Origin of the sequence: uncultured Ferrimonas sp., from assembly GCF_947489035.1 — a bacterium.
Lineage (GTDB): Bacteria > Pseudomonadota > Gammaproteobacteria > Enterobacterales > Shewanellaceae > Ferrimonas.
Genome location: NZ_CANLCI010000003.1, coordinates 173,015 through 230,685, shown reverse-complemented (window position 1 = coordinate 230,685; position 57,671 = coordinate 173,015). Strand labels below are relative to the sequence as shown.

Annotated in this window: 47 protein-coding genes and 1 tRNA gene (2 of these 48 running past the window's edge); 18 read left to right on the top strand and 30 right to left on the bottom strand. The window is 53.6% G+C overall.

Annotated elements, in window-relative coordinates; all coding sequences use genetic code 11:
- Both Q0796_RS03535 and Q0796_RS03530 read right to left on the bottom strand, forming a co-directional pair.
- Positions 1-516, bottom strand: the 5' end (the start) of a protein-coding gene (locus Q0796_RS03535; RefSeq protein WP_298440358.1) for a DASH family cryptochrome. 774 nt of this gene lie to the left of the window's left edge; 516 of the gene's 1,290 nt are visible here — the first part of the coding sequence; the start codon lies at positions 514-516; its stop codon lies off the left edge, out of view.
- A 162-nt stretch (positions 517-678) separates the two neighbouring features.
- The gene (locus tag Q0796_RS03530) at positions 679-1,476 is read right to left on the bottom strand and encodes an SDR family oxidoreductase (RefSeq protein WP_298440356.1); all 798 of its coding nucleotides are present in this window, start codon (positions 1,474-1,476) and stop codon (positions 679-681) included.
- 248 nt (positions 1,477-1,724) lie between these two features.
- On the opposite strand from Q0796_RS03530, the gene Q0796_RS03525 reads away from it, so the two are divergent.
- On the top strand, positions 1,725-3,104 hold the full coding sequence (locus tag Q0796_RS03525) for a DsbA family protein (protein WP_298440354.1): 1,380 nt from the start codon (positions 1,725-1,727) through the stop codon (positions 3,102-3,104).
- A gap of 73 nt (positions 3,105-3,177) precedes the next feature.
- Here the strand turns inward: Q0796_RS03525 and Q0796_RS03520 are convergent, their stop codons facing one another.
- From Q0796_RS03520 to Q0796_RS03505, 4 genes are all read right to left on the bottom strand, one after another.
- Positions 3,178-3,558: a VOC family protein gene (locus Q0796_RS03520; RefSeq protein WP_298440352.1), complete on the bottom strand. Its 381-nt coding sequence runs from the start codon at positions 3,556-3,558 to the stop codon at positions 3,178-3,180.
- 101 nt (positions 3,559-3,659) lie between these two features.
- The gene (locus Q0796_RS03515; protein WP_298440350.1) at positions 3,660-4,457 is read right to left on the bottom strand and encodes a hypothetical protein; all 798 of its coding nucleotides are present in this window, start codon (positions 4,455-4,457) and stop codon (positions 3,660-3,662) included.
- Between the two features lie 46 nt (positions 4,458-4,503).
- Positions 4,504-6,318 carry an alkaline phosphatase gene (locus tag Q0796_RS03510; RefSeq protein ID WP_298440348.1) on the bottom strand — a complete coding sequence of 605 codons (1,815 nt, stop codon included), beginning with the start codon at positions 6,316-6,318 and terminating at the stop codon, positions 4,504-4,506.
- Positions 6,319-6,328: 10 nt separating this feature from the next.
- The gene (locus Q0796_RS03505; protein WP_298440346.1) at positions 6,329-7,912 is read right to left on the bottom strand and encodes an alkaline phosphatase; all 1,584 of its coding nucleotides are present in this window, start codon (positions 7,910-7,912) and stop codon (positions 6,329-6,331) included.
- A 598-nt stretch (positions 7,913-8,510) separates the two neighbouring features.
- On the opposite strand from Q0796_RS03505, the gene adhE reads away from it, so the two are divergent.
- On the top strand, positions 8,511-11,111 hold the full coding sequence (gene adhE, locus Q0796_RS03500; RefSeq protein WP_298440344.1) for a bifunctional acetaldehyde-CoA/alcohol dehydrogenase: 2,601 nt from the start codon (positions 8,511-8,513) through the stop codon (positions 11,109-11,111).
- 146 nt (positions 11,112-11,257) lie between these two features.
- On the opposite strand, the gene Q0796_RS03495 is transcribed toward adhE, so the two are convergent.
- A complete protein-coding gene (locus Q0796_RS03495; RefSeq protein WP_298440341.1) occupies positions 11,258-11,755 on the bottom strand; it encodes a GDYXXLXY domain-containing protein in 498 nt (165 codons plus the stop codon).
- Complete coding sequence (locus tag Q0796_RS03490) at positions 11,742-13,082, bottom strand: DUF2157 domain-containing protein (protein WP_298440339.1); 1,341 nt, start codon at positions 13,080-13,082, stop codon at positions 11,742-11,744. Before Q0796_RS03490 ends, Q0796_RS03495 begins: the two co-directional genes overlap by 14 nt.
- 164 nt (positions 13,083-13,246) lie before the next feature.
- Between Q0796_RS03490 and Q0796_RS03485 the strand changes: the two genes are divergently transcribed.
- Complete coding sequence (locus Q0796_RS03485) at positions 13,247-14,017, top strand: ribonuclease H family protein (RefSeq protein WP_298440337.1); 771 nt, start codon at positions 13,247-13,249, stop codon at positions 14,015-14,017.
- Here Q0796_RS03485 and Q0796_RS03480 read toward each other — a convergent pair.
- From Q0796_RS03480 to Q0796_RS03465, 4 genes are all read right to left on the bottom strand, one after another.
- Positions 14,014-14,694 carry a hypothetical protein gene (locus tag Q0796_RS03480; protein ID WP_298440335.1) on the bottom strand — a complete coding sequence of 227 codons (681 nt, stop codon included), beginning with the start codon at positions 14,692-14,694 and terminating at the stop codon, positions 14,014-14,016. The genes Q0796_RS03485 and Q0796_RS03480 overlap by 4 nt on opposite strands.
- Before the next feature lie 334 nt (positions 14,695-15,028).
- The gene (locus Q0796_RS03475; RefSeq protein ID WP_298440333.1) at positions 15,029-15,778 is read right to left on the bottom strand and encodes a hypothetical protein; all 750 of its coding nucleotides are present in this window, start codon (positions 15,776-15,778) and stop codon (positions 15,029-15,031) included.
- A gap of 349 nt (positions 15,779-16,127) precedes the next feature.
- Positions 16,128-17,426: a homogentisate 1,2-dioxygenase gene (gene hmgA, locus Q0796_RS03470; RefSeq protein ID WP_298440331.1), complete on the bottom strand. Its 1,299-nt coding sequence runs from the start codon at positions 17,424-17,426 to the stop codon at positions 16,128-16,130.
- 272 nt (positions 17,427-17,698) lie between these two features.
- Positions 17,699-20,509, bottom strand: coding sequence for an FAD-binding and (Fe-S)-binding domain-containing protein (locus Q0796_RS03465; RefSeq protein WP_298440329.1), 2,811 nt, complete (start codon positions 20,507-20,509; stop codon positions 17,699-17,701).
- A gap of 568 nt (positions 20,510-21,077) precedes the next feature.
- Here Q0796_RS03465 and folE point away from each other — a divergent pair.
- The 3 genes from folE to Q0796_RS03450 all read left to right on the top strand — a co-directional run bounded on the left by folE (position 21,078) and on the right by Q0796_RS03450 (position 26,127).
- Entirely contained in the window at positions 21,078-21,725 is a 648-nt protein-coding gene (gene folE, locus Q0796_RS03460; protein WP_298440327.1) for a GTP cyclohydrolase I FolE, read from the top strand.
- Between the two features lie 267 nt (positions 21,726-21,992).
- Positions 21,993-23,048, top strand: a complete 1,056-nt coding sequence (locus Q0796_RS03455; protein ID WP_298440325.1) for an efflux RND transporter periplasmic adaptor subunit — start codon at positions 21,993-21,995, stop codon at positions 23,046-23,048.
- Positions 23,049-23,064: 16 nt separating this feature from the next.
- Entirely contained in the window at positions 23,065-26,127 is a 3,063-nt protein-coding gene (locus tag Q0796_RS03450) for an efflux RND transporter permease subunit (protein WP_298440323.1), read from the top strand.
- 116 nt (positions 26,128-26,243) lie between these two features.
- Here the strand turns inward: Q0796_RS03450 and Q0796_RS03445 are convergent, their stop codons facing one another.
- Positions 26,244-27,266, bottom strand: a complete 1,023-nt coding sequence (locus Q0796_RS03445; RefSeq protein WP_298440321.1) for a hypothetical protein — start codon at positions 27,264-27,266, stop codon at positions 26,244-26,246.
- 179 nt (positions 27,267-27,445) lie between these two features.
- Between Q0796_RS03445 and hrpA the strand changes: the two genes are divergently transcribed.
- From hrpA to Q0796_RS03415, 6 genes are all read left to right on the top strand, one after another.
- Positions 27,446-31,318, top strand: a complete 3,873-nt coding sequence (gene hrpA / locus Q0796_RS03440) for an ATP-dependent RNA helicase HrpA (protein WP_298440319.1) — start codon at positions 27,446-27,448, stop codon at positions 31,316-31,318.
- A 330-nt stretch (positions 31,319-31,648) separates the two neighbouring features.
- A complete protein-coding gene (locus Q0796_RS03435) occupies positions 31,649-33,556 on the top strand; it encodes a methyl-accepting chemotaxis protein (protein WP_298440317.1) in 1,908 nt (635 codons plus the stop codon).
- A gap of 251 nt (positions 33,557-33,807) precedes the next feature.
- Positions 33,808-33,898 (top strand) — tRNA-Ser (locus Q0796_RS03430).
- A 713-nt stretch (positions 33,899-34,611) separates the two neighbouring features.
- A complete protein-coding gene (locus Q0796_RS03425; RefSeq protein WP_298440315.1) occupies positions 34,612-36,171 on the top strand; it encodes a hypothetical protein in 1,560 nt (519 codons plus the stop codon).
- A 142-nt stretch (positions 36,172-36,313) separates the two neighbouring features.
- Entirely contained in the window at positions 36,314-36,787 is a 474-nt protein-coding gene (locus Q0796_RS03420) for a hypothetical protein (RefSeq protein ID WP_298440313.1), read from the top strand.
- 141 nt (positions 36,788-36,928) lie between these two features.
- Positions 36,929-38,359 carry an FAD-dependent oxidoreductase gene (locus Q0796_RS03415; RefSeq protein ID WP_298440311.1) on the top strand — a complete coding sequence of 477 codons (1,431 nt, stop codon included), beginning with the start codon at positions 36,929-36,931 and terminating at the stop codon, positions 38,357-38,359.
- Positions 38,360-38,488: 129 nt separating this feature from the next.
- On the opposite strand, the gene Q0796_RS03410 is transcribed toward Q0796_RS03415, so the two are convergent.
- Both Q0796_RS03410 and Q0796_RS03405 read right to left on the bottom strand, forming a co-directional pair.
- Complete coding sequence (locus Q0796_RS03410) at positions 38,489-39,769, bottom strand: amidohydrolase family protein (protein ID WP_298440309.1); 1,281 nt, start codon at positions 39,767-39,769, stop codon at positions 38,489-38,491.
- An 82-nt stretch (positions 39,770-39,851) separates the two neighbouring features.
- On the bottom strand, positions 39,852-40,574 hold the full coding sequence (locus Q0796_RS03405; protein ID WP_298440307.1) for a pseudouridine synthase: 723 nt from the start codon (positions 40,572-40,574) through the stop codon (positions 39,852-39,854).
- Positions 40,575-40,656: 82 nt separating this feature from the next.
- On the opposite strand from Q0796_RS03405, the gene Q0796_RS03400 reads away from it, so the two are divergent.
- Positions 40,657-41,361 carry a hypothetical protein gene (locus tag Q0796_RS03400; protein ID WP_298440305.1) on the top strand — a complete coding sequence of 235 codons (705 nt, stop codon included), beginning with the start codon at positions 40,657-40,659 and terminating at the stop codon, positions 41,359-41,361.
- On the opposite strand, the gene Q0796_RS03395 is transcribed toward Q0796_RS03400, so the two are convergent.
- The 5 genes from Q0796_RS03395 to Q0796_RS03375 form a co-directional block, all read right to left on the bottom strand.
- Entirely contained in the window at positions 41,354-41,773 is a 420-nt protein-coding gene (locus Q0796_RS03395) for a hypothetical protein (protein WP_298440303.1), read from the bottom strand. The genes Q0796_RS03400 and Q0796_RS03395 overlap by 8 nt on opposite strands.
- Positions 41,774-41,813: 40 nt before the next feature.
- Complete coding sequence (locus Q0796_RS03390) at positions 41,814-42,311, bottom strand: YgjV family protein (RefSeq protein ID WP_298440382.1); 498 nt, start codon at positions 42,309-42,311, stop codon at positions 41,814-41,816.
- Positions 42,312-42,396: 85 nt separating this feature from the next.
- On the bottom strand, positions 42,397-42,738 hold the full coding sequence (locus tag Q0796_RS03385) for a DUF1294 domain-containing protein (RefSeq protein ID WP_298440301.1): 342 nt from the start codon (positions 42,736-42,738) through the stop codon (positions 42,397-42,399).
- Positions 42,738-43,154: a lactoylglutathione lyase gene (gene gloA / locus Q0796_RS03380; protein WP_298440300.1), complete on the bottom strand. Its 417-nt coding sequence runs from the start codon at positions 43,152-43,154 to the stop codon at positions 42,738-42,740. The genes Q0796_RS03385 and gloA overlap by 1 nt, the downstream gene beginning before the upstream one ends.
- 371 nt (positions 43,155-43,525) lie before the next feature.
- Positions 43,526-44,011, bottom strand: coding sequence for a YbjN domain-containing protein (locus tag Q0796_RS03375; protein ID WP_298440298.1), 486 nt, complete (start codon positions 44,009-44,011; stop codon positions 43,526-43,528).
- A gap of 135 nt (positions 44,012-44,146) precedes the next feature.
- On the opposite strand from Q0796_RS03375, the gene Q0796_RS03370 reads away from it, so the two are divergent.
- Entirely contained in the window at positions 44,147-44,671 is a 525-nt protein-coding gene (locus Q0796_RS03370) for a CAP domain-containing protein (protein ID WP_298440296.1), read from the top strand.
- 75 nt (positions 44,672-44,746) lie between these two features.
- Here Q0796_RS03370 and Q0796_RS03365 read toward each other — a convergent pair whose 3' ends face one another.
- On the bottom strand, positions 44,747-45,778 hold the full coding sequence (locus tag Q0796_RS03365) for a Glu/Leu/Phe/Val dehydrogenase dimerization domain-containing protein (RefSeq protein WP_298440294.1): 1,032 nt from the start codon (positions 45,776-45,778) through the stop codon (positions 44,747-44,749).
- A 206-nt stretch (positions 45,779-45,984) separates the two neighbouring features.
- Between Q0796_RS03365 and Q0796_RS03360 the strand changes: the two genes are divergently transcribed.
- The gene (locus tag Q0796_RS03360) at positions 45,985-46,410 is read left to right on the top strand and encodes a DUF4826 family protein (protein ID WP_298440292.1); all 426 of its coding nucleotides are present in this window, start codon (positions 45,985-45,987) and stop codon (positions 46,408-46,410) included.
- A gap of 52 nt (positions 46,411-46,462) precedes the next feature.
- On the opposite strand, the gene Q0796_RS03355 is transcribed toward Q0796_RS03360, so the two are convergent.
- The 5 genes from Q0796_RS03355 to Q0796_RS03335 all read right to left on the bottom strand — a co-directional run bounded on the left by Q0796_RS03355 (position 46,463) and on the right by Q0796_RS03335 (position 51,588).
- Positions 46,463-47,581, bottom strand: coding sequence for a cupin domain-containing protein (locus Q0796_RS03355; RefSeq protein ID WP_298440290.1), 1,119 nt, complete (start codon positions 47,579-47,581; stop codon positions 46,463-46,465).
- Between the two features lie 54 nt (positions 47,582-47,635).
- A complete protein-coding gene (purB, locus tag Q0796_RS03350) occupies positions 47,636-49,003 on the bottom strand; it encodes an adenylosuccinate lyase (RefSeq protein ID WP_298440288.1) in 1,368 nt (455 codons plus the stop codon).
- A gap of 30 nt (positions 49,004-49,033) precedes the next feature.
- Entirely contained in the window at positions 49,034-49,639 is a 606-nt protein-coding gene (gene hflD / locus Q0796_RS03345; RefSeq protein WP_298440286.1) for a high frequency lysogenization protein HflD, read from the bottom strand.
- A 7-nt stretch (positions 49,640-49,646) separates the two neighbouring features.
- Complete coding sequence (gene mnmA, locus Q0796_RS03340; protein WP_298440284.1) at positions 49,647-50,750, bottom strand: tRNA 2-thiouridine(34) synthase MnmA; 1,104 nt, start codon at positions 50,748-50,750, stop codon at positions 49,647-49,649.
- Positions 50,751-50,943: 193 nt separating this feature from the next.
- Positions 50,944-51,588, bottom strand: coding sequence for a pseudouridine synthase (locus tag Q0796_RS03335; protein WP_298440282.1), 645 nt, complete (start codon positions 51,586-51,588; stop codon positions 50,944-50,946).
- 138 nt (positions 51,589-51,726) lie between these two features.
- Here Q0796_RS03335 and icd point away from each other — a divergent pair, with 138 nt between their 5' ends.
- Complete coding sequence (gene icd, locus Q0796_RS03330) at positions 51,727-52,980, top strand: NADP-dependent isocitrate dehydrogenase (RefSeq protein ID WP_298440280.1); 1,254 nt, start codon at positions 51,727-51,729, stop codon at positions 52,978-52,980.
- 138 nt (positions 52,981-53,118) lie between these two features.
- On the opposite strand, the gene cspD is transcribed toward icd, so the two are convergent.
- Positions 53,119-53,328, bottom strand: coding sequence for a cold shock domain-containing protein CspD (gene cspD, locus Q0796_RS03325; RefSeq protein ID WP_298440278.1), 210 nt, complete (start codon positions 53,326-53,328; stop codon positions 53,119-53,121).
- Positions 53,329-53,526: 198 nt separating this feature from the next.
- On the opposite strand from cspD, the gene clpS reads away from it, so the two are divergent.
- Positions 53,527-53,841 carry an ATP-dependent Clp protease adapter ClpS gene (clpS, locus tag Q0796_RS03320; RefSeq protein WP_298440276.1) on the top strand — a complete coding sequence of 105 codons (315 nt, stop codon included), beginning with the start codon at positions 53,527-53,529 and terminating at the stop codon, positions 53,839-53,841.
- Between the two features lie 26 nt (positions 53,842-53,867).
- The gene (clpA, locus tag Q0796_RS03315) at positions 53,868-56,156 is read left to right on the top strand and encodes an ATP-dependent Clp protease ATP-binding subunit ClpA (RefSeq protein WP_298440274.1); all 2,289 of its coding nucleotides are present in this window, start codon (positions 53,868-53,870) and stop codon (positions 56,154-56,156) included.
- A gap of 58 nt (positions 56,157-56,214) precedes the next feature.
- Here the strand turns inward: clpA and infA are convergent, their stop codons facing one another.
- From infA to aat, 3 genes are all read right to left on the bottom strand, one after another.
- The gene (infA, locus tag Q0796_RS03310; protein WP_028115266.1) at positions 56,215-56,433 is read right to left on the bottom strand and encodes a translation initiation factor IF-1; all 219 of its coding nucleotides are present in this window, start codon (positions 56,431-56,433) and stop codon (positions 56,215-56,217) included.
- A gap of 74 nt (positions 56,434-56,507) precedes the next feature.
- A complete protein-coding gene (locus tag Q0796_RS03305; protein WP_298440268.1) occupies positions 56,508-57,209 on the bottom strand; it encodes an arginyltransferase in 702 nt (233 codons plus the stop codon).
- Positions 57,202-57,671 carry the 3' portion of a leucyl/phenylalanyl-tRNA--protein transferase gene (gene aat, locus Q0796_RS03300; RefSeq protein WP_298440266.1) on the bottom strand. It continues 244 nt past the right edge of the window, so 470 of the gene's 714 nt are visible here — the last part of the coding sequence; the start codon falls outside the window, past its right edge — the gene reads right to left on this strand; its stop codon occupies positions 57,202-57,204. Before aat ends, Q0796_RS03305 begins: the two co-directional genes overlap by 8 nt.

Sequence of the window (57,671 nt, the reverse complement as noted above, 5' to 3'; positions counted from 1 at the left end):
GGCTGGGGCTAACAGCGGTGCTGCGATGGCGAGGGGATCAACCTGCAGCAGAAAGTCGGCCATGGTCTTGGGGCAGTCGTTTATGGCAAACGGCAATTGCGCTAAGTCGTATAACGTCGCGCCGTCTTCTTCACGCCAAAACACATCCGGATGGTGCGCGGTTAAGCGTTGCCATTGGCGCTGCTCATCAATGCCGACTTGGCGACTGCGAACCACCCGCGACACCTGATGCTGGCTGATCAACTGGCTGATGATCCCCACCGGCGAGCCGTGAAAGATCAATAACTGTTGCTGTTGTTTGCAGAGATTGGCGTGCAAGTTGTTCAGGCATTGCACCATAAACTGCCAGCGCATCTTGCCAACGGCGGCGTTGTGGTAACGCTTTGGTTTAAACCAGTTGGGATCGATGCAATAAACAAACAGCAGTCGGTCGGTATTGTGTTTGGCTTGTTGCAGCGCAGGATTGTCGTGCAAGCGCAGATCTTGCCCCAGCCAATACAGCGTTGTGTGTCCCATGCCGCTTCTCCTCGTTTGCATCGGCTCGGGCTGATCTTTGGAGCCGCCAGCCAGATCTTATTAGCTAGATGTAGCTTAATATCGGCCAGTTAGCGACGTGGCTGTAAAACAAAAAGCCGCTCAAAATGAGCGGCTTAGACAGAGCAACGGTAACCTAAATCATTACAGGGCGCGGATAATGCCGCCTTCAACCCGCAACGATTGGCCGTTCATGGCACGGTTGCTGGTGAGATACACCGTGGATTCGGCCACTTCTTCAACCGTCACAAAACGCTGCAGCAACGACGTTGGCTCGTGTTCGGCAAAGTAGCTGTCGATCAGATCCTGAGCGGGTTTGCCCTCTTTGGTGGCCAAGCTATCAAAGTAGTTTTCAACCCCTTCGGTCCAGGTTGGCCCCGGCAGTACCGAGTTAACGGTTACGTTTTTGCCTTTGGTTAATTCTGACAAAGCACGGGATAGGCTTAGCAGCGCGGTTTTGGTGACGCTGTAATGCACCATCTGCCCCAGCGGTTTAATGGCGCATTCACTGGAGATGTTAACGATGCGGCCGTAATCTTTTTCCAACATGGTTGGTAACAGGGCGCGGGATAAACGCACCGCACTTAAGATGTTCACATTGAAGTAGTGCATCCACTCGTCATCGCTGATCTGCTCAAACGCTTTTACTTCAAAAATACCGGTGTTGTTGATCAAAATGTCGATGCCGCCGGCTGCGGTTAGCTGGGCCACTAAGGCGTCAGTGGCTGCGCTATCGGCCAGATCAGCCACGGCGGTTTTCACCTTGCCTTGGGCGTTAAATTGGCTGGCCAGTTCATTGGCGGTGGCATCACAACGGGCTTGATCACGACCGTTAATGTATACGGTGGCGCCTTCTTTGAGGTAGGCGGCAGCAATCGCTTTGCCAATGCCAGAGGTCGAGCCGGTAACCAGTACATTCTTATCGTTGAGCTTCAGATCCATGGGACAATACCTGTGGTTTCAATTCGTGCTGTCAGTGTAGATCCTGTTTGTCATCAGATTAAATGACCATTCGTAATGCTTTTGATAACAAAACGTTATTATCTGCCGCGGGCATCAGCGGCATGCACGGGAATGCGTGGCCGTACCGAGTGGCTGCGGTTTTTTACGGGTTTTGGCTGGGCTGTGATTGTGTTCTGTCAGTGCTTAGCCGTAAGTTGGGGGGTACGGATGCAAGCCATGGATCGCTGATGAACTCTCGTATACGTGCTTTGGCGGCGCGATGGATAGCCAGTAACACAACGCGGCAAGCCAAACGCCTGTGGCGGGAATGGGCGCGCAAAGTCAGCGGCCGTCGCCATCAACTGCAGGTGTTTGTGGCCATTGATGATCCCTACAGTTATCTGCTGCTGCAGGCACTGATTACGCTCCAGCAGCAGTTTCAGTATGAATTGGTACTGCGAACCGTGCGGGATAAGCCCCAAGCGTTCTATCCGGATCTGGTTCATTGGCGTCGCCACAGCGTGGTTGATGCGGGCTATCTGGCTAAGCGCTATCAGTTGCAGTGGCCAGTGGCGCAACCCCAAAGCGAACAATTGCACTGCACCGAGCGGCTGAATAGTTTTACCGCGCAGCTGTTGCTGGCCGAGCAAGGGCAACAGCCACTGGCTGGCATGCTTGAGCTGTTTCATCAGTATTGGCAGGGGCAGTCGATTACGGCCGCGATTTTAGCGGCGCCGTTGCAATCTCAGCTGCAATACAATCAGGCCACGTTGCGGCGCTTGGGGCACTATTACAGCGGCATGGCCTATTACGAAGGCGAATGGTATTGGGGGCTGGATCGGTTATGGCACCTCCAACAACGCTGGCTGCAGCTGGGGCTGGCGGTCGATCCAAAAGCGATAAGCTGGTTTGATCATACCCAACTGCGGTTTGGGGCTGGCAGCAACACCAATGCGATCCACCACCCCGGCACCGCCCATCCCGGGGAGAGAACAGAGAAAAAAGGGCAGCCATTGCGGTTCTATTTCTCGGCGCGCAGTCCCTATTCCTACCTTGCCTTAGAACAGCTGGTTAAGTTGAGCTGCCATTATCAGCGGCCCTTGCAGATAATGCCGGTGTTGCCGATGGTGATGCGCGGTTTGGCGGTGCCAAACTGCAAGAAGATGTACATCTTCTTAGACACCCAGCGCGAAGCCCAGCGCCAGCGGTTGCCCTACGGCTATGTGGCGGATCCCTTGGGCAAAGCGGTTGAGCATTGCTACGCCTTGTTCGCTTATGCCCAGCAACAGCATAAAGAAGTGGCGTACTTGCTGGCGTTTGCGCGGGCGGTGAACAGCCAAGGCCATTACGCCGATACCGAAGCGGGGATGCGTACTATTGTGGAGCAAGCGGGGCTGTCTTGGCAGCAGGCGCGGCCACTGTTGAGCGATAACAGCTGGCGGGGTTGGGCACAGGAAAACCTGACCGAGTTGCAACGGCTGGGGCAGTGGGGCGTGCCCTGCGTGCAATACGGCGAAATGGTGGTGTGGGGCCAAGATCGGTTGTGGTTGATCGAGGAGCAGCTGCTGGCGGAATCGGCCGCATTTAACGATGTGATGGTGCCGTTAAGCGCTGGCGAACCAGATTAACTGAGCCCAGCACCGTGGCTGAGATAAGCAAAAGCCCGCCATGACGGCGGGCTTTTGCTATCACACTAACCGGTTACTGCGGGCGGTGCATGGCGCAGATTTTATTGCCGGATGGATCGCGCAGGTATGCCAGATACAGGCTCATTCTTGGGTTCGAACGCAGGCCCGGTGGCTCTTCGCAATCGCTGCCGCCATTGGCTAAACCGGCAGCGTGCCACGCATTGGCTGCTTCTGCCGTGGCTGCGGCAAAGCCGATGGTGCTGCCGTTGCCGTGGGTTGCGGCCTCACCATCAATGGGCTTGGTTAGGGCAAAAATGCCGCTGTCGGTAAAGTAAAAACAGCGCCCCTTGTCATCGATCACCCCAGGCTTATGACCCAATTCAGCAAGAATGGCATCGTAGAAGGCTTTGGATGCCTCGATGTCGTTGGCACCGATCATGATGTGGCTAAACATAAAAATATTTCCCTATTACATGGCGTTAAAAGTTGTTGCTGGTCACCACCATGCCACCACTGCACGGCCATTGGAAAGGGCAATGGTGCCAAAAGGGCGCACTAGTGGGCGGTTATTCCTTGCAGCGGTTTAAACCCTAAGCTGATCATCTGCCGTAAAAAGGGATCCTGTTCGTTGTCGCCAATATCGGCAAAGTCGACCGCTTGGTACTGATCGCGCTGGGCAAAAAAGGCGTCGATGGCTTGGGGTTGATGATCAATGCCTATCAGTTGCAGTTGCCACTGAGAGTGGGGAGCTTGCACCTGCCAGTATTGCGGTAGCTGCAGCTGGTTCAGCCAGTGCAGGGTCACGTGGCGCTGGTCTTGTTGGCCACGGTAGTGACGCAGCGCAGCGCATTCCTGCGACAGCTGCTGAGGCTGTTGAGGTTGAGGCTGTAAGGTCAGTTGGCTAAACAGAGCCGGTGGCACCAGTTGGTAATGCTGTTGCCATTGGCTGTTGCCCCCGCGCTGGCGCAGTTCGCTGCTGGCGTAATCGATGCTGCGCTGGTGATCATCATAGTGGCGCGAACTGATCAGTCGTTGATTGCTCAGCTTGGTCCAGCTTTGGCTGTGTTGGGCGCCAATGTCGGCCATGGCGACGCGGTTGCCATGACGCACCAGCTGTAAGGTGGTTACCTGCGGCGCTTGGCCATGCTGTTGTTGGGTTAAACGGTAGCTGGCGATCAGCTGATCCGCTGGGCACTGGTTGTTTGCTGAAACTGACGCAGACAACAGGGCGAGGAGCAGCAGCGCCCCCGCGAATGCTCGCTGCGGCCAAGCGCCAGCGCGGTAGCCTGAGTGAGCCCAGTTACGTGGGGCGATGGTTGGGGCGATGGTTTGCGGTATTGGAAAGTGATTCATTGGGGCTCCAAGAACCCGCTTGGCATGGCCAAGCGGGTGCGCTGGGTTAATTCAGGATGGCGTCGGCGCTGCGGCTGAGATCCGCCGCGTAGTCGATAGCGTGGAAGATAAATTGCTGTTCGTTGGTGCCGGTCAGTAACGCCGCGCCGGGGCCAGAAGCGTGAATGCTCACGTCTTCGGCAGCGTGGGTTTCCGAGCTGCGCGGCACCAAACTCTCTTGGTGAAAACCGGGGTTGCTGCTATCAACAAACAACAGATCCTGACGGCCCGCATCCACATCCATGTCGTAGCGATCATCGGCATCGGTGCTGCTGCCTAAATCGGCAAAGCCACGGCCGTTGGTGTAGCCCACGGTGGTGTAAGGCATGCCATCTTTTGCCAGTGACGGCGCGTCGGATCCCACCGGCACCACTTTGCCCAGAATGGGGTTGCCGCGCTTAGGGTAACCGGCAATGGTGAACACATGGCTGTGATCGGCGGTAACGATGATCAGCGTTTCTTCGGGGTTGGTCATCGCCATCGCTGCGGCTACGGCTTCATCCAGTTCGATGGTGTCGGTTAAGGCGGCGTAGGCGCTGCCCGCATGGTGACCGTGGTCGATGCGACCGGATTCCACCATCAAGAAGAAGCCCTCGTCGTTGTTATCCAGTACCTCAATCGCTTTGCTGGTCATCGCGCGCAGCGAAGGCTCTCCGGCGATGTCGTTGTTGCGATCCGCTTCGTACTGCATGTGGGATTCGTTAAACAGGCCAAAGATGTGCGTGCTGGATTCGGTGTCTAAGCCGTTAAAGCCAGTTTTATCGAAGACGTAGCTGCCATCGGGGTAGCGGGCTTGCCATTCGGCGGTCAGATCGCGGCCATCGGTGCGATCCCCTTCGGTGCTGGAACGGGCATCGGGGCTATTGAAGTTGGCGTCTTTAGGCAGGAAATGACGCCGCCCACCGCCCATCACCACTTCAAGGCCATCCACCTCTAACCCGGCGTAGCGGGCTTCTAGGTTGGTTTCAAAGTTAACCAGCTGCGACGCGATGTCTTCACAGCCCGCATCAATGGCGGCTTGGGGCATATCCGAGATATCTTCCCAGTTGCGATCCGCGGATTTGGCGTAGGTGGCGGCTGGCGTGGCGTGGGTGATGCGGGCGCTGGAGATGATGCCGGTGGACTTACCGCCGATCTCCGCCAATTCAAGGGCGCTGATCAATTCGTTGCCGCTGACGCTGCTGCAATCACCACGGACAATGTCTTCATCTACGCCAATCACGCCCACGTCGGTTTTGACGCCGCTCATGATGGCGGTCATGGTGCCGGCAGAATCTGGGGTTTGGGCATCTACGTTGTAGGTTTTGGCAAACCCAGCGTAGGGCAGTGTTTCAAAGGCCAGGCGATGTTCTTCGCCCAAGCCGCCATTAAGCTGACCGGCTAAAATGCGGGCGGCGGTGACGGTGGATACGCCCATGCCATCGCCCACAAACAGGATCACGTTTTTGGCTTGGCCTCGCAGCGCTTGGTAATCGATGGCGCTGGCCACATTAGCCGCTTCGGTGCGATACCAGTTGTTGCTGGTGGTGTTGGTGAGCATCGAATCGGATTGCGGTGGCTCGGAGCCAGCGACGCAAGCGTAACTGGTTTGGCTGACTTCATCGCTGCTTAGCAGGCCATCGCGATTGAGATCGAGGCCGGTATCGGTTTGCAGGCCGCCATTGGGGCAGTGGCTATTGCCTACGGCCAGAGTCGTGGTGTTTACAAGGCTGTTCAGGCCGTTACTGCCATCGCTGCCGTTGGTGCCGTTGGTGCCGTTGTCGCCATCGCAACCGGCTAATAGGGCCGTGGTTACCGCCACGCTGATGATTAACTTGTTCATGTTGTTCTCCTTATTGCTCGGCGGTCAGTTGCAGGGCTTGTTCGATAAGATGGAAGACCTGATTTTGTTCAATCACGCCGTGGGCACGGTGGGCACCGGGGCCGCTGGCGTGCAGGGTAACGTCTTCACCAGAATGGGTTTCGCTGGAAAGCGGCACCAAGGATTCTTGGTGAAAGCCCGCGCTTTGGGTATCCACGTTACTCAGATCGTGGCGGCCGTTGTTATTGCTGTGGCTGTAGATGGCGTCGGCGTTGGTTTCGTCCCCCAGTGCCGCCATACCTAAGCCATTGGTGTAGCCCACGGTGGTGTAGGGCAGGCCATCGGCGGCTAAGCTGGGCTCACTGGCGCCAACGGCCACCACCTTGCCTAGGATTGGGTTGCCGCGTTTGGGGTAACCGGCAATGGTGAACACATGGCCGTGATCGGCGGTCACCAAGATCAAGGTGTCGTCGCCCGCACTGGCTTGCGCTGCAGCGACGGCATTGCTCAGTTCGATGGCGTCGGTCAGGGCGCTGTAAGCACTGCCAGCGTGGTGACCATGATCCACTCGACCCGACTCCACCACCAGCAGGTAACCGTTGGCGTTGTTATCTAAGATCTGCATCGCTTTGGTGGTCATCTGGGTTAACGACGGTTCACCGGCGATGTCGTTGTCGCGATCCTGTTCATACTGCATGTGGGATTCGTTAAAGAGTCCCAGCACGCGCTCGGTGGTTTCGCTGTTGATGCCATCAAATCCGGCTTGGTCGATAACGTACTGACCGTTGGGGTAGGTGGCTTGCCATTCGGCGGTGAGATCGCGGTTATCGGTGCGATCCCCTTCAATGGCCGAGGCCGCATCGGCGCTGTTAAAGCTGGCCTGTTTCGGCAAGAAATGCCGGCGACCGCCGCCAAACGCGACTTCGATGCCATCCACATCACTGCCGGCGATACGGGCTTCTAGGTTGGCTTCAAAATTGACTAATTGGCTGGCGATGTCTTCGCAGCCGGCATCAATCGCCGCTTGGGGCATATCCGAGATATCTTCCCAGTTGCGATCCGCCGATTTAGCGTAAGTGGCTGCGGGGGTTGCGTGGGTGATGCGGGCAGTCGAAACAACGCCGGTGGCTAAGCCTTTCAGCTCGGCTAATTCCAATGCCGAGATCACTTCGTTGCCGTACACGCTGGCGCAATCGCCGCGCACAATGTCTTCATCCACGCCAATCACGCCAACGTCGGTCTTTAGGCCGCTCATCATGGCGGTCATGGTGCCGGCGGAATCGGGGGTTTGGGCATCAACGTTGTAGGTTTTCACCAACGCGCTGTAAGGGAAGCGTTCGAAGCTGAGGTAGCCCTCTTCGCCCGTGTTGCCCTGTTGCTGGCCTTGCAGAATACGGGCTGCCGTTAGAGTGGTGATCCCCATGCCGTCGCCCACAAACAAAATCACATTCTTTGCGTTCTCAACCTGAGTGCGCGCCAGCTTGGTGTTGAGCTGGGTTTGAGAATCACTGAACCAGGGGCTAGTGCTTTGATGGTTGGGTACGACCGCCGCAGAAGCTGTGGACGACAGCACGGTGGCCACCGCAACAGCCGAAAGAAGACGTTTGGCTAACATGTTGTTTTCCTTGTATGGATTTCCTATGACGCGGCCAATCAATGGTTGGCCAGCTGCGCCTACTGTGGTGGATCCATGTTGCTGTGCGGTTGGGGTTTGATGACGATGTGGTGTCCGTTGGCTTACAGCCAGATAACGGTAGGATGTGTTTTAGATGAAAGTTGCCTACATACCTATCCGGAGTGCAAGCTCAAAGTGACAACCGCGCGGTAAGGGAGCGGGTGATGCAACACGGCAGCAGCAGTGGCTCGATGCCGTTAAACCGCTGGGCAACAAAGAACGAACGGATCCGCAATGGCCTAAGGAGGGGGCAGGGGAGATGCAGTGTTGAGAGGCTTAAGCCAAATTAGGGGCTGCTGCTTTTATCAGCAAACGGGCAAGTTAACCGAACGGTTGCTGAAACATTTTACTAAAATGCTGTTTTATTGATGATTATTTGTCTTTGAATATCAGCATTATGTAAGTTAATTACACCAAAGGGGTAGTAGTGTGGATTAGGTCACGGTCTGCTTGGATTATTTCTTCTAATTTGAAGCTAAAGAAGATTTAGCCAAGCCCGAATTGGCTAAGTATTTTTAAAATCATAGGGAGCCAACTCATGGCAGTTAAAACTTCAGCAGAACTGGATCTGTTAATGGAACGTGTGGCGAAAGCGCAGGCGGAATTCGCCAGCTTTAGTCAGGAAAAAGTGGATGAAATTTTCCGCGCCGCCGCTTTTGCTGCCGCCGATGCGCGCATCAGCTTGGCCAAGATGGCCGCCACCGAAACCCGCATGGGGGTATTGGAAGATAAGGTGATCAAAAACCACTTTGCGTCCGAGTACATCTACAACAAATACAAAGATGAAAAAACCTGCGGGATTTTAGAAGAAGACGCCACCTTTGGCACCATCACCATTGCCGAGCCTGTTGGGATCATCTGTGGCATCGTGCCCACGACTAACCCAACCTCTACCGCCATTTTTAAAGCGCTGATCAGCTTAAAAACCCGTAACGGCATTGTGTTTTCGCCACACCCACGGGCGAAAGTTGCCACCACCACCGCAGCCAAGCTGGTGCTGGATGCGGCGGTTGCGGCTGGGGCGCCAAAAGACATCATTGGCTGGATTGATGAGCCAAGCGTGGCTTTGTCTAACCAGCTGATGACCCACGATCGCATCAACCTGATCTTGGCCACCGGTGGCCCAGGCATGGTAAAAGCCGCCTACTCATCCGGTAAGCCAGCCATTGGCGTTGGGGCGGGCAACACCCCAATTGTGATTGATGAAACCGCCGACATTAAGCGCGCCGTTGCGTCGATCCTAATGTCAAAAACCTTCGATAACGGCGTGGTCTGTGCGTCTGAGCAAGCGGTTGTGGTGGTTGATGAAATCTACGACCAAGTAAAAGAACGCTTTGGCAAACATGGCGGCTACTTGCTGAGCGCCAAAGAGAACAAGGCGATGCAGCAGGTTATCTTAAAAGATGGCCACTTAAACGCCGATATCGTGGGTCAAAGTGCGGCCACCATCGCGCAGATGGCGGGCATTGAGGTGCCAGCGTGGACCAAGGTACTGATTGGCGAAGTCACCAAGGTGGCGGAGCAAGAAGCCTTTGCCCATGAAAAATTGTCGCCGCTGCTGGGCATGTACCGCGCCAAAGATTTTGCTGAAGCGATGGACACCGCCGAAGCCTTAGTGGCACTGGGTGGCATTGGCCACACCTCGGGTTTATACACCGATCAAGATACCCAAGTTGAACGGGTTAAGCAGTTTGGCTTCCGCATGAAGACCGCCCGCATTTTGATCAACACCCCGGCATCTCAAGGCGGCATTGGCGATCTGTACAACTTTAAGTTGGCGCCATCACTCACCCTTGGTTGTGGTTCTTGGGGCGGCAACTCCATCTCTGAAAACGTTGGCCCAAGCCACCTGATCAATAAAAAGACCGTAGCGAAGCGAGCAGAAAACATGTTGTGGCACAAACTTCCGTCTTCCATCTACTTCCGTCGTGGCAGCTTGCCAATCGCTTTGGAAGAGTTGAGCGATAAGAAGCGCGCCCTGATCGTGACCGACAAGTACCTGTTCAACAACGGTTACTGTGACGAAACCATCCGCATCTTAAAGAGCCAAGGGTTAGAAACCGAAGTGTTCTACGAAGTGGAAGCGGATCCTACGCTGGCGGTTGTGAAAGCGGGCACCAAGGTAGCGCAAAGCTTCCAGCCAGACGTGATCATCGCCTTGGGTGGCGGTTCACCGATGGACGCGGCCAAAATCATGTGGGTGATGTACGAGCATCCAAACGTTGATTTTGCGGACTTGGCGCTGCGCTTTATGGACATTCGTAAACGCATCTACAAGTTCCCGAAATTGGGCGTAAAAGCACAGATGGTGGCGATCCCAACCACCTCGGGCACCGGCTCGGAAGTGACCCCATTTGCGGTGGTCACCGATGAGAAAACCGGCCAGAAATACCCGCTGGCGGATTACCAATTGACGCCGAACATGGCGATTGTGGATCCGAACCTTGTGATGGATATGCCCAAATCATTGACCGCCTTTGGTGGCATTGATGCGGTAACCCACGCACTGGAAGCCTATGTTAGCGTGATGGCGAACGAATACAGCGACGGCCAAGCACTGCAGGCGTTGGATCTGCTGTTTAAGTACCTGCCCGACTCGTACGCCAAAGGGGCTGACGCTCCGGTGGCGCGGGAAAAAGTACACAATGGCGCAACCTTGGCGGGCATCGCCTTCGCCAACGCGTTCTTGGGTATTTGTCACTCGATGGCGCACAAGCTGGGGGCAGAGTTCCACCTGCCACACGGCTTGGCGAACGCGCTGCTGATCAGCAACGTGATCCGCTTTAACGCCACTGACGTGCCAACCAAGCAAGCGGCCTTCAGCCAGTACGATCGGCCACAGGCGTTGTGTCGTTACGCCGCCATTGCCGATCACTTAGGCTGCACCGGCAGCAGCGATGCCGAGCAGGTAAACCGCCTGATTGAGATGATTGAACAGCTCAAAGCGTCCATCGGTATCCCTGCGTCTATCCAAGACGCGGGCGTTAACGAAGCGGACTTCTTGGCGAAGTTGGATGAGCTGGCGGAAGACGCCTTTGATGATCAGTGCACCGGCGCAAACCCGCGCTACCCACTGATTGCTGAACTGAAGCAGGTGCTACTGGCCAGCTACTACGGCAACCCATACAGCGACAACTAAGCGCAAACCGACACGACCGTTAACGAAACGACCAAGGCCAGCATCTGCTGGCCTTTTTTGTGAGGGTAACCTTGTGATGAACAGCGTCACTCGCGCATGATTAAGCCGCTGCAACGCTGGTCGCTGCATCGTTCATTGATTATTCGCTAGGGTTCGAGCGCCACCAAACGAGCTTGGCCACGGCTATCTACCCGCACCCGCACAATGGCGCCATCGCGTAACTTGGCTTCGGTGGCGAGGGCTTGTTGCTTGGGCAGAAACAGCGCTTCAATGCCGTAGCGAATGCGGCGACTGCTGATGGGGTTCGGCACCCGCCCGCGCAGATAAAGGCCGTTGCTTGGCGGCATTGGGCTGAGCCCAGCAAACTGGTAAAGGCCATCGGCGTTGGCTTCTAAACGGATGTAAAAGGGTTGGCTTGGGCGCAGCTGTGCCTGTTGCAGCTGCTCGGTACTGGGGCGCAGTTGCGGGTAGTCCAGGATCACGTAGTTGCCGCGCAACAAAGAACGAGGATCTACGGGTTGAGCGGCAAGGCGGATTTCCGTGCCCGTCAGCAGCGGCAGCTGAGCCAGCAGCAAAGCGGCAACGATGATCAGCAGTTGCAGGAGCAGCGCGGCCCCCAGCCAGATTGGGTTAGGTTTCGTCATGGCTGGGCTCCGTGGCGGCGGGGTGGCCGTGGCGTTTATGCCAAAATCTGGCGGCGGCAAACAGCAGCAGCGCAAACAGCAAAAACAGCAGCGCCGCGCTAACGTAATCGCCAATTAAATCGGTGTAGCGCAGCAGTGCCACTAATAAAAGGGTGCAGAGCCCTAAATAGAAGTGGTGGGCGTAACCGGTTTGAATGCCCAGATGCACCAACCAACAGCTGTAGCCAACCAGTAAGAGATTGCTGGCGATCTGCAGTTGATCCGCGGTCAGCCACGCTGGCGAGGTAAACAGCAGCCAACCCAGTGCGGTGAGACAGAACCACAGCAGCAACCAACGTGGCCATTGTTGCCGTTGCAGTAGCAATGTGGTGATGGCAATGGCGGCGGTTGCCAGCAACAGTTGCGGCAGGTGTCGCCAAGGCAGACGCAGCAGTTCACGCCAGATCTCATCGAAGGTGAAGATCAGCCCTAGCAACACGGTCACGCGGATGGTCCAGTTGCCCAGCAATGGCCCGTACTGATGGCCACGAGCCCACGGCTGTTGCTGCCAATATTGGCTTAACGCCAGCGCCAGTGGCAGCAGCATTACTGCCAACAACGATTGTTCGCTTTGCCACCGGCCGCTGTAGTCATCCAGCAGCAGGTAGCCAAAGCCAAACAGCAACCACAGCCCCGTGGCAACCACAGTAAGCAGCAGTAAGCTGTGGCTGCTGTCGCCTCGGCGCAATTGCCAAGCGGCGGCAAGCAGGAACAACCACATTAGGCTGGGCATGATGTGCAGATCGGCTTCAACCCCAAACCACAGCAGCGCGAGCAACAGCGTTTGCAGCATCAGCAGGCGGCTGGGCACCAGTAGCGCGACCGGTAAACAGCCCAGCGCCCACCAGAAGATCCCGTCGGGCATGTGCTCGCCTAAGTGGTAGATCTGCGCGGTAAGAATTAGCCCTGCGCCAAAGCAGATGTTGCCTAAAAACAGCAAGCCAACGCCCTGTTGCTGCTTGCCTTGGTGCAGCTGCCACCACGCCAACCCTTGCACGGTGGCGGTAAGGGTAATCAAACCCAACATGCGCCCCAAGCGGGGCAATTCTTGCCAGTTCGCCCCGATCAGGGTGATCAAGCCCAGCCCCACAAACAGCAACGCCAACGCTTCAAGCACGCGCAGGCTAAAGCGCGTGTCAACTTGACCCACGTGGCGCCCATAACGTTGGCATATCGCCTCGGCTTGCTGCTGATTGATGATCCCGTCATCGAGCCAACGCTGGCTTTCTGCGCCGATCCGTTGTTTGAATTGGTTTGGCAACGGCTTATTTTCCTTAACAATGGCCACGGGTTGCATGCTATCAAAGTCGGTTTGGATTACAAATTGAACGCTGTTGTGCAGCCCTTATTCAGCCGTAGGTTAGGGCGATAAAAGCGCTTGCAAATGGGGCTTAAAAGCTCGACAGTCAGGCAATTATTGCAGCGAACAACAATCAATAGGCGGATCTGAGCTTGGCAAAATTTTATGTGGTGTGGCAGGGGCGCAAGCCGGGGATCTATTCCGACTGGAACAACTGTAAAGCGCAGGTCGACGGCTTTGCTGGGGCACGCTACAAGTCGTTTAAGACACAGGCAGAAGCCAGTGCCGCCTTTAACAATAAGCCGACTGTGGCTGGAACGGGCACTCGCCGCAGTGGCGCGGCCAGCAAGGCCAGTGCTAAGCCTGCGAAGTTAACCGAAGCGCAGATCCAAGTGCAGATGAAAACCGCGGCCATGGCGATTTTTTGCGATGGCGCCTGCGATCCCAACCCCGGCCAAGCGGGCACGGGCATGGCGGTGTACCGTTATGGGGAACTGACTCAGTGCTGGTATGGCTTATACAACCCAATGGGCACCAACAACACCGCTGAGCTACTGGGGCTGCACCACGCGTTGCTGATGGCGCAACAGCATCAAGGTGAAGATAAGGTGCTGATCTATTCCGACTCGGCGTACAGCATCAATGCGGTAACCCAGTGGGCTAAAGGTTGGCAAGCCAAAGGGTGGAAACGCGGCGCGAATGAGCCAGTAAAAAATTTAGAGATCATCAAACCGCTGTATGAGCTGTATCTGCAAGTGGCCGATCGGGTGATCATTGCACACGTGGCTGGCCATGCGGGGATCGAAGGCAATGAATTGGCGGATCGGATGAGCGTGGTGGCGATAACCGAGCGGGAAAGTGATTTGGCGCAGTACACGCCACCGCTCGACATCAATGAGATCTTGGCACTGGCGCGAGGCTAATCCGCCACGGCTAACTGCGATCCCACACTAAGGCTTTGCACCAAACGTTGCAGTTGTTGCCGCTGCGGCTCTGGCAGTGGGCACTGTTGCTGCAATTGGCGAAACAGCAGTTGCGCTTGTTGGTAGCTGTTGTGCTGGGCTTGCTGCTGCAGTGGACTGGATTGCGGATGTTGTTCTACCGTTTGGGCGCTGTACAACATCTGCCACGCACCCTTGGCGGTCGCTTTATCACATAAGTCGATGGTGGTTTGCGGCGTTAACGCCGCACGCGGGGGGGATAACGGGGCTTGTTTGGCAACATGCTGCCAAGGTTTGGCTAGGATGGCGATAGGCCCAAGCTGTTGATCCTGGCCGGTTGCAGCCACGGCCAGCTGATGAAATTCACCTTGGTAACGTATGGTGAGCTGCGCCTGAGGCCGCGCCTCGTTAAACAGGCGCTGATGCAGCGGTACGGTGGTTGGGTGAACAGTGAAGTGACCGCGATTGTCGCTGGCACAAAGACTGGCCGATTTGTTATCCCGATACCAGATCTGAGCCCCAACCACAGGGCGGAGGGTCTTAGCGTTCAACAGCTGGGCAGAGATCTGTGGGGTGGCCGCGCTGGGTGCCGTTGATAGGCAACCGCTGAGCAACATCGGCAGCGACATGGCCGCTACGGTGGTAACGATACAACGCATCGACAGTCCTTGTCGTGGCTCTAAAAGTGTCTGCCAGTATCACCCAAAAGCAATTATTGTGATAGGTGTCACATTAACTTTTCTGTTGCAGACGCTTCTTCCGCTTTTTTTTAATCGACTGGCGCCGTCGCCAACATGGGATCAAGGCCGCCACTGCAACCACTGCCAATGGTGCCCAAATCACAAGGGTAAATAACGTGTTAGCCATGGAATCCACACAAGTTTAGGGCCGTGTATGGATTGTATGCCTAGTGGGCCCTGCCGCCGCCAATTAGTGCGAACATAAACAGGGAAATGCGCGCTAAATCATACATTTGCCATAGGTATGAGCAAATTATTCGCGTGAATCTAATATCCGTACTGAGTGCTCGGCTTGTCGGTACGCTTGCTGGGCGGTTTTGTTTTTTCTGATCTCAGTTAACGACGGAATTTTCATCGCTAGGGTCAGCGGTTTATTGGATAGTTTCAGTTTGCGCCATTTACCGTTTTTGTTTTCGTACACAGTGAGAAAAGCGTTGATCACTAACTCTTCGTTATTGGCGCCACGCTTGTTGTGCCCCAATTGATGGATTGGGTAATAGTGGCGGTTGGGTTTGTAATCCATGCCCGCGGGGATCCAAAACTCGTAACGCAGCTCATCATCTTTACTGGCACGGATGGGGGAATTGATGATCAGCGGCTGTTTGAAGTACTGGCTCTTTTTGCTGGCAAAGGGAATGGCTTCAATCTGTTCGCCATCAATGGGCGCCGCGGTGCAGGTGGGGCGAGCTAAAAAGCCCTTGGTGTAACGAAACATCAAACAAGCGGTTTCGCTGCCCACTCGGCGGATCCCTTGGTAAAAATTTGGATCGTAGACCATCTGCTGCACTTTCCAGCGTAAGCCATCTTGCACCAGATCTTCCGTTAATAGGCCGCTGACCAAGGCTCGCTGTTGTGCTGTTGGCATATACCAATCATCGTTGCTGAGTGCCTGCTCGTATGGGGGGAGATGATCCACATTCTTATAATAATTTGGGTACGTGTGCTTCGCTTGCGCCGTGGTTGCGCCCAGTCCACACAGCAGTGCCATTGCCCAGCCTTTCATTAAATCCCCCTCCTTGGTTGTTACATTTATGTAACTGAATTCGCAGGCTAATGCAATTTGTTAATGGATCGATTGAGTCATAATTTGCGGGGTGGTGATTTTAACTCGACTGTTGTTTTGCTCAATCCAGGCGGATCGTACTGCGGTGTTGATGCTGTTGGCCACTCTGGCCAAAAAGGGCGTAACAGAAAGTGAAAAAGGCTGATCTGCTTGAATCAAACTGAATCGCAGTATGACCACTGCCACGCGCTTGGTTGCAAGCGGATATCAGCCTTATACCAGCGTTTGGCGGCATCGCCTTGATGGCGTAGCGCCAAGGCGATGCTGCGGCTACCGGTTTTTCGCTGACCTAGGGTTGGCCGGTAAACTGTTTGGCGATGCTGCGCCAGCAATCGGGGTAATCCAGTTGTCGCAGCTGGCTATCCAGTGCCCATTGCGTTGGCTTAAACACGTAGCGCGATTCAAACATAAACGCCAAGGTGTTTTCGTAGCGTTGTGGGCTAAGTTCGGCGCTGCTGGCTTGGTCGAACACCTCCGCTTCCGGGCCGTGGGGGGTCATGCAGTTGTGTAAGCTCATGCCGCCGGGAACAAAGCCATGTTGTTTGGCATCGTAACTGCCTTCAATCAGCCCCATAAATTCGCTCATTACGTTGCGGTGGAACCACGGCGGACGGAAGGTGTTTTCGGCCACCATCCAACGGGGTGGGAAGATCACAAAGTCTAAGTTGGCCCAGCCTTCGGTTTCGCTTGGGGAAGTCAGCACGGTAAAGATGGAGGGATCCGGATGATCGTAACTGACGGTGTTGATGACATTGAAACGGCTTAAGTCGTATTTGTATGGGGCGCTGTTGCCGGTCCAAGCCACCACATCAAAGGGGCTGTGAGTCAATTGGCTTTGGTAGCAATGGCCGGCAAACTTGGTGATCAGTTGATGCGTTTTTTCGATGTCTTCAAACCACGCCACCGGATATTGAAAATCACGGTCGTTGGCGTAACCGTTTGCCCCAACCGGGCCACGCTCGGGCAGCTCTAGGGCTGCGCCGTAGTTCTCACAGACGTAGCCACGGGCTTCGGTTTGTTGCAGTTGCACCCGAAACTTGACGCCGCGGGGGATCACTGCGATGTCGCCGGGGGCAATCGCTAGCTGGCCAAATTCGGTGTCCAACTGCAGTGCCCCGTGTTGCGGCACCAGCAACAGCTCGCCATCGGCGCTGTTGAATACTTGGCTGTTCATGCTGCGGTTGGCGACATACCCATGAATGGCCATGCCGTGTTGCGATTCGGCGCTGCCATTCACGGCAATGGTGGTTAAGCCCTCAACAAAGGTGGTTGGGTGGGATTGCAGCGGCAGCGGATCCCAGCGCATGGGATCGGGTGGGGTAATGGTGCTGATGGGGGCGGTTACCAAACCGTGATGAGGCAACGGCGCAAAGCCTGCTTGGCTTACCGATGGGCGCAGGCGGTAGGTCCAACTGCGGCGATTGGCGGCGCGTGGAGCCGTAAAGGCGGTGCTGCTTAACTGCTCGGCATAAAGGTTGTATGCACAACGCTGTGGGCTGAATTGCCCTTGCGGCAGGGCGCCGGGTAGGGCTTCGGTTTGGTGTTCATTACCAAACCCATACAGATAATCCAGACTGGTGTTGTGCATCGGTGCTCCTAGCAGTGATGAAAAGTAACGTCGATTAACCTAAGCCACCGAGTTAAATCCTGACAACCACTGTGGGCATGTTGATGTTCAGTTGAAGTGTAAATCTTCCGTGACTGTAAGCCGTGCGGCGCTGGGGGCAGTGAACAACGTTACGGCCTTGAACAGCAAGCGCTGGGGTGAAAAAGGAGGCGAGTGCAGCAAGGGTGGGCGTAGCATCGGCAGATAAAAAAACAGCGCCCGATTGGGCGCTGTTGTTGTGCTTAAGCGTTAGCTTAGCGAGTACATTCTTCTACCAAGTACGCGAGGTGACGGTAGGAGATGTCGCTGTGGCGGGTCATGCCCATTTCACACATGCGGTTAGCGTAGTAGCCTTCGGTGACTTCCGTTGGTAACTGATCTTTCAGGGTACGCAGTGCCGATGCGTTCAGCTCAGGCTTGTACAAGCCTTTTTCGCCAGCAAAGCCACAACAGCTGATCCCCGCCGGACGGAAAGTATCGGCGGTGTACGCGTCAACAATCGCTTCCATCATGCCGCCCATGTTCATGTGCTGGGCACTACAGCCAACGTGCAAAGCCACTTTCTCTTTGCGCTTGGTGGCTGGCAGTTTCGGCATTACTTCGTCGTGAATAAACTCAACCGCGTCCAGCAAGGTGAAGTCGATTTCACAGTCTTGCAAAGTACGTTTGGTGCAAGACAAGGCATCAATGATCACTGGGTATTCGCCGTTGTTGGTGCACTCTTTCAGTGCCGCCAGCAGCTCATCACGCTTCATGTCAGCGTTTTTGTAATCGCCTTTGGATTCCCACATCTGGCCACAACACAGGTGACGGGTCTTGTTTGGGATCACGATGTTGTAACCAGCACGTTCGATCAGTGCGGTCATAACGTCTGGCAAGGTGGCGTTATCTGGATCCGCCGGAGTTGGACCAAAGGTACGGCCACCACAGGCTGCAAAGTAAACCACGGTTGGCTTATCCGCTTGAGGGGCGCTTGGCTTCGGCAGGTTGGCGCCTTTCGGGAAACTTGGATCCCAGTAAGGCACTTCTTTGGTTACCTTACGGCCTACGTCCATCAGTGCTTTGGTGACGGTGCTGCCGGTGATCTTATGAATGCCGTGCAGTACATCAAAACCGGTGCTGAGCACTTGGTTGACCGCACCAAAGTTGTTGGCTTGGAAATCCAGTACTTTTTGAGCCGTGGAATCGATTTGTGGGCCACGCAGTTTCCGCACCAACATGCCCATGTTGTTGTCTACCGGACAGGAGATAACACACAGCTGACAGGCCACACAGGTATCAATCACGTCGTGTTGTGCGGCGGCTTTCAATTCCGTTGCGGCGGCAGTTTCACCGTTTGCTTCCAAGCGGGCGATTTCACGCAAGGTGGTGATCCGCTGACGTGGGGTCATGGTGATGGCGTTGGTCGGACAGGTCTTCTCACAGAAGCCACATTCGATACAACGGTCAACCCAACCATCAACAACCGCCGCTTGCTTGATGTCTTTGATGTGGATCTCTTTGTCGTCGTTCAGTACCACGCCAGGGTTCAGCAAGGTGCTTGGATCGAACGCCGCTTTAAGCTGTTTCATCAGCTCGTAGGCTTGCACGCCCCATTCCATCTCAACAAACGGCGCAACAGCACGGCCAGTACCGTGTTCTGCTTTCATGGAACCGTCGTACTTGTTGATCACTAAGTCAGCCACATCCGCCATAAAGCGATCGAACTGGTTAATGTCGTCTTGGCCACGGAAGTGTGGGGTAATGATGAAGTGGAAGTTACCGTCCAGTGCGTGGCCGTAGATCACGCCTTCTGGGTAGTTGTGCTTGTGGAACAACTCGGTCAGATCGGCAGCACCGGCGGCCAAATCTTCAACCCGGAACGCCACATCTTCAATGATGACCGAAGAACCCGCTGGGCGTTCGCCACCAATGATTGGGAACAAGCCGGAGCGCATCGCCCAGTATTTGCCGTATACCGCGGCATCAGTGGTGAATTCAACCGGACGTTCAGTCTTGATGTGTGCAATGGCTTGGGTTGCTTGCTCGGTGTATTGCGCCAGCGTTTCGTCATCGTTGGCACGACATTCGATCAGCAAGATTGCAGCGCCTTCTGGCAGCTGATCCAGCCATTCTGGCATGCCTTTTTTGCCCATGATCGATTTGATCGAAGCCCAATCCAATAATTCAGCGGCGGCAACCGCTGGGATTTTCAGTGGTGGAATGGCGCTGGCTGCGTCAACCATGTTGTAGAAAACCGCCATTGCAGAGGCTTTAAAGCGTGCTTCTTCTACGGTGCGGTAAGTCACTTCTTCAACAAAGGCGAAGGTACCTTCAGAGCCCACCACCAAGTGGTTGATCACATCGAATGGGTCGGTGTAATCCACCAAGGCGTTCAGGCTGTAGCCGGTGGTGTTTTTAATTTCGAATTTCTGGCGAATACGCTTGGCCAGTTCTTCGTTGTTCTGGGTGGATGCGGTCAGTTCTTGAATGGTGGCCAGCAGCTCTGGGCGTGCTTGTTTGAATGCCGCTTTAGACTGATCGCAACCGGTATCTAGGTAAGTGCCATCGGCGAACAGTAATTTCGCGCTTTCGATGGTTTTGTAGCTGTTTTCGTGGGTACCACAACACATGCCAGAGGCGTTGTTGTTAATGATGCCGCCGACCATGCACGAAGCCAAGGTGGCTGGATCGGGACCAATCTTCTTATCAAACGGCTTCAACTTAGCGTTGGCGTCGGCACCAATAACCGCCGCACCCAAGGAGACCTGTTTGTGATCGTCGCTGATGTCGATGTTACGGAAACCGTCGTAACCCAAACGCAGCAAGATCCCTTCACCTACGGCCTGACCGGATAGGGAAGTACCCGCAGCACGGAAGGTAACCGGTGCATTGTATTTACGAGCAATCGCAAGGGTTTGCTTTACTTGCTCAAGGTCGTTTGCTGTAACCACCAATTGCGGCACAATTCGGAAGTAACTGCCGTCAGTCGACCAGGCAAAACGACGTACGGGATCGTCGGTTACTGCTTCGCTGCCGATTGCTTGAGCGAGTTCTTGATGAATGGCTTGATAGTCGATGGTCATATCGCTGTTCTCCAACTTTTTGTCCTTTAATGGCGTGGCTATAGCGTAAAATCAAAAGAATGAATGCAGACACGAAAACGGCAACTACAGCATAGCTGTTGTTTTTTCGAACGTTAGCCATCTGCTCTTTTGTCGGCCAAGAGGGATGCGGTGGCCGCCACCACGGCATCCCACGGACTAAGTAACCCAATTGGCAACGGAGCTCAAACGAAGAAAATGAGTGCAAATTAGCGGTTTAGTGACCGTAGAGGACAAAAGTTTACGTAAAGCCCGATGGGGTGGGCATTTAGCTTTACACTTGCAGGTGAATATTCTTCGGTGTGAATTTATTCATGCGCGCATAAATCGGAAAAATCGTTAATTAAAGAGAAAATTTATGAGAGCTGGATCACTCTGCAGCCCTTGCTGTGTCTGGCTTTGAGGTTTGTTTGAAGAGTGAGCGTGTCAAACCAATTGGTGCAAAAGTGAGACCTAAGCCCGACCAATTTATTGCCGCGTAAACTTGAGTCACAATCCTTTTCGCTACACTATCCGTAACCATTTAAAATCAACTGTCTGGATGAAAACGATGATTTCGATTTCGGAACAAGCACAATTGGTGCGCAGCGCCCTTGAGGCGAAAGGGTTAGAAACCCCGATGATCGATAATGGCCTTAGCCGCGATGAAAAATATCAACGCATTCAGCAGCTCATGGCCGAGATGATGGATACCTTGGGGCTGGATCGCAGCGATGACAGCTTAGAAAAAACCCCACACCGCATCGCGAAAATGTACGTTGACGAGGTGTTCTCTGGGCTGGATTACAGCACCTTCCCTAAGATGTCGGTCATCGACAATAAAATGGGGGTGGATGAAATGGTAACAGTCGCCGACATCAACCTTACCAGTACCTGTGAACATCACTTCGTTACCATCGATGGTTTTGCCAAGGTGTCGTACATTCCTAAGTCAAAAGTGATCGGCTTGTCGAAGATCAACCGCATTGTGCGCTTTTTCTCACAACGTCCTCAGGTGCAAGAACGGTTAACCCGACAAGTTTTGGTGTCGCTGCAAACTCTGTTGGGAACCGACAACGTCGCGGTCTCAATCAATGCAACTCATTACTGCGTTAAGTCCCGCGGGGTGATGGACGTCAACTCCCACACCACCACCACCGCCTTGGGTGGCAACTTTCGCAGTGACGCCCGCACCCGCGCCGAATTTCTGGCGATGTAAGCCTGGCGAGCCACATGGCTCGCCATGTTATTGTTTCACTTCCGGTTTAGCCCTCTCCTCACAGCTATTTCACAGCACTGTGGCTACCCTTTAGCCTATCTGCCACGACAGAATCGTAATCATTACGGGGCGTGAAGCCGTCGGAACTTAATGACGGTTTATTTACCTAACGTGTTGATCAACTGGTAAGATTTTTAATAGCTGGGAAATCAGCAATGATCGCGATTGGCGTCCCCATTAATTGTTCATCTGTGACTAGAGCATGATATGAAAAAAACTTTGTTACTCCTTAGTGTAACCGCGGCCCTTGGGCTGGCCGGCTGTGACAATGGATCTCAAGCGCCGCAAGCGCAGGTGAAACCGCGTCCAGCCAAACTCTTTACCGTAGAAGATGCACGCACCGCGCAGATGCAGAGTTTCCCTGCCGTGGTTGCCGCCGCTGAAAGTGCCAACTTGGCGTTTCAAGTCAGTGGCTTGATCCAAACCATTACCGTCGATGAAGGCGAAGAGGTGAAGCAGGGCGATCTGCTGGCCCAGCTGGATGACACCGATTTTAAAAGCAACCTGGTGTCGGCTGAAGCGCAATACCGCAATGCCGAGTCCAGTTATCAGCGGGCGGTGAAGCTAAAGCAAACCAACGCCATATCGCAAAGTGATCTGGAAGAGCTGACATCGAATCGAGATGTCACTCGTTCACAGTTTGAAACCGCTCAAAAAGCGTTAAACGATACTAGCCTGCGCGCCCCGTACGATGGCGTGATCGCGAAGTTGCCGGTATCGCAGCTGGATAACATCAGTGCGGGCACCTTGGTGGCCACGGTGTTTGCGGCGGATCTGATGGAAGTGTCGATTAATGTGCCCGCTGCGCTGATGGCGCGTTCCAACGACGCCAGTGGCTTGAGCGCTTATGTGGTGCTGCCGAGCGCGCCACAGGTTCAGATCCCCGCCAATTTTAATTCGGTGGTTTTAGAAGCCGATGCCGCCTCGCAAACCTATGAAGTCACCTTCCACTTCCAAGCGCCGGAAGGGCAGGTGGTGTTGCCGGGGATGAATGCTCAGCTGCATGTGTCTCGCAGCCTGGCCGAAGGGGAATCGCAGCCCTTTAGCGTGCCACTGCCAGCGGTTTTGGCGGAAGCGGATAAGCACTTTGTGTGGCTGTATGACCAGCAACAACACACCATCAGCAAACGTTACGTTGAGATTGCCCCATCGGTGGGCGACAGCATTGATGTGATTTCTGGGGTAGAAGCTGGCGACATGATTGTGGCGGCCGGCGGCGATTTCCTCTCTGCGGGCATACAGATCCGTCCTTGGCAGCGTTAACACTTGAGGCTATTGCATGAATTTTGCTGAATTTACCATTCGCAACCGTGTGCTCAGTGTCATCGTTATCTTGATGTCGCTGATTGGCGGTTGGAATGCGTACCAATATATGCCGCGATTGGAAGATCCCGACTTCACCATTCGTGAAGCGCAGGTGATCACCTATTACCCCGGCGCAACCCCAACAGAAGTTGCAGAGGAAGTGTCGGAAACCTTAGAGGTGGCGATCCGCCAGCTGCAAGAGGTGGAAGAGGTGCGGTCGGTATCCAGTTTTGGTAAATCCGAGATCACCGTTGAAATTAAATACGAGTTCTCGAAAACCAAAGCGGCGCTGTCCACGATCTGGAGCAAATTACGAAACAAGGTGTCGGATAACGTTTACCAGTTACCGCCTGGCGCGCAAGAGCCTATCGTGGCCGATGACTTTGGTGACGTGTATGGCATGTATTACCTGCTGACCGGCAACGATTACAACTACGGCGAACTGCTTGATTACGCCAAGGATCTGAAATCCGAGCTGGAGCAGATTGATAATGTGGCGAAGGTCACGGTGCTTGGCGACCAAACCGAAGCGATATTTGTCGAGTTTAATCGTGAGACGTTGCGCTCGTTGGGGCTATCGCTCGACAACATCACCTCTAAATTAGCGGCGCAAAACCAAGTGGTGAATGCCGGTAATTTGCAAGTGGGGCAACAGCGGTTGGTGATCGCCCCCAGCGGTGCCGTTGACTCGATTCAATCGTTGAAGAACACCTTGGTTTCCGATGCCAGTGACGGCAAAACCATCTTTTTGCGGGACATCGCCGACGTTTACCGTGGCTTCAAAACACCACCAGAAAGCTTGTTGCGCTTTAATCAACAAAAGGCGATTGCACTGGGGATCTCCAATGTTTTGGGCTCGAACGTGGTGGCCGTTGGTAAGGCGTTGGATGCGCGCATTGCTGAATCGGAAAGCCGTCGCCCTTGGGGCATGCAGATCCAGCAGTTCTACCATCAAGGCCAAGAAGTCGAAGCTTCGGTAGAAAACTTTGTCGCGAACGTTATCGCCGCCTTGGTGATTGTGGTGATCACCTTACTGCTGTTTATGGGGCTGCAATCGTCGCTGGTGATTGGCGCTATCTTGCTGCTGACCATCGCGGCGACCTTAGCCACCATGGAAGTGGCGGGGATCCCAATGCACCGGATCTCCCTTGGTGCCTTGATTATCGCGTTGGGGATGATGGTGGATAACGCCATTGTAGTGACGGAAGGGATCTTGGTTGGCATTAAACGGGGGATCGGCAAGTTGCAGATCGCCAAAGAGATTGTTACCCAAACCCAATGGCCATTGCTGGGCGGTACCATCGTTGGTTGTTTGGCTTTCGCGCCTATCGGCTTTGCGCCGGGCAGCACCGCGGAGTACACCGGCCACCTGTTTTGGGTGATCTTAATTTCACTGCTTTACAGCTGGCTGTTTGCGGTAACGCTAACGCCGTGGTTCTGTTATCTGTTGTTTAAAGATCGCGGTGACGCCGAAGCTGAACAAGAGAAAGTGGGCGCCGTACTGGGCGGCTACAAATCGCTCGTGCGCTCAGCACTGAAGCATCGGGTGCTGACGCTGGCCTCGGTGATTGGCCTGTTTGTCTTGTCACTTTGGGGGGCGCAGTTCATTAAACCAGGCTTCTTCCCAACCTCGACCTCGCCGCAATTGGTGGTGGATTACTGGTTGCCGGAAGGCACCGACATCAGCCGCACGGAAGCGGACATTAAGCAGATTGAAACCTTTGTTGCTGGCTTAGATGGGGTTGAGTCCATCGAGTCTTCGGTGGGGGCTGGGGGGTTACGCTACATGTTGGTGTACGCGCCGCAGTCGCCGAACTCCTCGTATGGCCAACTGCTGATCCGAGTGGATGACTACAAGCGCATTGATGATTTGATCCCAACCATTCGCACGCAGTTGGATCAAGAGTTTGTGGATGCACAAACGATGGTCTGGCGCTTTGTGCTTGGCCCTGGGGGCGGCGCCGATATTGAAGCCACCTTCACTGGCCCCGATCCGGATGTGTTGCGTAACTTAGCCGATCAAGCCAAAGCGATCATGGCCGCCGATGGCCGCGGTGTTGCGGTGCGGGATGATTGGCGCGCGAAGGTGCCGATGATCGTACCGCACTACGACGAGCAAACCGGTCAGCGGGCCGGGATCAGCCGTCAAGATCTGGCCAAAGCGTTGCAAACTAACTTCAATGGCCGCGAAATTGGCACTTACCGCGAGGCCGATAAGTTATTGCCGATCATCTCTCGGGCGCCAGCGCAAGAACGGCAAGACATCGCCAACATTGGCAACGTGCAGGTGATTGGCTCGGCAACGGCCTCTGTGGCGCCACTGAGCGCGGTAACCACCAGCATCGATACCCAATGGCGTGATGCGCAATTGCGTCGAGTCAACCGAGTGTGGACCATCAAGGCGCAGGTCAATACTGCGCCGGATGAACTGGAGTCGGATCTGCGTGGGCGCATCAGTGCGGAGATTGAAGCCATCGAATTGCCCGATGGTTACAGTTTCAAGTGGGAGGGGATCTACGGCGATTCAACCGAATCGAACGAAGATTTGGCCTCGACCATTCCGCTGGGGTTGATGGCGATGGTGATTGTGGTGCTGCTGCTGTTTAACGCAGTGAAGCAACCGGTGGTGATCTGGTTGGTGGTACCGCTTGCCTTTATCGGGGTGGTACTGGGCTTAGTGCTGACGGAAACACCGCTGGAATTCATGGGCATTTTGGGGCTGTTATCCCTGTCGGGACTGTTGATTAAGAACGCCATTGTGTTGGTGGATCAAATTGACGTTGAGATCGACTCGGGCAAACCGCGCTTTGACGCCATCATCGATGCTTCGGTCAGCCGTTTGCGCCCAGTGATGATGGGGGCGCTAACCACGGTGCTGGGGGTGATCCCGCTGTTCTTCGATGCATTCTTTAAGTCGATGTCGGTAGTGATGGTGTTCGGTTTAACCTTCGCCACGGTATTGACCTTGGTGATTGTGCCAGTGCTGTATTCGGTGCTGTTTAGAATTGATAAGCAGGAATCGGCACACAGCGCCTAAGCGCTGAAGCAGAGAAAAAGGAGCTCAGTTGAGCTCCTTTTTTTATGGGCACGATCACGGAAATTGGCTGAGTTAGAACCGTTGCGATAGAACGCCAATGCCTGTCGAGCAATCGGTTAAGCGATTTTTAGAGCAGGCATTGGCGGCCTTTGTTGATGCCAATTAAAAATAGGCTGAGCGTTATCTAAGTGCAGGGTAACGGTATCCACTTGATCGCTGATGAAGCCCAAACCACTGAAGTAGGTTTGTGGTTCGGCCAAACGAAGGGTGATAGCAGCTGCTGCGTTGGCCTTGCCCAGATGCAGCGTGTTTGGCTCTGTATTGGCCTCAGCATAGAGGCTATCAATGGCGTTAATGGGCAGCACTAATAACCCCCACAAGCCAACATTAATAACCAAATTGTCGTGATCAACATAGATGGAGTGATGGCGAGCCGCGCGGTGATGGGCGGTAACAAATATCAGGGAATAGGCGATAAAAGAGGACACAACGATGGCGGCAATTGGGCTGAACAATTGCAAGGCGAAATAGGCGCCACCGGCGAGCAGCAGTGTTGTGAGCGTCAAGAGCAGCCAATGCCATCGGGAGGCCGAATAGCTGTGAAGCTGGGTTAACGCCGGTGGTAACTTACGGCTTAAACGCGGGTTTAAATAGAGCCACGATGCCGGTTCACCCGCCACAACCAAGGCCATGCTCTGCTTTGCCTCTTCCTGCTTATAATCTTCATTTAAGGCCACGGATAAACGCGGATCGGCGGATTGTTTGCGGCTGCGCCAGAGGCCCTGAATCACGGTAACCAATAGCAAAACCTCAGCAATTAAGATGACTGCCATGATGGGATAACGCAGCCACATCAAAAATTCGAAGTAGCTGCTGAACTGGGCGGGATAGGTAAAACGCGCCACCAGCCCCGACAGCCCTAAAATCACTAAGACGCGCCACGGTTTGGCCAACTTGGTGGTGATCAGCAACCGCCAATAACACAGGGGCAGTAAAATGAATAATAAAATGGAAATAGCGGCCAGCAGATATTGTTCGGTGATGGTTGTTAGCGTGCTGGGGGTAAAACCAAAGGCGATAAAATAACTGCTGATGGCGAGCACAAGATAGCTCAGACGCAGTTTTACGGTGGGGCGCATAACAATCCTTGTTAATAGTGTTGCATCCATCTTGCGTCAATTTGTGCAAAATGCAACCGCGAGTGAGACAACCCTGTTGAAAGTTCGTGCGGATGGTGCAGTTAGCGTGCCTGTGGTCTTCGCATTATTAATTCACCCTGCTAGGATCTGGCGGTTAACTAGCCGTATTGGAAATCGCCTTGAGTCAATCAAACCCGTTTGCCCCTGATCAACTGGCCCTCTGCCTTGCCAAAGACGCCGCCAATGTGCGTCGCCGTTTAAGTGGCATGAAGAAAATTAAAGACGCCGAAAAGCGCACTCAAGTGCAGCAGCAATTGGCACAGCTGGTTGAGCGCAGCCAAGAGCAGGTGGCCATTCGTACCTTGAACTTGCCTAAGGTGACTTACCCCGATCTGCCGGTATCGGCGCGCCGTGATGAGATCAAAGCAGCGATTGCCGCCAATCAGGTGGTGATTGTGGCGGGTGAAACCGGCTCCGGTAAAACCACGCAGTTGCCAAAGATCTGTATGGAACTTGGCCGCGGTACCCGTGGCTTAATTGGCCACACACAGCCGCGGCGGTTAGCCGCCCGAGCCGTCGCCACCCGGGTGGCCCAAGAACTTGAGTCTGAGCTGGGGCAGCACATCGGCTTTAAGGTGCGCTTTGCCGATCAAACCAGCGACGAAAGCTACGTGAAGTTGATGACGGACGGGATCTTGCTAGCGGAGATCCAGCACGACCGCTGGCTTGACCAATACGACACCATCATCATCGATGAAGCCCACGAACGTTCGCTGAACATCGATTTCATCTTGGGTTACATCAAGCAGCTGCTGCCTAAACGGCCAGATCTCAAACTGGTGATCACATCGGCCACCATTGATGTGGCGCGTTTCTCTAACCACTTTAATCAGGCCCCCGTGATTGAAGTGTCGGGCCGTACCTTCCCCGTAGAACAGCGTTATATGTCGCTGGTGCGGGAGAACGGCCCCGATCTGGACATGATGGAAGGGTTGTTCGCCGCCGTGGATGAACTGTGCAGCGAAGGCCCTGGCGACATTCTGATCTTCATGAACGGCGAGCGGGAAATTCGCGACGCCGCCGATGCCCTAACTCGCCGTAACCTGCGTGATACCGAGATTTTGCCGCTGTATGCGCGCTTATCGCACGTCGAACAGGCCCGCATTTTTGCCAGCCACCATGGCCGCCGAATTGTGCTGTCGACCAACGTGGCCGAAACCTCGTTAACGGTGCCGGGGATCAAGTATGTGATTGACCCAGGAACCGCGCGGATCAGCCGTTACAGCTACCGCACCAAGGTGCAGCGCTTGCCGATTGAACCGATTTCGCAGGCATCGGCTAACCAGCGTGCGGGCCGTTGTGGTCGTGTGTCTGAGGGGATCTGCATCCGCTTATACAGCGAAGAGGATTTTCAATCGCGGCCGGAGTTTACCGATCCGGAGATCCTGCGTACCAACCTTGGCTCGGTGATTTTGCAGATGTTGGCACTGGGGTTAGGCGACATCGCCGCCTTTCCGTTTATTCAGCCGCCAGACAGCCGCCACATCAACGATGGCATGAACCTGCTGCAAGAGCTGAGCGCCATTACCGTTAAACGTGGCATGCCAAGCATGACCAAGCTTGGCCGCCAGTTGGCACGCCTGCCAATTGACCCCCGCTTGGCGCGGATGGTGTTAGAAGCAAAGCCCAATGGTTGCGTGCACGAACTGATGGTGATCACCGCGGCGTTATCGATTCAAGATCCACGCGAGCGCCCCAGCGACAGGCAACAAGCCAGCGATGAAAAGCACAGTCGCTTCAGCGATAAAGACTCTGACTTTATCGGCTTCTTAAACCTGTGGGATTACCTGCGCGAACAGCAAAAATCGCTGTCGAGCAGCCAGTTCCGACGTCAGTGTAAGCAAGATTACTTGAACTACATGCGGGTGCGGGAATGGCAAGATCTGTATTCGCAATTGCGCCACAGCCTAACCGATCTTGATATTCGCATGAGCATTGGCGAGCGCGCCGATTACGATCAGATCCACCGCTCCATATTATCGGGGTTGTTGTCGCAGATCGGCCAAAAAGAAGCGGAAGGCCACTTTAAAGGCGCGCGTAACAGCAAGTTCTTTGTTTTCCCCGGCTCTAAGCTGGCCAAGAAGCCGCCGAAGTGGTTGATGGCCGCTGAGCTGACTGAAACCAGCCGTTTGTTTGCCCGCACCGTGGCCAAGATCGATCCGGCGTGGATTGAGCCCTTAGCCGCGCACCTGATCAAGAAAAGCCACACCGAACCCCATTGGGAGAAAAAGCCCGGCTCGGTGTTGGCGTTTGAGCAAGTGACGCTGCTTGGCTTGATTGTGGTGGCGAAGCGTAAAGTGCAGTTTGGCCCGATTGAACCGGTGGAAGCGCGGCAGATCTTCTTGCGTGAAGCGCTTGTCAATGGCGAGCTGGGGCTAAATGAGAAGTTCATGCAGCGCAACATGGCGCTGATGGATGAAGTGGAGGCGTTAGAGCACAAGTCGCGTCGCCGTGACATCTTGGTGGATGAGCAAACCTTGTTTGCTTTTTACGATGAAAAAGTCGGCCAAGGGATCTACACCCGCCAACTATTCCAAGGCTGGTGGAGTAAAGCCAAACGCAACAACAGCGATCTGCTCGACTTTTCTAAAAGTGAGTTGATGAAGCACGACGCTGAGCACATCACCGAGCAGCAGTTCCCCGACTTTTGGACTCAAGGTGAGATTACCTTACCGTTGTCCTATCAGTTTGAACCCACCGCAGAGGACGATGGCGTGTCGCTGCATCTGCCATTGGCGCTGCTGAACCAGTTTGAGCCGGACGGCTTTGATCATCAGGTGCCGGGGCTGCGTCATGAACTGCTGGTGGCTTTGATTAAGTCGCTGCCTAAGCCGCTGCGTCGTAATTTTGTGCCCGCACCGAATTACGCCGACGCCGCCTTAGCGGCGATCACCCCGTTTCAGATGCCGTGGCTAGACGCCTTGTGCAAACAGCTGCTGCGGATGACGGGCACCAAAGTAACCCCAGAGGATTTTGACTTAAGCCAATTGCCGGCGCACCTAGTGTTTAACTTTAAGGTTGAAGACGATAACGGCAAGGTGCTAGGGCAGGGGCGTGATCTGCTGCTCCTGAAGGAGCAACTGCAAGGCAAAGTGAAGCAGGTGATCGCCAAGGTGGCTGATAATGGCATCGAGAAAACCGGCCTAACCGAATGGTCCTTGGGGCAGTTACCTACTAGCTTCCAGCAAAAGCGCGGCAATTACGAAATCAAAGCGTTCCCCGCCTTAGTTGACGAAGGCGAAACCGTGGCGGTGAAACTGTTTGATTCACAACAAAAGGCCGACAGTGCCAATCGCGCTGGCTTACGGCGACTGTTACTGATTAACGTGCCGAATCCGGTTAAGTATTTACAGAAAAATCTGCCGAATAAGTCAAAACTGGCGATGTACTTTAACCCCTTTGGCCGAGTGGATCTGCTGATTGCCGATTGCATTGATGCGGGCATCGATCAGATCTTAGCAACGGAAAAGCTGGTGGTTAACGACGAAGCCAGCTTCAACAAAGCGCGCGATGTTGTGCGCGCGGAACTGGGCGACACGGTGGTGGCCATCGGCACCAAGGTTGAGAAGATCCTCACCACCTGGGGCGCAGTGAAAAAACGTTTGAAAGGGCGGATCAGCTTAGACATTGCGTTTGCGATGTCGGACATTCAGGCGCATCTGGATCGTTTGGTTTATAAGGGTTTTGTGGCGGACAGCGGTTGGTCGCGATTGGATGACATTGTGCGTTACCTCAAAGCGGTTGAGCGCCGTTTAGAGAAGCTGCCGGTGGATCCAAACCGAGATCGAGTTCAGCTGCTGAAAATTCAGAAGGCCGAACAGAGCTATAACCAAGCGGTCGCGAAGATCCCTAAAGGCCAAGCTGTCCCCGATGCGCTGGTGGAGATCCGCTGGATGCTGGAAGAGTTTCGGGTGAGCAGCTTCGCGCAAACCCTAGGCACCAAATACCCGATCAGCGATAAACGGATCAGTAACGCCTTAGCCGAACTGTAGCGACAGCCACCGTTGTTACGCCGATTTTACGCCAGCCTTTGGGCTGGCGTTTTTGTGCCGTTTCGACTCAAAACCTTGCGGTAATTGCATGATTATATTTTGACTTTGGCAACAAATTGACTGCCTGCCACTGTTTTCAAACTAAAGCGAATTGTTGCTGTTGGGGTGGGTGTGATGGCAATAACGTTTTTGCACAAAAAGCGCCAGTGGATGCTCAATGTTTGGTACAGGCTGCCGATAGCTTCGGTACACTAAGAAAAATTTTCACTAGGATGGTGAGATCAATTCGGCACAGGAAGCGCCAACGAAATAAAAGCAAAGAGGATGACCGTGAAGTCCATAGGATTCAAAGGTTCAATTATCGCTTCTGTAGTCACGCTGTTGTCTGTATGTCTGCTGATCAGTAACTCACTCTCTTACAGCGAACTGCGAGAGAGCACCATTGCTCGCATCGATGCCCGTTCCAGCACGAACGTTCGTTACGAAGCCAATGCGTTAAGTCAATGGTTTGCTCGTCGCAGCAGTGCCATCGAAGCCCTTGCTCAAAAGTATCGACCTGGCGATGCCGGTAGCCGCTACGTGTTGCTCACCGAATTGACGCAAGCCGCCTCTGGCATTGACGAAGTGATGATCTCCAATGAAGACGGGCAATCATTCACCACGTTAGATGGTGAAAACTTCGAAAATGGCATCGCCATCATTGAAAAGTACGATGCGACCACTCGCCCTTGGTACAAACAAGGCCGCGCGGTTGGCGTGCTTGACGTGACCGAAGTTTACCTCGATGCCCAAAATAATATGCCTGTGATCTCTGTGGTTAAAGCCGTAGAAGACGGGGTGATCTTGGGTGACATCACCCTTGGCATTTTAGATCAAGCGGTTAAAAGCATTGATTTCCCTGGCGCCGTTGCGATTGTCGCCGATGACAAAGGCAACGTACTGGCCAGTGACGATCGCAGCATTCCTGTTGGGAAATCGTTTGCCGAGCTTGGGCTCTCAAGCCAGTGGCAATCGATCAAAGGCAAGCAGCAAGCGCCGATTGAATTTAGCAAAGACGGTGTCGACCGTCTGGCCTACGCCAAATCCATCGATCTGGTGAACAACAAAAGCTGGCACCTGATTGTTGCCGTTGATAAAAAAGTGGCTTATTCCGAATTGGATAGCGCATTGCAACGGGCGGTGATCAGCTCGGTATTGATGCTGCTGTTTGGTTGTGTCGCGGTGGTTCTGGTGCTGAACATGATGTTCAAGCCTATCCTGTCGCTGAAAGCGCTGGTGCAGGACTTGTCTGAAGGTGACGGCGATTTAACCAAACGTTTGCCAATCAACAGTGACGATGACATTGGTCAAATCGGCATCGCCATCAACCGCTTGGTATCCAACCTGCAGCAGATGATGAGCGAAGTGGTTGCGGCCTCTGAGAACATCTCTCACAGCATTGAGCAAGTTCAGCGTCAAGCGATCGAAACCAATGAAGGTTTGCACGCACACAGCGCCGAAACGGATCAAGTGGTTGCCGCCATCGAAGAGATGAATGCAACCGCGCAAGATGTGGCACGTAATGCGTCGGAAGCGTCGCAGTTCACCGCCAGCACCAACAACAAAACGCAGCAGTCGCAGCAGATGGTTATGGACGCCGCCTCAACCGTTGAACGTTTGGTGGCTGAAGTGGATAGCACCGCAACCAGCATCACCACCATCAATAGCGACACGGTTGAGATCACCCATGTGTTGAAAGTGATTGGGGATATTGCCGATCAAACTAACTTGCTGGCCCTTAACGCCGCCATTGAAGCCGCTCGTGCCGGTGATCAAGGCCGTGGCTTTGCTGTGGTTGCCGACGAAGTACGTGCATTGGCTGCGCGTACTCAGCAGAGCACCGCCGAAGTGGAAGCGACCTTGGCTAAGCTGCAGCAGGGTTCAGAAACCAGCATCAACGCGATGGATACCGCCAAAGCGACCTGTGAGACCACCTCGGTTCGTACCGAAGCGGTGGCGCACGAACTTGACAGCATTGTTGAGTCCGTTGCTCAGTTGAACGATCTGAACAGTCAAATCGCTACCGCGGCAGAAGAGCAAAGCTCGGTAGCCGTTGAGCTGAGTCGCAACATGAGCAGCATCCAAGAGATTGTTGGTCAGTTGGCTCATAACGGCGAAAGCACGGCGCACGAAGCCACCAGTTTGGCTGCCGCTAACTCGCAGCTGCGCGCATTGATTGGTCAGTTCAAACTGAACTAAGCCAGAGGCGCAGTTACAAGCAATAAAAAAGCCTCGGCCGTGCCGGGGCTTTGTTGTAATTGCCGGGGCTGCGGTTGGCTGAGCAGCACGATATAAGCCTATGGTGATGCTGGCCAAGGCCGTTTTAGTGGGGTTTTATCGCCACTTTGATGCCGTTTTGAACGGTTGAACTTGAATGTGGCCAACAGTTGCGCAGTTGGTGTGATTAGCCCTTTACCGCCTACAGAGAACCGCCTATTATACGCCGCATCGGAGGGATGGCAGAGTGGTCGAATGCACCGGTCTTGAAAACCGGCAGGGGTTAATAGCTCCTCTAGGGTTCAAATCCCTATCCCTCCGCCATATTCGAAAAGGCTTCCCAAACGGGAAGCCTTTTTCGTATCTGCGCCAAAATGTGTTGCAGGGATAGGGTGCATGAGCCCGAGCTTAGGGTTCGCAAGGAGCGCAGCGAGTGACGCCGGAGGCACGACGGCGAGTGGCTTTGCCACGTTCCAAACCTATCCCTCCGCCATATTTCGAAAAGGCTTCCCAAACGGGAAGCCTTTTTCGTATCTGCGCCAAAATGTGTGGTAGGGATAGGGTGCATGAGCCCGAGCTTCGGGTTCGCAAGGAGCGCAGCGAGTGACGCCGGAGACACGACGGCGAGTGGCTTTGCCAGGATCCAACCCCACCCCTTTGTCATCTCTCGATAAAGGCTTCCTAATCTACAGAAAAATCGGTGTGCATCCACGCCATGACTGCGCCGTTGCAGTTGCTCATCGCAGCAGGGAACGTTGAAGCCTGAATTGCTGCGGGCCAGCGGGAATATCCCTGAGCCCCCGAACAGGGATTTCTCGTACTCATCATGGTGTGTTTCTTGGCTGTTATGCCGCTGTGCCTCGCTGTCGTCTGGTGATTTAACCCCGTATTGCTGTGTTTTACCCCGCCGCGCATAGAGGCGATGATCCGCTGCTGGCCAAGCAATAAATCACAACCGTTTGAACAGGTTAGTCAACGGGTTGACTATCCTTGCGTTAAGGACGATGAACTGTGCGTACAGACACGGAGGCTTCACCATGATGAAATCAGTGGGCAATACTGCGGAAAAGCTCAATCTGCAGCAGCAACAAGCACAACAACGACAATCACTGCTTGATGATTATCAGCTAGAGCCAGAACAGCTTATTAGTGAAATAGAGCAAACCGCCGACACCACCACTTTGCTGGTGGATTTTGATGAAACCCTGTGGCTACGTAACTCGACCGAAACCTTTCTTGCCAATGTAAAACCGGCGTTGATGCTGGCGATCATTATTCAATTGCTGGGGATGCTGCGGCCGTGGAAATGGTTTGGCGGCGAGGATCCCGAACATTACCGCGAAGTGTTCCGTTTAAAAGTGGTGTTGTGGTTGATGCCATGGGCGAAGCAGCAGTGGTTGGCCACAGCAAAAGAGTTGGGGCCCAAATACCTCAATCAGCCGCTGTATGCCGCGCTGCAACAGCGGGATCCTAAGCACATCCATATCGTTTCCTTCGGGTTTGATTTTATTGTGGCGCCGATGCTGGCTGCGATCGATCCCAAGTTGCAACTAACCATGTGTTCGCGCTTGGACAATGCCAGCACAATCCGAGCCCAAGGCAAGGCCAGAACCGTAGAGGACGCGTTGGGGGTCGAAGTGGTCGCCGCCAGCACCACCATTACCGATAGCCTATTAGATCGAGATCTGTTGCAGCGCAGTGCGAAGGGCTTGTTATGTAAATGGCCGAACGCCAAGTGCGAACATGCGGGGCTGTCGCCGATGCTGCCACTGGTGTTTACCAAGAAGGTGAATCGACCCAAAGAGAACTACATCACTCGGGTGATCTTGGGCCACGACTATCTTGGTTTGCTGTTGGCGTTTGCCTTAGTTAGCCCAGAGCCGCTGCTGTGCGCCGCAAGTTTACTGCTGTTTGTGCTGGCCTACTTCAGCATTTACGAAACCGGTTACCATGAAAACGATCGGCTTGGGCTGATTTTGGAAGAGAAACCACAGGTTGCAACGGAGTTTCTGCAACTTGGCCATCATTTTAAGCCGTGGTTTGCGTGGAGCTGTGGCTTACTGATTGCTGTGCCCGCGGCGTGGATAGCGAGCCTTGGGGCCAGCTGGTTGCCTGCGGCATTATCTCTTTCTGGGCTTGCGGCGGTGGCGGCGATCTGGGCGGGATTCGCGCTGTTTATGTTGGCGGTACGGGCGGTATTTTATTGGTTTAATCGCACCCCCGTTCGTGGTCGCCTATTGCCCATGCTGCTGCTGCAGTTTGCTCGTAACTGTGGCTACATTCTGTTTTTCCCAACCATCGAATCCGGCGCGTTGTTCTGTTTGGCGTGGACCCTAGGCAAGTGGTTCCCCTACGTCATTTACCGCTTCAACGGCACCACCATCGGTTACCCTAATCACTTAGTTACCGCGCTGCTGTTGCTGAGTATGATGACCATGGTCGGCTTTTCTGCATCCGCTGGCTTTACCATCTACGCCAATTGGCCAACGGCTCTGATCGTTATCTACGTGCTCGCGCGCGGCGGTAAGGATCTGTTCTCTTTTCGCAACGAACTCACCCTGCTTAAACCCATTAAGCGTGATGGGCAAAGGCCATGAGCGTAGGGCACTCGGCAGGCTGAAATGGCATCTGTGGTGAAGATCTCTGCCAAGACTGTACGACAACTCCTCTATGCTTGGCTGCGTTGGCCTGATAAGTTAATGAACTGTAAAGTGGAAGCGGTAATATTGGAGAGAAAGGATGCGAGGGATTTTCGCATTAGCAGCACTGGTGCTGCTAAGTGGTTGTGATCAGATGAATGCTGCGGTGACTCGAATGAACGCGCCCATCAGTGGTGTGGCGGGCTGCGAGCAGGGCAACGATATCGTGGCGGTCTCGGCCATCGCCAATAATCCCAGTTACATCATATTAGAGTTGGATTACTGCTATGACGGTGCCTTTGGTGAAGACGTTCGCATCAATTTAGCCCCCGCGAATCGTGAGAGCTTTATTCCCCATGCACCGATCCAAGCCATCGTTGGCCGTAACCAAGTCACGCTCACCTTGGTGGCCCAAAACTTTGCGATTGATGGTGACACCGTGCCACTGTCCCACCTTGAAGTCTCACTCGACTTACTGACCCCGGCGGATGAAGCCGCTTCCCGCAAGTTACTTTCTGAAGTGGTGTCGGTCTCGGCCATTTTGCATCAGCTGCCAGCACCCACAGCTTCATAGTGACGGCCTTTTTTCTTTGAGATGACGTGCGCTGAATGCCAGTGCATCGTTGCTAAGCCAAGACTGATCTACGTTGCCCACTAGGCACTGCCAGTGGTTCGCAGTATATTGTGCCCACGTTAGGCAGGTTGAAGTTTATAGATGTACAACGAGTCACTGAATTTGGCAGAGCGCCCCCGGGTTGGGATCATTGGCGGCGGGGTTGCGGGTTCCACTATCGCGATGCAGTTAAGCCAAAGAGCGGATCTGGAAGTGATCCTGTTAGAACAAGGCAGTAGCCTCGTTAACGGGCCACCGATCTGCCACCTGCACGCAGGCGGCAACCTTTACCGCGAAATTGATGAACAACAGTGCGTACAGCTGCTGCAAGAGTCCGTTGATACTTTGAAGTTGTTTCCCCATTGCGCCAATGTTCGGCCGACGGTGATTGCTGTACCGCAGCGTGATCCCGGCAGTGCCGATGAACTCCTGCCCCGATTAGTTATGCTGCAACAGTGCTATCAGCAGCTGGTGGATCAAGACCCAGCAAATCAGGTGTTGGGCAAACCCGCCGATTACTTTCGTTTGTACAGCGAAGCGACCATGCGGCAACTGGCACAGCTGCCGTTGCCCACGGCCCCAAGCAGCCCCGATGAGTGGATGATCCCACTGGCCAAGCAATTGGATTTTGACACAGTAAAGTGGCCGTTGGTGTTGGTGCAAGAGTATGGGCTGAGCCTGTTCCGCTTAGCAGCCAGTGCCGAATTGATGTTAGCGAATCGCCATAACTGTCAGGTATTGTTGAATGCGGCCGTGCAGCAGGTTAAACCCTGTGGCCGCGGTTGGCGTATCAGCCTAGAAAACCACAGCGTACAGGTGGATTATTTGATCAACGCTTGTGGCTACCGCAGCGGCGTGTTGGATGATCAACTTGACGTTGCAAGCCCCCGCTTAGTGGAATTTAAAGCCGCTTATGTGACTCAGTGGTCGCAACCGGGGATCTGGCCAGAGGTGATATTTCATGGCGAACGGGGCACCCCCAATGGCATGGCACAGCTAACACCATACGCAGACGGTCTGTTTCAGCTGCATGGCATGACTGACGACATCACGCTGTTTAAAGATGGTCTGGCCGCTTCAACTCAAGACAGTGCCCAGCCGTTATTGCCCTTGCCGTTGCGGCAGAAGCTTAATAAGGGGTGGCCAGCAGAAGTGGTGCACCGCCGAACCCGTAATGCGGTGGCGCATTTGGCCTATTTCCTGCCACAGTTTGCCAGTGCTCAAGGCACCGCGAAACCGTTGTATGGCGCTCAGCAGATCCCCGGCGATGACGTTACGCTGCGTGCGGCTAATGTGGCTTTTGCCAAAGGCAACTATGCCCGTGCCGAGATAGTAAAGGCGTCATCGGCGATCCCAGCAGCTCGGGAGATTGAATTGCAGCTGCAGCGTTGTGGCCTGTTGGCTCACGACAGTGAAGAAGCAAGCCCTGCTGAAGCGAGTGTGCCCTATCAACAGGTGTTGCAACGCGCTGAAGCGATCGCCTCCGAGCGTAACTACCCTGTGGCGCTGGCGCGTCGGGTAGAGCCGAAGTAACGTTGCGGCAACGGGCACCGCAGTTAGCGACATCATTGAAACAGCACAAAGGCCGCTATGCGGCCTTTTTCTTTGCTGGGTAGCGCGCAGCCTACCGCTAAATCAGCGGCCTCTGCCAGTGGGACAGGCTTAGCCTTTATAGACTTTGCCGTCTTTCATCACAAAGCTGATGTTTTCCATCAGGCTAATGTCTTGCAGTGGATCGCCTTTAACCGCCACCAAGTCGGCCAATTTGCCCACTTCAACCGATCCAAGTTTGTCGTCAATCCGCAGTAATTTGGCGCCATTGATGGTGGCCGACTGAATGGCCGCCATGGCCGGCATTCCTGCTTCCACCATATAGGTGAACTCGCGGCCATTTAAGCCGTGAGGGAAGACCCCAGCATCGGTACCAAAGGCGATGTTCACCCCAGCGTTATAAGCCTTGGCAAAGGTTTTTTGGATCTGTGGCCCAACCGCTAACGCTTTGGGACGCACAATTGGGGGATAGTCATCAACGTGGCTGGCAACCCACTTACCGGCGCTGATGGTGGGCACATAGTAGGTGCCGTTGCGCTTCATCAGCTTAATGGTTTCTGCATCCATGTAGGTGCCGTGTTCCACTGAATCGACCCCAGCACGAATGGCGCGTTTCATGCCTTCTGCGCCATGGGCGTGCACTGCTACCACAAAGCCATAATCCTTGGCGGTGTCCATCACACCTTTTAATTCATCTTCCATAAACTGTGGGTTGTCGCCGCTTTTGGCCAAGCTGAGTACGCCGCCTGTTACGGTTAATTTGATCACATCCGAGCCTTCTTTATAGCGTTGGCGTACCGCTTGGCGAGCGTCATCGTACCCGTTGATAACCCCTTGGGTTGGCCCTGGGGCACCTTCAAGCAAACTGAGATGACGATTGATGCCGTTGGTGGGATCGGCATGACCACCGGTACTGGCGATGGATTTACCGGCGGCGTAGATCCGTGGTCCATTGATGTGACCTTGGTTGATGGCATCACGCAGATCCGTTGAGACGGTGCCGCCTAAGTTACGCACCGTGGTAAAGCCAGCCAGCAGGGTGTCGTTGACGTAGTTGGTGGCTCGCAGAGCGAAATAGGGGGGATTTTTAAAGAAGCCTTCACTGTAACTGGCTTGGTTCAGCACCATATCAACGTGGGTGTGCATGTCCATCAATCCGGGCATGAGCGTGTGCGCTTTTAGATCAATCACGGTGCCATCGGTGGCGGTTAGGTAGCCATCGACGATCTGTTCGATGCGGTTATCGCGCACCACAACCGTTACCTCATTGCGTACCTTGTTACTGACCCCATCAATCAGTTTACCCGCATGGATATAATGGTTGTCGGCAACGACCAGCGGGCTGGCACACAACCCAATAGCAGCAGCTAATGTCTTGATCCTTAAGTTCATATCATTCCTTGAAGATTGCTGTTAGCAGAATGTTACATCCTGCCAGCCTCGGGGAATGATCGACAGCGGCAAATGTAACCAGTTACGATTTATCGCCGTGTTGTTGCCAATTGAAGCGATGTAACAAGCCAGCAAAGGTGTCGTCCAATGGTGCCGTTACCGTTATCTGTTGTTGTGCGCTCACCGAGAAAAAGCGGATCTGCTGTGCGTGCAGTAACATGCGATCGATGCCCAGTTCATCGCGAAAATAGTGATAATGACGATTCTTGCCGTAGCGGGTATCGCATAAAATGGGGTGGCCAAGGTGACGCAAGTGACGGCGCAGTTGATGTTTACGGCCAGTATGGGGCTGGCAACGCACCAACGAATAACGTGAGCTGGGGTATTTATCGATCATAATCGGCAGCTCAATTTGATCAAGGCAGCGAACCGTGGTTAAGGCGTCTTTCTCCGGCCCGGGTTGCCAGTTGGGGTTACTGCGATCCCGCGGCTGTGCCAGTGGCAGATCAATCGAGGCCTGCTCTGGAGCATGGCCGCGCACCACCGCCAGATAGTGTTTCTGTACTTGTTGCCATGTTTTGATGGTTTCACTGGCGCTTTGGGCTGATTTTGCCATCAACAGCACCCCTGACGTGGCTTTGTCGAGCCGATGTACTGGGTAAACCGACTGCCCCAGTTGATCGCGTAAGGTTTGCAGCACAAACTGGCGACCGTGGCTGAGCTTTTCGCCACGATGCACCAACATGTTGGCGGGTTTATTAATGGCAACCAGGTGGTCGTCTTGGTAAAGGATCGGCAAAATCATAGTGTGGCTACGGCGGCTTACAAAAAATGGCAATGCTAGCAGATGGCGCCAGCCGACGCAGCGAGATAATTAGGAACGCGCAATGAGCAAGTGGCTAAAACGGATTGTTGATGAGGGCGTGTTAACGCAGGCGCAACCGCTACTGGATGCCAACAAAGAGAAGATCACCCATTTGGCACAACAAGGTAAAGCAGCTCTGCAACAACATGGGGTGATTGCCCCTGCTGATCCGCGCACGGCTCCCCAACAAGCGCTGCAACAGCGTTTGCAGCAGTTGCTGCGCCACCTGTTGCAGCTGCCAGAGGAGCAAGCACTGATCATGGTCAAGCAGCTGCTACGGCTGTTGCCGCAACTGTTGGCGTTGCACCCTAAATTACGCGGGATCACGGCCGTGGCCAATATGTTGGGCTGGGGCGCCGCTGGCAGCAACACGCAAGGGCGGATCACTTCGCTGGCGGGGGCGCTGGGCGGATCACCGTGGTTAAGCCAAATCGCACAAGGTGGGCAACGGTTGGTGGATGGCCAGCAAGAATATCAGCAGCAGTTGCAGCGTCAGCGCCATTATCAGCAGCTTAATCCGGTGCAACAGCAGGCGGTCGATCTGGCGACCATGTTGCTGGCGTTACTGCAGGCAACGCCGCTGGATCCGGTTTCGGTTAACCAAGGCGTGACGGAATTAGAGCGCTTATTACAGTCGCAGTTTGTGGAAGTTGTGGCTGAACTGGATGAGCAACACGGGGCGGCGCTGAATGGGATCTGTTATGGGCCGTGGCCACGGCTCAGTTAAGCTCGTTAGCGGCAACGCACGCTTCAAACCAACCTACGGTGCGCTGATGGCGTTGCTGCGCGATCTGCTTGGCTTTGGTGGGGTGTTGCTGCACCCATTGGCGTAAGCCATCAAAGGCTGGGCTATTAAAAAAGTCGCCGCCGCTGACTCGCTCATTGGGGGCGGTACGCAGAGGCAAACCAAAGTGGGTGGCTAATTCTAACAGCTGCGTTTCAGTGAGCTCGGCTAAGGCCAACGCTTGATGTTGACCAACCAAACGCCAATTCGGATCGATGGGATCGCCGTAGTGTAATTCCGCTTCGCCGATGGGCACGCCCCCGCCGCCGAGTCGTTTAATGTGGGGGCCATCTTGGCTAAGCATCCCTTCAAAGGCAATGTTGTCAAATTCAACCAAATAAAAACGCATGGACATCACAGCTTCCTCCATGCAGTGCCTGCCTATTAAGTGTAACTTAATCGACTGCAAACGCCGGGCTGTTGCGGCTTTGCCATAAAGAGTTGATCAACATGGATGCATTAACTGTTTGATAGATAATGCCAGAATAAGACCACAGGTAGAGGGATAAAGTCAGATTCAAAGCGGCGCAAAGTAATAACCCGAGCCGCAATCGCCAGCCGTGGGCGTAAAACAGCAAAAACGAGCTGATCACCGCTGCACTTACAACCAGCCATTCGCTCCAGTGATTGGCAAGCAGAATCCCCTGCAGTAACGCTAAAGCGGCGAACCCAAGCGGGAGCAACCAATGGCGTGCGTGTTGGCTTAAGGCAAAGCGACCGGCGTTGACTAACTGGTTGCTCATGCCTAATGGGCTGCCCATGAGCCCGAAGTGGAGTGCGGTCAGTAAGGCGGCGACGGAATTGGCACGCAGTAATTGCTGATCACTTTGACGACTGTTGGCCCACCAGCCCATCGCCATGGCGATCAATCCAATTGTTTGCGCGACTATCACAACCACGTTGCCCCAGAAAAAGAGGGGTATTGTCTACATCGGCAGCGGCTTGTCTATCGCCATGATTGATTTTTGTGCGGCAAGTTTAAAAAGTCGGCAATAACTGTCGCTGACTTAAGTGGTACAGCAGCAATGCGCCAAAGTGACCGGCAACGATAACGTAGAGTATCGCCGTAAAAGGCTGCTTTTGGGTTTTGTGTCGAAACATCTGCCGCGCCGCTAAGGCGCCTGGCCAGCCAAACAGCAGCGCAAACAGTTGCAGTGTGTTCTCTGCGACTCGGCGCTGCTGGCGAATGGCACGCTGTTTATCCAGCCCATACAGCAGCAGGGTGAGTAAGCTGATCGCCAAGTACAGCGGCAGCAACGGCAGCGGCCCGATGAGCACCAGCAACAGCGCCCACAGTAATACTAGCGACCAGCCTAGCATCAGTCGTTACCTAAGCCAGCCGTGGCTTGTGAACGCTGAATCAATTCAATTTTGTAACCATCTGGATCGGTAACAAAGGCGATGTGGGTTGAGCCGCCTAATACTGGGCCGGGCTCGCGGGTAATGTTGCCGCCACTGGCGCGAATTTTATCGCAAGCGGCGTAGATGTCGTCGAAGCCTAGCGCGATATGGCCAAAGGCGTTGCCGTGTTCATAGCGGTCAGTCCCCCAGTTGTAGGTCAGCTCGATCACCGCATGGCCTTCACTTTCATCGCCGTAGCCGACAAATGCGAGGGTGTATTGGTACTCTTCGTTGCTGGATTGGCGCAATAGCTTCATGCCAAGCACATCGGTGTAGAAGGCGATTGCCGCGTCTAAGTTGGCAACGCGCAGCATGGTGTGGAGAACCTGAGACATAATATTGTCCTTTTAATTCAAAAGTTTGTTGAATAATAACAAAGTTGCTCTTGCTGAAACAGTGAGCGAAGGTGGCGCTTAAGGCTTTAGCAACAGCAGGCTGTGATGGTGATCACAGCCTGCTGTTGCTGCTCTGAAATTTAGCGGCAGAATCCATATCCTAGTGACTGGGGGGAGATGCTAACCACTGTAAGGAATGCCTAATGTCTACTGACGTTAAGTACGCACTGGCGATGTCTGTGTTTGCACTCAGCATCATTGTCGTTTTCAGTGCGTTTATTTTTTTCTAACAGAGTGCTGTTGGTAACTTCCGAAAACGCCGGCGCAAGCCGGCGTTTTTTTATCTGTTTTTGTTCGCGCCAATGCCGCAGTTAGTGCATGACCATGGTGTTTGGTACGGTTTCAACTTGCACCTCTTCAGCGCCATCTTCCACAAAGTTGATATTGAGCTTAGCCACTTCGTCGGCCACTTGATTCATCTGATCAATGCCGTCGCGCACAAAAAACTCAAACTGTGTTTCGCTCAGTCCCACCGGCAGAGGCATATTCTGCGCCAACAGCAACCGCGGTAAAGATTCGTCAATCATTTCGATGAAGATCTTTAGGGTAGGGTAGTGGCTGTTCAGTCGGCTTAATTCGGCAAAAGCTTGCATCAGGCCGGTTGGTCTCAGCTCAATTGAGGCGGTGAGATAAACGAAATCTCCTTCAATCTCGACTTTGGCGTCGTAGATCGCGTTGTGTTCTTGCAGGATCGGTAAGTGCAACCCTTCACAGCTGCCACAGAGGAAGAAGTCGATCTCAAACTGTTGTAGCCAAGACTGAAGCGTGGCGTTATCGGGGATAGGCAGTGTCGCCATAGGTTGAGATCTCTTGCTGCGGAAATTATAACGGCGCTTACCTTAGCGTTTTTGTCGGAAAAATTCATCTTTAATGAATCGCCTGCTGCCGTTATGTTGGAGGGTAATGATAAGCGACCTAGAAGGAGCAAAGCGATGATAGGGACGTTATTGTTAGCTTCAGTAGCGGCGACGGATGTACCAGCAGAGTGTGGTTTTACCAAAGAGGCGCGGCAGTTAGCGGCGTTGATTATCTTGGATGATAAACAGCAGCGGCCACAACTTCGTTGTGATGCCAAGTTGACTCAGTTAGCGGCTAAAAAAGCCAAAGAGATGGCGTTGTCGGGTCATGTGAATCATTGGGGCGGCGGCGGGGCGAATTCTCGCGTGATTGAGATGGGTTATCCATTGGATCGGCGCTATGGCATTGGGATCTCGAATCAAATTGAAGCGGTGGCCGGGGGCTATGATGATGCGGCGACCATGTGGCAAGAGTTTAAGGCGTCAGAGGGCCATCGTCGGCACCTGCTTGGTGAGCACCCATCCTACCGTGAGCAAGATGAGATAGGGGTGGGCTATTACTATCGCTGGGAATCGCCTCATATTACCTATTGGGCGGTGTATGTCGCACGCAAAGAGGATGGCAGCGACGATCAAGTAGTGTTACTTGAAAAACCATAATGTTCAGCCCAGTTCAGTCGAGCCAAGGCAACAAAAAAGGGATCCGAAGATCCCTTTTTTAATGGTTGTTAGCCATTACTTGTTGGCAGCAATGATGGCGCGTGCCATCTCATCGGCAACCACTGCGGTGGTTTTGCCAGACTTGTCTGCTTCAGCAAAGATGTCCTGCAAGGTTTGGTAGATCTTGCGTACCTTGGCTTCCGAGGCATCGGCGTTGTAATCGCTTTCAAACGACACGTTAATGATGCCACCGGCATTGATCACGTAATCTGGGGCGTACAGGATGCCTTTGTCACGCAGGATCTCGCCATGGCGGGGCTCTGCCAGCTGGTTGTTGGCACAACCGGCAACAATGGTTGCCTTCAGCTGTGGGATGGTGTTGTCGTTGATGGTGGCACCTAAGGCACACGGGGCGTAAACGTCTACGTCTTGGCTGTAGATTTCATCTAAGCCAACAACGGTGGCGTTTAGCTCGGTTTTGGCGCGCTCCAGTTGTTGCTCGTTCAAATCACACACAATCAGCTCAGCGCCGGCTTGATGCAGGTGCTCACACAGGTAGTAACCCACGTGGCCCAGCCCCTGTACCGCGACTTTAACGCCGCTCAGATCATCAATATTACGTTGGTACTTCAGCGCGGCTTTAATGCCTAAGAAGGTACCCAGCGCGGTGTAAGGTGAAGGATCGCCACTCTTGCCTTCCAAACCCATCATGTAAGGGGTTTCTTGATGGGCAATCATGATATCCGCGGTGGTGATCCCCACATCTTCAGCAGAGTAGTAAGCGCCACCCAATGCGTCGATAGCGCGGCCGAAGGCACGGAACAGCTCTTCCGATTTGTCGGTGCGATGATCGCCAATGATGACCGACTTACCGCCGCCAAAATCCAGTCCAGCCAAGGCGTTTTTGTAGGTCATGCCGCGAGACAGGCGCAGCACATCGGTGATGGCTTCTTCGTCGCTGGCGTAAGGCCACATGCGACAACCGCCAACGGCAGGGCCCATGGTGGTGTCGTGAACGGCAACAATCGCCTTCAAGCCAGACGCTTCGTCGGTAACAAACAGCACTTTCTCATGCTGATCGAATGATGGGTGTGAAAATATCGCCACCTTGCTTACTCCATGCCTATTGTTGGGTCGGTATCTGCTGATACTGCCCTTATGTTTTGATTATGGACGCACCTTACCAGCGCATTCTGTAACTACCAAAAGCAAATTGTTGCCAAGTTGCTAATGGCTGGAACGTCTGCTTGACAATAACGTGATCCTCATAGACATTGGGCGCTGGAAATGTGCATAAGAATCAGGAAGGAAGCATGTCTGAACAGGCCCAACAACAAAAGCAACAAGCCTGGGTGCGAGAGCAATTTCAAAAGGCGAATAAGCACATGGCAGAGAAGGGAATTTTGCCAGGAAAGGTACTGGTAAAAGAGTCCCGTCAGCTGCCACCCTTTGTTGCCTTATGGAAGATGGAAGATAAGTCTCCGCATAAGCGTCGCTACTGGGTATTAAGTGGCGATTTACCAACGGACATGGTGGCGGAAAGCACGGCCGCGAACGCGCGTGATGCGTTGCACCATTTTTCGTTACTGTGGCAAATGAAAGCAGAAAACCTGCTGCGCAGTGGTGAAAAGACTCAAGTTGAGTTGGCAAAACTGATGGTTAGCCGCGCTGAAGCGATGGCAAAGATGCACCGCGATGATCGCCTTTGGGGCGAAATGAAATCGAAACTGGCCAGTTAAAGCGATTGCTTGAAAAGAGAAAGCCGCCGTTAGGCGGCTTTTTTGTGGGCGCTTAATCGAGGTACCAATAGCCCTGTTGCACCCAACTAAGCAGCTCAGCTAAGGCGTTTTGCTGTTGGCACAATGGCGCCAATTGCGGCCAGCTGAGCTGATCAGATTGAGCCAGTTGCGCCGCTTGGGCACTTAAATCGCTGGGCAACACCCAGATCTGACCATCAATAAACAGCCGTGTTTGCCGGTCGTCTTGCACCTGTAAACACTTCACGCCCGGGGTCCGCTGCAGTTGCGCCCCGGCTTGCAGCGCTTGCAGTAATTGCTCGGCGTCGATGGCCTGTGGCTCTAACGCCAGTTCAAACCGATTTTGGCTTAGGGCACAACCCAGTGCCTGTTGCCAACCATCGCCGTTTAACGTGGCGCTCACTAAGGCAGCAAAGCCTTGCTGTTGCTCGGTGCTGATCTGCGATGGCTGGGGGTTGTCGTCAGCTTGTTGGTAGCGCTGTTCCCCTAAGTTGTTATCAACCAGCACATCGGCTAAGGCAGACAGCAATTCTTGCTGGCTTGGGGCCCGAAAACCGACGGAGTAGGACAGCGACGGCACGAGCGAGCGACCGCAATGGGGGAAACCAACGGGGATGTAAAGCAGATCGCCGGGTTCCATCACCATATCAATGATCGGCTCAAAATCGGCAACCAGACTCATGTTGCTGTTATCGGCACGCTTAGGGTGATCACCGCGGTCGCCCACTTGCCAATGGCGCTTCCCTTGCCCTTGAATGATAAAAACATCGTAGTTGTCGATGTGGGGGCCAACGCCACCGCCTTCAACCGCAAACGACGCCATCAAGTCATCAAAGCGCCAATCGGGCAGAAAGCGAAACTGGCGAGCTAACTGTTGTCCGTCATCCACAAAGTGGTTAATGGCTTGCACTAACAGTTGCCAGTTGTTGTCTCCTAAGGGGCTGTAGTCTTCCGGTGCGCCATCTTGTGCAAGCCAGTGATCCGCTTTGGTGTGGATCATCCGCGCGGCTGCACCGTCTTCTAATGCGAGCCCGGCCAGCTCGTCTGGGCTGATCGGATCGTCAAAGTCAGTAAAAGCGCCTTTGAATAGCCGAGGCTGCTGTTGCCAGTCGTGCTTGAGAAAATGCGGGATGTCGATCTGCAGTTGATTCATAAGATCCTTAAAAACCAAAACGCCACCTTGCGGTGGCGTTTAATAGGCGGGCGCTTAGTACTGTTCTAGAAACTTACTGGCGTGGCCAATGTAGTTGGCCGGAGTCAGCAGTTTAAGTTCATCTTTCACCGCCTGTGGCAGCGCTAAGGTGTCGATGAACTCCGCCATCATTTGCTGATTAACGCGCTTGCCGCGGGTTAATTCTTTCAGCTTCTCGTACGGCTTTTCAATGCCGTAACGGCGCATGACGGTTTGGATTGGTTCAGCCAATAGCTCCCAGTTGCCGTCAAGCTCGGCGGCCAAGCTGGCTTGGTTCACTTGCAGCTTCGAGATCCCTTTCAACGTTGATTGGTAACCAATCAAGCTGTAACCCATGCCAACGCCTAAGTTGCGTAATACGGTTGAGTCGGTCAGATCGCGCTGCCAGCGTGACACGGGCAATTTAGCGGCCAAATGCTGGAACAAGGCATTTGCCATGCCCAAGTTGCCTTCGGAGTTTTCGAAGTCAATTGGGTTTACTTTGTGCGGCATGGTTGAAGAACCAATTTCACCGGCAATGGTGCGCTGCTTAAAGTGGCCAAGTGCAATGTAGCCCCAAATGTCGCGATCGAAATCAACCAAAATGGTGTTGAAGCGGGCGATGGCATCGAACAGTTCCGCGATGTAATCGTGCGGTTCGATTTGCGTGGTCCACGGGTTCCAGGTTAGCCCTAAGCTGGTCACGAAGCGTTCTGACATCTGATGCCAGTCAACTTGCGGGTAAGCCGACAGGTGGGCGTTGTAGTTGCCTACTGCGCCGTTGATTTTACCCAGCAGTTCCACCTGTTCAATCTGCTTAATCTGGCGTGTTAACCGCATTGCCACGTTGGCCATCTCTTTGCCCAAGGTGGTTGGTGAGGCTGGCTGGCCGTGGGTGCGTGCCATCATTGGTACAGTGGCGTTATCTCGAGCCAGTTGCTGGATAGACTCCAGGATCTGATTCAAGTAAGGCAGCAACACCTGTTCGCGGGCTTCGTGCAACATCAGGCCGTGGGACAGGTTGTTGATGTCTTCTGACGTACAGGCAAAGTGCACAAACTCATTAATGGCGTGCAGTTCTGCTTGGTCTGCAATACGTTCTTTGATGAAGTACTCAACCGCTTTTACGTCGTGGTTAGTGGTACGTTCAATCTCTTTCACGCGAGCTGCGTCGGCCTCGCTAAATTGCTCCGTGATGCGGTCTAGGTGGGTTAACGCGGCTTCACTAAAGCAAGGTACCTCTTCAATCTCTGGGCAAGCGGCCAACAGTTTCAGCCATGAGATCTCAACTTGAACGCGGTATTTGATTAATCCAAATTCGCTAAAGATCCCACGCAGTTCCTGAGTTTTGCTGCCATATCGGCCATCAACCGGCGACACCGCGGTTAAAGCTGAAAGTTCCATGAGGACTCCTTGAGGTAAGGTTTATTGTAATTATTTTGCTTGGGCTGCAATTTTCACGATCGCCTTGCGCGACAACATCAGTTGGCGACGTTTGCCACCGAGTTGCCGCCACAACACGGCCGAGCGTACAGCAGCCAGCAGTAGGGTACGGATTTTGTATTGATTGATTTTTTTCTGAAGCTGAACCGGCGTGCCAACCACTTGAATACGGCTGCCCAGAGGGCTGATCACGTCGGAATAAACCGAAGCTAAATTTGCCAGTACCTGTTCATCCAACAGATCGTAATGATGCTGCTGACGCTTCACTTGGCTTAATCGTTCCGCCAGCATACTTAAGGCGGCAGGCTTGGCGCTCAGTTTGCGCTCCAGTGCCAGTACCCCAACAAGGTAGCGGGTAAGATCAACGTCTTTACGGGCGTTGTCGCCAAGTTGGTCAATGACCACCTGATAGCCATCTTCTAGGCTACCTTGGGCATAGACTTCACGGGGATGATCCGGATCAGTAACCAAGATGGTATTGATGCAATCGCGTACGTCGCTCTCTTCGGCGCTGCCGTAACGGGCGATATTGCGTACCTGATGGATTGCTTGGCAGATCCCAGCAAATGCCATGGTACGAAGTTCAATTGTGCTCATGCTGTCCTCAGCGGATTAGGCTTTCAATGATGCCGCCGCCTAAGCACACTTCACCACGGTAAAATACCGCCGACTGTCCAGGGGTTACTGAACTGACCGGCTCGTCAAACATCACCTGCAACTCGCCATTAGCGTGTGGAGTGACCGTACAGTTAACGTCTTGTTGACGATAACGGGTTTTCACGGTGAGTTGGCACTGCTGCTGAGGCCCCTTACGATCAACCCAGTCCAGCTGATTCGCAATCAGACCTTTAGAGAACAGACGCGGGTGATCGGCACCTTGACCCACAATCAATACGTTCCGTTCAACGTCTTTATCTACTACGTACCAAGGCGCGGCACCCGATTCCTTCATGCCACCAATGCCTAAGCCTTTACGCTGGCCTAGGGTGTGATACATCAAGCCTTCATGCTTACCAATGGTTTCGCCTTCGGCGGTTTCGATGTTACCCGGCTGGGCGGGCAGGTACTTGGCCAAGAAGTCTTTAAACTTGCGCTCGCCAATAAAGCAGATCCCCGTGGAGTCTTTTTTATTGTGAGTGATCAGCCCTTGTTCTTCAGCGATGCGGCGCACTTCCGGTTTTTCCAGTTCGCCGACAGGGAATAGGGTTTGACCGACGTGCTGTTCGCCGAGGGTATAGAGGAAGTAACTTTGATCTTTGTTGTTGTCTAGGCCGCGCAGCATCTCCACGCTGCCATCCGCGTTAACGCGACGACGAACGTAGTGACCGGTGGCGATGTAATCCGCCTGCAGGGCTTCGGCAGCAAACTCTAAGAACGCCTTGAACTTGATCTCTTTGTTGCAAAGGATATCTGGGTTTGGTGTGCGTCCGGCTTTGTATTCCGCGAGGAAATATTCAAAGACGTTGTCCCAGTATTCGGCGGCGAAGTTTACGCTGTGCAGTTCAATCCCTAACTTGTCACAAACCGCTTGAGCGTCAGCCAAATCATCAGCTGCAGCACAGTATTCTTCAGAGTCGTCTTCCTCCCAGTTTTTCATGAACAGGCCTTCCACTTGGTAGCCCTGTTGCATCAATAGGTAAGCGGATACTGAAGAGTCGACGCCGCCGGACATACCGACGATCACCTTTTTATTGCGGTTTTCAGACATAAGTAATGGATGATTTTAAAGGTGGAAATTTTTAGGCGGCTATTCTATCACGGGTGCGACAGTTCGAGCCAATCCCAACGTAACAGCAAAGTGGGGCTGTACTGGCGTGTTTTCAATACGCCAGCTGCAATAAAAACTTAAGCTGCTCATTTTGTTGTTGAACAATATTTGCGGCAGCACCGACGGCGAGCGCTTAAAGGTTATCTAACTGGCGGTATTTGCCCAGTTCAATGCCATCTAAAGTCCAGCTGCCGATGCGATAGCGGATCAGGCGCAGGGTTGGGTGGCCGATGTGGGCGGTCATGCGCCGTACTTGGCGGTTACGCCCTTCGACGATGGTGATCTGCAACCAACTGGTTGGAATGTTGGCGCGCTCTCGGATGGGGGGATTGCGTGCCCATAACCACTGGGGCTGCTCTACCAATTCGATTTTGGCGGGCAGTGTCATGCCATCTTTCAGCTCTACGCCTTTGCATAACGCGGCAATGGACTCCGGCGTGGGTACGCCTTCTACCTGAGCAAAATAGGTTTTGCTGGTTTTCTTGCCCGGTTGGGTGAGCTTGGCTTGCAGTTGACCATCGTTGGTTAGCAGCACCAAGCCTTCCGAGTCTCTATCGAGCCGGCCGGCGGGGTAGATATCTTTAATGGCCACGTAGTCCGCTAAGGTTTGTCGACCTTGGCCATCGGTGAACTGAGTCAATACATCGAACGGCTTGTTCACTAGCACCACTTTACGTGGACCAGTTGGCCGAGCGGGCTTTGCCGATCGAGCCGTTCGGGCGTGGGATTGAGGTTTGGCGCGGCGAGGGCGCTTAGGCTGGGGGCGTTTCTCTGTCATCGCTCTATTGTATTCCCGAAGCCGTTGGTGGGACTAGCAAAAAGTGCAATTCCCCTGCATGTGTGATTGATCTATCATAGGCGCCGGAAAAGGAGAGATAGATCGGCTCTGCCGATAACCCATTACAAGGAGAATAAAATGGAATCGAAAATCCAGCGCCCAACTCAGGGAGAAGTGATCTCTGTTGACGCAAACGGGGCACTGAATGTTCCTAATCAGCCAATCATCCCTTTTATTGAGGGTGATGGCATCGGTGTTGATGTTACTCCGCCAATGATCAAAGTATTGGATGCGGCTGTTGCTAAGGCATACAACAGCGAGCGTCAAATTCAGTGGATGGAGATCTACTGTGGTGAGAAGTCAACTCAAGTCTACGGCGCTGATACTTGGCTGCCACAAGAAACCTTAGACGCGGTTAAAGAGTTCAAAGTGTCGATTAAAGGCCCACTGACCACCCCTGTAGGCGGTGGCATTCGTTCTTTGAACGTGGCCTTGCGTCAAGAACTGGATCTGTACGTGTGTCTGCGTCCAGTACGTTACTACGAAGGGACGCCAAGCCCATTGAAGCAGCCAGAGCTGACCGACATGGTGATCTTCCGTGAAAACTCAGAAGACATCTACGCTGGGGTTGAATGGCAGGCCGGTACCGCTGACGCTGACAAAGTGATCAAGTTCCTGACCCAAGAGATGGGCGCCACCAAGATCCGCTTCGAAGAGAATTGCGGCATCGGCATCAAACCAATCTCTCAGCAGGGCACCGAGCGTCTGGTTCGTGCGGCAATCCAATACACCATCGATAACGATCGTGATTCTTTGACCTTGGTACACAAGGGCAACATCATGAAGTTTACGGAAGGTGCGTTTAAAGACTTCGGTTATGAGTTGGCTCAGCGTGAGTTTGGTGCCGAACTGCTGGATGGCGGCCCATGGTGCAAGATGACCAACCCGAAAACTGGCAAAGAGATCATCATTAAAGATGTGATCGCTGATGCCTTCTTGCAGCAGATCCTGTTGCGTCCTGCAGAGTACGACGTTATCGCAACCATGAACTTGAACGGCGATTACGTATCGGATGCGCTGGCGGCGCAAGTGGGCGGTATTGGTATCGCCCCAGGCGCCAACATTGGTGATGGTGTTGCTTTGTTTGAAGCAACCCACGGCACCGCACCGAAGTACGCTGGCCAAGACAAAGTTAACCCAGGTTCTTTGATCCTGTCGGGTGAAATGATGCTCCGTCACATGGGCTGGACCGAAGCCGCAGATCTGATTGTTAAGGGAATGGAAGGCGCGATTGCTGCTAAAACCGTAACCTACGATTTTGACCGCCTGATGGATAACGCCACTTTGCTGAGCTGCTCTGAGTTTGGTGATGCGATCATCGATCACATGTAAGCGATGAGCTAATCAAGCTTGCAAACAAAAGCGCCAATCAATGATTGGCGCTTTTTTGTTGCTTCAATGTAATCACGGTTACGCGCCTAATAAAAAAACAGACCTCAACGGATCTGCTTTTTTAACGGCGCTCATGAGTTACATATCGGCAGATCGAATGTTGGAAGCGTGCATGCCCTTAGGCCCACGTTCCATTTCGAACTTTACTTCTTGACCTGCTTTCAAGGTGCGGTAACCGTCCATGTCGATGGTGGAATAGTGCGCAAACACATCTTCGCCGCCATCCTCAGGGCAGATAAAGCCAAACCCTTTCGCATTGTTGAACCACTTCACTGTTCCTTGAGCCATACCCGACTTCCTTCTACTGAGTCCTTCCCGTGTGTCTTGTAATCATCACTCTATGCCCATATAACTGAGATTGAGCTAGTGGCGACCGCAGCGATCAAGCGCTGTACACTATGAATTAACAAATGGATAACATCTTAGTCAAGAATTATTTGGCTCTGTGTTTAATCCGCAAGCGGAAAGAGTGGCTAAGCTTTAACTATGAGCAAGCAATTTGAATTGGACGATGTCGTTGAACAGGAAAAGTTAGAGCAAAAGCTTGAGCCGCCGCGACTTTTTAAAGTTGTTCTGAATAATGACGATTACACACCGATGGAATTTGTGGTTGAGGTACTGACCAAGTTCTTCAATCTCAGTGACGAGCAGGCAACGGAAGTGATGCTGACCGTACACTACAAAGGGAAGGGCGTTTGCGGCGTTTTTACCCTCGATATTGCAGAGACCAAGGCGGTACAAGTAAACGACTATGCTCGTGAGAATCAGCACCCGTTGCTGTGTTCCACCGAACAAGCTTGATTTAGATACTGTGGGGAGTTGGCGACATGCTGAATAAAGATCTCGAAGTAACACTCAATAACGCCTTTCAACAAGCGCGTCGCAATCGCCATGAGTTTATGACGGTAGAACATCTGCTGTCGGCATTGTTGGATAACCCTTCGGCGCAGGAAGCGCTGAGTGCCTGTGGCGCTCGCCTCGATTCACTGCGCAGTGAAGTTGACCTATTTATCGAACAAACCACCCCGCTGATCCCGCAAGACGACGGCGATCGGGAAACCCAACCCACCTTAGGTTTTCAGCGGGTGCTGCAGCGGGCGGTATTCCACGTACAAAGCAGTGGTCGCAATGAAGTCTCTGGCGCAAATGTGTTGGTGGCGATCTTTTCCGAGCAAGAAAGCCAAGCGGTGTATCTGCTGCGTAAGTCGGATGTCACTCGCTTGGATGTGGTTAACTTTATCGCCCATGGGGTGTCGAAGAAAGAAGACCAAAACGCCGCAGATAGTAGCAGTGACGACGCCGAAAACGACTCGCCAACCATGGGCATGGAAAAGGAAGAGTCCAGCGGCGACAAGTTGGAAAACTTTGCCAGTAACCTGAATAAACAAGCCGAAGCGGGGCAGATTGATCCGTTGATTGGTCGTGAAGACGAAGTAGAACGCACCATTCAAGTGTTGTGTCGTCGTCGTAAGAACAACCCGTTGTTAGTCGGTGAAGCTGGCGTCGGTAAAACCGCCATTGCCGAAGGTTTGGCGTACCGCATTGTGAAAGAAGACGTGCCAGAGGTGATTGCCGACTGCACCATCTACAGCCTCGACATGGGCGCGCTGCTGGCGGGCACGAAATATCGTGGTGACTTCGAGAAGCGATTTAAAGCGGTACTGCGCCAACTACAGCGTAATCCTAAGGCGATTCTGTTCATTGATGAGATCCACACCATCGTGGGCGCAGGAGCGGCCTCAGGCGGCATGATGGATGCGTCCAATTTGCTGAAGCCATTGCTTTCTAGTGGCAAGCTGCGTTGCGTAGGCTCAACCACCTATCAGGAATATCAGGGGATTTTTGAAAAAGACCGCGCATTAGCGCGCCGTTTTCAGAAGATCGATGTGCCTGAGCCAAGCGTGGCGGAAACAACCCAAATTCTAATGGGCTTGAAAAGCCGTTACGAAGAGCACCATCAGGTGCGATACACCCAATCGGCCTTAAGTGCGGCATCCAACTTATCAGCCAAACACATTAACGAACGTCAATTGCCGGATAAAGCCATTGATGTGATTGATGAAGCAGGGGCGCGAATGGCGATGTTGCCTGCCTCGAAACGCAAAAAAACCATCTCTGTGGGCGATATTGAAGAGATCGTTGCGAAGATCGCCCGCATCCCCGCTAAATCGGTGTCCGCTACGGATAAAGAGGTGCTGGAAAACTTAGATCGCAACTTGAAAATGGTGGTGTTTGGTCAAGATCCGGCGATTGATGCACTTACCTCGGCCATTCGTCTTTCGCGCAGTGGTTTGGGGAACGAAGGCAAACCGGTGGGGAGTTTCTTATTTGCTGGCCCAACCGGTGTTGGTAAAACGGAAATAACTCAACAACTTGGGCGTCAATTAGGGGTAGAACTTATCCGCTTTGATATGTCTGAGTACATGGAGCGCCATAGTGTCAGCCGCCTGGTGGGTGCGCCTCCAGGCTACGTTGGTTACGATCAGGGTGGGCAGTTGACCGATGCCGTATTGAAGCACCCACACTCGGTTGTGCTACTGGATGAAATCGAGAAGGCACACAGTGACGTTTATAACCTGCTGCTGCAGGTCATGGATCACGGCACCCTAACCGACAACAACGGCCGTAAAGCGGATTTCCGCAACGTTACCTTAGTGATGACCACCAACGCAGGTGTGCAAGAGACGGTACGCCAATCCATCGGTTTTAAGCAGCAAGACAGCAGCTTTGATGCGATGGCTGAAATCAATAAGGTCTTTAGCCCTGAGTTCCGCAACCGTTTGGATGGGATCATTTGGTTTAACCACTTAGATATGCAAGTGATCGCCAAGGTCGTTGATAAGTTCTTGGTGGAACTGCAAGCGCAGCTTGATGGCCGCAGTGTGCAGATGGAAGTTTCGGCTGAAGCGCGAGTGTGGTTGGCAGAGAAAGGCTACGATCGCAATATGGGTGCACGACCAATGTCGCGAGTGGTGCAAGAGGAGATCAAAAAGCCAATGGCAAACGAGATCCTATTTGGCCAATTGCAAAAAGGTGGCTTAGTTAAAGTGGATGTGACTGACGGTAAGCTGGTGTTCGACTACGGTAAAGCCAAAGCAACGGTGGCTGCCCAATAAGCCGCAACCGGACACAAAAAAGCCCAGCTAATGCTGGGCTTTTTTGTGGGATAGCGGATTAACGCGCACGGAATACGATGCGACCTTTGGTCAAATCGTATGGAGTCAGTGCTACGGTTACCTGATCACCGGTCAAAATACGAATGTAGTGCTTACGCATTTTGCCTGAAATGTGAGCGGTAACAACATGTCCGTTTTCCAGTTCCACTCGGAACATGGTGTTAGGCAGAGTCTCAAGGACTGTGCCCTGCATCTCGATACTATCTTCTTTTGCCATCGAGGAATTCATCCCGTTATTGTCTATGAAAAATCGGCGGTATCATGCCGTAAATACCGCTCTAAGTAAAGGAATTAGCGGCCTTGAAGCTGCCACTGATCGTTATGGAAGCGTTCAACCGGACGAAATTCGGTTTTATAGGACATTTTAGGGCATGCGCCGATGTAATAGCCTAAATAAAGGTGCTCTCTTTTAATCCGTTTCGCGAGATCAATTTGTGCTAAAATTGCCCGCTTCCCCAGCGAACGGTGGCTCATGTCAGGGTCAAAAAAAGTGTACGTTGCCGACAAACTGGTGAGCAGCAGATCGGTTACGGCCACAGCAATCAGCTTGCCATTTAGCCAACCCTCAACAAACATCACCGGATGTTTGCTGCTGAGCAAGAACTGGTCAAACTGCTGATCACTTGGAGGGTACATGGTGCCGTCTTGATGGCGGCTAGTGATGTAACGATGGTACAGCGGCCGATATTGTGGCTTTACGGTTTCGCTTACCTGCCAGTCGATGTCTTTATTTTTGGCGATGATGCGCCGTTGGGAGCGACTGGGGCTAAAGAGTGCAACAGGCACACGCACGGGAACACAGGCATTACAGGTTTGGCAATGGGGGCGATAGATCTGATCGCCAGAGCGTCGAAAGCCTAACTCAAGTAAGTGTTCAAATTGGGCATTAGTGACCGGATCGCAGCACAACAGCAGGGTCTCTTGTTCTTTGTCGATGTAGCTGCAAGGGAAGGTTTGGCTTAAGCCGATGCGGATCTGTTGCAGGTTAGACATTGCACGCCACTCGCGCTTGTTGCCAATTTGCCCAAGCAATCGGCGCATCACGCAGGGCATGCACTTGTTCCAGAAAATGGTGGCGACTGATCATGGTGGCTCCCAAAGAACGCAGATGCGGGTTGTCGATCTGAGCATCGATAAGTTCAGCGCCCAGCTGCTGACAGTGTTGGCCTAGCAGGTACAACGCCAGTTTAGACGCCCCTGTTTGACTGTGGAACATAGATTCACCACAAAATACCCCGCCGACACTGATCCCGTATATTCCGCCAACTAATTGCTGATCTTGCCAAATCTCCAAAGAGTGGGCATGACCAAGCTGATGCAGCTGTTGATAGGCTTGGATCATCGCTGGGCTGATCCAGGTGCCAGCGTCATCCCCTCGTGGCGCCGCGCAGGCGTTGATCACCTGTTCGAACGCTTGGTTTACGCTGTAATGGTAATCGAACTTCCGCGCAACTC

Bases quoted from the DNA above. Each gene is read 5' to 3' on its own strand.
- Q0796_RS03530 (WP_298440356.1), bottom strand. From the start codon at position 1,476: ATGGATCTGAAGCTCAACGATAAGAATGTACTGGTTACCGGCTCGACC.
- Q0796_RS03525 (WP_298440354.1), top strand. From the start codon at position 1,725: ATGAACTCTCGTATACGTGCTTTGGCGGCGCGATGGATAGCCAGTAAC.
- Q0796_RS03520 (WP_298440352.1), bottom strand. From the start codon at position 3,558: ATGTTTAGCCACATCATGATCGGTGCCAACGACATCGAGGCATCCAAA.
- Q0796_RS03515 (WP_298440350.1), bottom strand. From the start codon at position 4,457: ATGAATCACTTTCCAATACCGCAAACCATCGCCCCAACCATCGCCCCA.
- Q0796_RS03510 (WP_298440348.1), bottom strand. From the start codon at position 6,318: ATGAACAAGTTAATCATCAGCGTGGCGGTAACCACGGCCCTATTAGCC.
- Q0796_RS03505 (WP_298440346.1), bottom strand. From the start codon at position 7,912: ATGTTAGCCAAACGTCTTCTTTCGGCTGTTGCGGTGGCCACCGTGCTG.
- adhE (WP_298440344.1), top strand. From the start codon at position 8,511: ATGGCAGTTAAAACTTCAGCAGAACTGGATCTGTTAATGGAACGTGTG.
- Q0796_RS03495 (WP_298440341.1), bottom strand. From the start codon at position 11,755: ATGACGAAACCTAACCCAATCTGGCTGGGGGCCGCGCTGCTCCTGCAA.
- Q0796_RS03480 (WP_298440335.1), bottom strand. From the start codon at position 14,694: ATGCGTTGTATCGTTACCACCGTAGCGGCCATGTCGCTGCCGATGTTG.
- Q0796_RS03475 (WP_298440333.1), bottom strand. From the start codon at position 15,778: ATGAAAGGCTGGGCAATGGCACTGCTGTGTGGACTGGGCGCAACCACG.
- hmgA (WP_298440331.1), bottom strand. From the start codon at position 17,426: ATGCACAACACCAGTCTGGATTATCTGTATGGGTTTGGTAATGAACAC.
- Q0796_RS03465 (WP_298440329.1), bottom strand. From the start codon at position 20,509: ATGACCATCGACTATCAAGCCATTCATCAAGAACTCGCTCAAGCAATC.
- folE (WP_298440327.1), top strand. From the start codon at position 21,078: ATGATTTCGATTTCGGAACAAGCACAATTGGTGCGCAGCGCCCTTGAG.
- Q0796_RS03455 (WP_298440325.1), top strand. From the start codon at position 21,993: ATGAAAAAAACTTTGTTACTCCTTAGTGTAACCGCGGCCCTTGGGCTG.
- Q0796_RS03450 (WP_298440323.1), top strand. From the start codon at position 23,065: ATGAATTTTGCTGAATTTACCATTCGCAACCGTGTGCTCAGTGTCATC.
- Q0796_RS03445 (WP_298440321.1), bottom strand. From the start codon at position 27,266: ATGCGCCCCACCGTAAAACTGCGTCTGAGCTATCTTGTGCTCGCCATC.
- Q0796_RS03425 (WP_298440315.1), top strand. From the start codon at position 34,612: ATGATGAAATCAGTGGGCAATACTGCGGAAAAGCTCAATCTGCAGCAG.
- Q0796_RS03420 (WP_298440313.1), top strand. From the start codon at position 36,314: ATGCGAGGGATTTTCGCATTAGCAGCACTGGTGCTGCTAAGTGGTTGT.
- Q0796_RS03415 (WP_298440311.1), top strand. From the start codon at position 36,929: ATGTACAACGAGTCACTGAATTTGGCAGAGCGCCCCCGGGTTGGGATC.
- Q0796_RS03410 (WP_298440309.1), bottom strand. From the start codon at position 39,769: ATGAACTTAAGGATCAAGACATTAGCTGCTGCTATTGGGTTGTGTGCC.
- Q0796_RS03405 (WP_298440307.1), bottom strand. From the start codon at position 40,574: ATGATTTTGCCGATCCTTTACCAAGACGACCACCTGGTTGCCATTAAT.
- Q0796_RS03400 (WP_298440305.1), top strand. From the start codon at position 40,657: ATGAGCAAGTGGCTAAAACGGATTGTTGATGAGGGCGTGTTAACGCAG.
- Q0796_RS03395 (WP_298440303.1), bottom strand. From the start codon at position 41,773: ATGTCCATGCGTTTTTATTTGGTTGAATTTGACAACATTGCCTTTGAA.
- Q0796_RS03385 (WP_298440301.1), bottom strand. From the start codon at position 42,738: ATGCTAGGCTGGTCGCTAGTATTACTGTGGGCGCTGTTGCTGGTGCTC.
- gloA (WP_298440300.1), bottom strand. From the start codon at position 43,154: ATGTCTCAGGTTCTCCACACCATGCTGCGCGTTGCCAACTTAGACGCG.
- Q0796_RS03375 (WP_298440298.1), bottom strand. From the start codon at position 44,011: ATGGCGACACTGCCTATCCCCGATAACGCCACGCTTCAGTCTTGGCTA.
- Q0796_RS03370 (WP_298440296.1), top strand. From the start codon at position 44,147: ATGATAGGGACGTTATTGTTAGCTTCAGTAGCGGCGACGGATGTACCA.
- Q0796_RS03360 (WP_298440292.1), top strand. From the start codon at position 45,985: ATGTCTGAACAGGCCCAACAACAAAAGCAACAAGCCTGGGTGCGAGAG.
- Q0796_RS03355 (WP_298440290.1), bottom strand. From the start codon at position 47,581: ATGAATCAACTGCAGATCGACATCCCGCATTTTCTCAAGCACGACTGG.
- purB (WP_298440288.1), bottom strand. From the start codon at position 49,003: ATGGAACTTTCAGCTTTAACCGCGGTGTCGCCGGTTGATGGCCGATAT.
- hflD (WP_298440286.1), bottom strand. From the start codon at position 49,639: ATGAGCACAATTGAACTTCGTACCATGGCATTTGCTGGGATCTGCCAA.
- mnmA (WP_298440284.1), bottom strand. From the start codon at position 50,750: ATGTCTGAAAACCGCAATAAAAAGGTGATCGTCGGTATGTCCGGCGGC.
- Q0796_RS03335 (WP_298440282.1), bottom strand. From the start codon at position 51,588: ATGACAGAGAAACGCCCCCAGCCTAAGCGCCCTCGCCGCGCCAAACCT.
- icd (WP_298440280.1), top strand. From the start codon at position 51,727: ATGGAATCGAAAATCCAGCGCCCAACTCAGGGAGAAGTGATCTCTGTT.
- cspD (WP_298440278.1), bottom strand. From the start codon at position 53,328: ATGGCTCAAGGAACAGTGAAGTGGTTCAACAATGCGAAAGGGTTTGGC.
- clpS (WP_298440276.1), top strand. From the start codon at position 53,527: ATGAGCAAGCAATTTGAATTGGACGATGTCGTTGAACAGGAAAAGTTA.
- clpA (WP_298440274.1), top strand. From the start codon at position 53,868: ATGCTGAATAAAGATCTCGAAGTAACACTCAATAACGCCTTTCAACAA.
- infA (WP_028115266.1), bottom strand. From the start codon at position 56,433: ATGGCAAAAGAAGATAGTATCGAGATGCAGGGCACAGTCCTTGAGACT.
- Q0796_RS03305 (WP_298440268.1), bottom strand. From the start codon at position 57,209: ATGTCTAACCTGCAACAGATCCGCATCGGCTTAAGCCAAACCTTCCCT.